We start from the raw sequence: 57,671 nt of genomic DNA on the forward strand, positions 1-57,671 counted from the left end.
TTCGATAAAAAAGGAAACTACCTTGGATTAGTAGGAGGAACCTTGTATTTAAAGGAAAAGAATATATTAAACACTCTTTTAGGTGAACATTTTTATCAAGATGGTTCCTATGTATATGTAGTCGATGGAGATGGACGCGTAGTTTATCATCAAAATCCCCAGAGAGTTAATGATGTTGTAGTAGATAACCCTGTTGTTCAAAAGCTTATGCAAGGAAAAAGTGGAGCGGAACAGGTTATCAATACGAAAAAACAAGACATGCTAGCTGGATATTCGTATATTCCAATTGCTGACTGGGGAATCGTTTCTCAACGTCCAGTGGATAAGGCGTTGACACCTGCTACAGAAATGCTTAAAGAAATGGTACAACAATCCCTTCCTTTCTTAATTCTATCTCTACTTATTATCTGGTGGATTTCAAGGAGAATTGCACAACCCTTACATCAACTAGCGCATTATACCGAAAACAGTACTGAAAATAGTCAAGCAAAACATATAGAAAACGTGGCGGCGTGGTACTATGAAGTAATTCAACTAAAAAAGTCACTCCTTCACAGCCTGGTCTTTCTCCATAATAGGGTTAACTATTTTATGTATGAATCGACAACAGATCCGCTAACAAAACTTACGAATCGTCGGACGATGGATGAAAAAATGAAGAATTGGGTAGAAAAAGATGTCCCTTTTTCATTAATTCTATTAGATATAGATCGCTTCAAGAGGGTGAATGATACATATGGGCACTCTATTGGAGATGAAGTTTTAAAATTTTTAGCCTGTCAGATGAAGGAAGCTTCACGAGAAAGTGATATATGCTGTCGCTTTGGAGGAGAAGAGTTTGTCATTTTGCTTCCTCATACTGAGAAAATGGAGGCTTTTAAGGCAGCTGAACGATTACGGATGAACATGGAATCGAGTACTAGCCCATGTGGTGAGGTTGTGACCATTTCGGCTGGAGTTTCTTCTTACCCTGATTGTGCATCCGAAATTACGACAGTAATCGAACAGGCAGATGAATGTTTATACGAAGCTAAAAATAGCGGACGGAATCGCACGATCGTTTTTGAGTATAGCCATCAGGTTTTACAAGGTTAGTCTTATCAAGGGAGAATAGGTAATGAAGATTTTAATTGCAGTTGATGAGTCTCTATTCACAAAAAAATCATTTGAGTTTATTACTACGAATGCTTTTAAAAATGTTGAGGAACTACATCTTGTTCATGTCATTCCAAATTATAGACATGTTATTGATGTGTATCCTGAAATAAAACATAAATTAATCGATCAGGCGACCGAATTATTAGAAAAAAATTTGGGCTATGTAAATGATATGGAAGCAATAAAAATATCTGAAATTTTACAAGGAGAATCGATTGCACAGTGTCTTTGTGAGTATTGTGATACTCATGAAATAGACCTTGTTCTTATAGGGTGTCGAGGATTATCGGATTACAATTCGTTGTCATTAGGGAGTGTAAGTCATAATCTAGCTAATCAATCCAAGATACCGGTGCTTATTATTAAGTAGGGGGAGGTAGGAAATGATAAAAAAGAAAATGTGCTGTTTTTGTTTGCAGATATCGCTAGGTTTTGAAGGCGGAGAATGGATATGTCCCTCTTGTGGAAAAGATATTACACCGCTAGCATTTGTAGAAGAGAATCAAGAATTTACGAGCGAGTATATTCAGTCCATTATGGCATACAGAGAAAAAGTTTATAGTGAATGAAAAGGTGCTGCAAGCAGGAGGGAGAACTTTCTGCTTGCAGCACCTTTTTTGTTTCTTTGTCATCCAAGCCAAAATAAAAAACAAACATACAGTGATATAAGAATTTATTCAAAGGAGGAGCATGTCATGATGAAGAAAGTGTTTAAAGTAAACAGAAAATCTACAGGTAAAACCAATCAAAGGCGAGCACAGCGGCACACACACGAATTCTTAGGAAGTGTAAAGTTGGCAGAAATGGGGATTGACAGACATAATCATCGTTTTGCAGGCGTTACAGGTCAAGCCATTCCAAGAGGGCGGAGCCATGTTCACGTTATATCTACGAATACAGACTTTTTCGGCCACTTTCACCAAGTGAAAATCGTTACGGGTCCTGCTATTCCTATCGGGAATGGTAAACACATACACTTTGTTAAAGGGCAAACCACATTGGTTGATGGCCACCTTCATAGATTTGCCTTTGCTACGTTAATTCAAAATCCGCTTACTTGATTAGGTAAGATTGTATTTTTAGTGAGAAATCGGAACCGTAAACTGCGCCCCTGAAATCCAGCTTTTCTTCGTAAAACTACGACCTTTAATCTCCACTTTGTCTGGATATACATTCACGACAAGTCCCTCACTAGCTTCTCCTTTTACCGGAGTCCCACCACCGGGTTGTCCATTGTCAGTCCACGGTTGTACCACTGAGCTTGTATTCACCATCGTAAAATTATCCTGTACAAACGTTTTCGGCAGCTTTAACTCCCAGTGTGTATGCCCGGTAAATAGAATGACTTCCGGGAAACGGTTCAAAATATCTTTCAGCTCTGCATGCTGTATAACAGCACGATTGTTTGTACAGCACGTATATGTCCCTGATACGGTACGCGGAAGCGGCTGATGCAGGAAGACGAAAATCGGTTTTCCTGTTTGAGAGGCTTTGGTAAGCGTTTGTTCCAGCCAGTTCAGTTGTTTTTTTGATAAATATGCGTCTTCTAAGTTGTTAGGGTTGGATTGGCGATATTGCTCGGAGCCGAGGAAAACAAACGTATAGCCTTTTATCACTTTGGCATGGTATACGCTTTTTTCTCCTGTTAGAGATAAGAAACGTGCGATGGAAGCATGGTCGGTTTCTCCATTTGGGAACGTAGCAGCAGACCGTACCCGGTTTTTGTTATGCCAGGCTTTAAAAAATTCATGATTGCCGATTGTATAGTAGACGCGCGGTGGATGTGGATTGTGCTGGAGTGTTTCTTTGAGCTTCTGGTAATCCGCTGGTTCCCCGTCTGTTAAGTCACCATTTATAATAAGCGCATCCGCTGCCGGATTTACGTTGCGCAAATCTTGCAGGGCGGCAGCAAATTTTTGCTGGGTTTTTGGTTGAGGAGCTTGAATATGGATATCGCTAATGACCGGAAAGCTGAGAACAGGTTTTCCGGTATTTTGCGCATGGCTTGAGATCGTTGGAACGGCAAGGATGCTGGCCGTAAGCAGTGTAGTAAGCAGGGTCTTCTTCACGGTGGACTCTCCTTTTTTCTGTATAGTGTTTCGATCAGGCTGGGAATTATTTATCGTGACAAATCCGTATAAAATCACCAGGCCGGACGCATACTATGGGCTGTGCCCGGTAGCTGGATTAGGGCCAGTTTACATACGGAGGATTGATTTATGAAAAAACTTTTTTATACAACAGTTTTCGGAACGATGCTTATATGCAGCTCAGCATACGCAGCCAATCCAAACGAACAGGCAGCTGCTCCGACAGGGGAAATGAGTAGGGTGCAGATGGTACCGATTGGCGAGCATAAACTTCCACCACTGCCATATGCCTATAACGCACTGGAACCATATATTGATGAGCAAACAATGCACCTGCATCATGACATTCACCACAAGGCGTATGTGGATGGCCTCAATAAGGCGGAAAAAGAAATGCAGAAGGCGCGTGAGACCGGCGACTACGCTCTTATTAAGCATTGGGAGCGCGAGGCAGCTTTTAACGGGTCCGGGCACTACTTACATACAATCTTCTGGCAGAATATGAAGCCTGCGGGAGGCGGAGAAGCATCCGGTCCGATCGCCAGTGAAATTAAAAAATCATTTGGCAGTTTCGATAAGTTCAAGGCGCAGTTTTCCGCGGCAGCCGAAAAAGTAGAAGGGTCAGGCTGGGCGATGCTTGTTTGGAGTCCGCAGGCGGGACGTCTGGAAATTTTGCAGGCCGAGAAACACCAAAACTTAACTCAGCAAGGTGTCATTCCTTTGCTTGTCCTTGATGTATGGGAACATGCTTACTACTTGAAATATCAAAGCAAGCGTGCTGATTATATAAAAGCGTGGTGGAATGTCGTAAACTGGGACGATGTAAATATGCGCTATGCACAGGCTAAAAGGGTTAAAGAATAAAAAAAGCCGCACCGTATGAGTTTTATACACGATTTATCGACAGATTACGCGTGTATAAACACATATGGAGTGCGGCTTTTTATTTTTAGAGATGAGAAGAGCGTATTTCTGGAACAGCCATTGCTTTTTGCAGCCCGCAGTGTGGACAGCTTGAGATGTGCATACATTCATGATGCAGTTGATCAAGATATCCGTTCGTCATAGACACATCTCCCCATTCATTATACGGACTGTACGGGCCATACAATGCCTCGAGTTTTCCGGCGTCTTCCATTCGATGTCCACAGGAAGGGCAGTGTGCATCAAGATGCGAAAAACCATTGCAAATGGGACACATGGACAACTCTATTCCTCCTTTCAAGATCAAGCAGCTAACCGCGTCGGTTGAGCAGGTCAGCATACAGGGCATAGCTAGCTAGAACGCCAAACGAAAGCACGGCTGCAAGTAAGCCGGCTGTACTGCCACTTCCAAAGTATAGCAGGAGGGGAATTCCGACTGTTACAGCAATGATGAGTAATTTGTAGACCGCAGAAATTGCAGTGCGTGTCATGTAATCACATCCTTTTTTCTTAAGGTCCCTCCAGGCTATCCTTTTATACGAAACAAAAAATCCCGCCTGAAAAAAGGGCGGGATAGAGGATGCTACAGCTTCATGCTGGAGCTGTGAGCCGGCTGCACACGTGCTTCCGGATCCATATATGATTTCGCGTTGTTCACGGCAGTCGGAGCTTCCCCGAAGCCAACTGCGATCAGTTTGATTTTGCCTGGATATGTAGCAATATCACCGGCAGCATAGATGCCTGGGATGTTTGTTTCCATGCGGGAGTTAGCGCTGATCGCTCCCTTATCGAATTCGAGACCCCAGCTCTTAATTGGACCAAGAGAGGAAATAAATCCAAAATTTACAATGACAGCGTCTACATTTTCAGTCACAAGTTCTTCTGTTTGGCTGTTGCGCAGGATAACTTTTTCAATTTTATTTGTGCCTTCAAGTGCATGAGGTTCGTACGGAGTGAGCACGTTAACTTTTGAGTTCATTAAATTTTCGACACTGTGCTCATGGGCACGGAACTTGTCGCGACGGTGGACAATGGTTACTTTTTCTGCGATTGGCTCAAGCATAAGGGCCCAGTCTACAGCAGAATCGCCGCCGCCGAATACAACTACTTTTTGTCCAGCAAATTTATTCAAATCGTCTACAAAGTAATGCAGGTTTGCTTTTTCAAACTGCTGTGCGCCTTCTACTTCCAGTCTACGTGGTTCAAATGCGCCAACACCAGCTGTAATGATGATGGTACGGGAGAGGTGCACGCCTTTGTCAGTTGTAATCTCAAACAGGTCGTCTGTTTTCTTCTCAACATTCATGACTTTTTCTTCAAGGCAGGCTGTTGTTTCGAATTGGCCCATTTGTTCTTTTAGACGGTCGATCAATTCCTGTGCCCGGATTTTAGGAAAGCCAGCTACGTCATAAATGTACTTTTCCGGATATAGTGCAGATAGTTGCCCGCCGAGCTGTGGCATACTTTCAATGATCTTGCAACTTGATTGGCGCATACCAGCGTAAAATGCAGTGAATAGTCCTGCCGGGCCACCGCCTACGATGGTAATGTCATACACTTTTTCATCTCTTGTAAGACCCATACTTGGCACCTCCAGATTATAGAACTTTTAGTAGTTCTTTTCTTATTATATCTGGGAGATAGTGGGCTGAAAAGAGTGTGTATAAAAAATACGAATAATTTGTAGTTGACTAATAATTATCATTCGTCTTACAATCGATTCATAAATAGGTTCCTATTGTGCATATTTTCACTTGCAAAAACGTAGAAACCGAATTATGATAAAAATGTGAACATTTATCGACGATTTACCACTTTAATTCACGTATGCTGCTGCTCATACGGGGCAGTATAGTGAAAAAAAGTACAATGCGCACTCTTTTGTGTATGCAGATAAATTTAAAGGAAAGCGGAAGTGAAAACATGAGTACACCTAAAATTCTCATCCTCGGTGGAGGATACGGCGGCTTAATGACAGCAGTTCGCCTTCAGAAGCAATTAAACCACAATGAAGCGGAAGTTACGCTTGTAAACAAGCATGATTACCACTACTTCACAACGTGGTTACATGAACCGGCAGCGGGTACGAAAGATCCGGACAAATGCCGTGTGGATATCGCATCCATCCTTGATACGAACAAAATCAAATTCGTTAAAGGTACTGTATCTGAAATCAAGCGTGAAGCGAAGCAAGTCGTTCTTGATTCTGGCGAGCAGTTAACATACGACTACCTCGTAATTGGTCTTGGAAGCGAGCCGGAAACATTCGGTATTCAAGGACTTAAAGAACATGCATACAGCATTCGCAGCATTAACAGCGTGCGCGAAATTCGTGAGCATATCGAATATTGTTTCGCAAAATTCAAAAACGAACACCGTCCAGAATTGCTGACATTCATCGTCGGCGGTGCAGGTTTCACAGGCATCGAGTTCGTAGGCGAATTATCTGACCGTGTACCAGAACTGTGTGCCGAGTTCGATATTGATCCGTCTAACGTAAAAATCTACAACATTGAAGCAGCTCCGACTGTATTGCCAGGCTTCGATCCAGACCTCGTGAACTACGCGATGGACGTTCTTGGACGCAAAGGGGTTACATTCAAAATCAGCACACCAATCAAAGAGTGCACACCAGAAGGTGTTGTGCTTGCTGATGGTGAAGAAATTAAATCCAGCACAGTTGTATGGACTGGTGGTGTTCGTGGGAATTCCATCATCGAAAACGCAGGTTTCGAAACAATGCGTGGCCGTGTAAAAGTTGACCCATATCTCCATGCTCCAGGTCATGACGATGTATTCATCGTCGGTGATGGTGCACTGATCATTAATGAAGAAATCAATCGTCCATATCCGCCAACTGCACAGATCGCAATCCAGCAAGGTGAGAACCTTGGGGATAATCTGGTAGCGCTCGTTCGTGGCGGCAGCGAATTGAAACCATTCGTTCCATCTTTGAAGGGTACTGTAGCATCCCTTGGTAAAAATGAAGCGATCGGTCTCGTAGGCGATAAAAAGATCTATGGCAGCACAGCGGCACTGATGAAAAAAGTCATCGATAACCGTTCCCTGTTCCTGCTTGGTGGTCTTCCGCTCGTCATGAAAAAAGTTAAACTGTAGGGGGAACCTATTGTGAGACATGCGAGTGTACAGGTGCGTGCGTTGCTGACGGAAGACGAGCGTGGGCGTTATGAGAAGCTGTTCGAAGTCGGCAAGTTCCTGGAATCGCAAAATCGTCATGACTTAGCGTATACGATTCAGCGGGAGCTTGAGGTCGTAATCGAGCCAGCTATTGAGCGCCTGCAGGAAAAAGGCAAACAGCGTGGCAATCGCGACTATCTTGATCCGATTGTTTCCCGTGCCAACAACAATGAAGAGCAACTATAAGAAAAAAGAGCTTCGTCACATGGACGAGGCTCTTTTTATTTTCTCGTATAACGAGAGCCTCCTCTGGACATGATGAGTAGCAGAGGAGGCTTATAGCTGAATGAACATGTTGCTAAAGAATGTGAAGGCGTCGCTCTCATACTTACTCATTGCCCTTGCCTGTACGCTGCTTGGTACGTATATGTTACTGAATCAGCCGGAGAACGTGAAGACACAATCGATGCAGGAAATTCCAGCAAAACCAGTCGTACAGCACCCAAAACAGGCACAGGTAAAAACGGATAAGCCAATCGTTCGGGAACGTTTCCCGCTTGCGACGAAAGGTGAAACCGTGGAGACGCTTTCGCTGTTGCGTCATTATCCAAAACGGAATGTACTAGCCACCGGCTATTCACCTGGTCCGGAATCAACCGGCAAAACAGTCGGGCATCCGGCATATGGGATTACGTATTCTGGAGTTAAAGCAAGGCGGGACCGAGCGTCTATTTCGACGATTGCAGCGGATTTGTCCGTTTTTCCACTTGGAACGATCTTGTACGTTCCAGGCTACGGGTATGGCATTGTAGCGGATAAAGGCTCCGCGATTAAAGGGCATAAGATTGATCTGTATTTTGACAGCAAGGAACAGGTCTATAAGGAATGGGGCAAGAAGCGGACCGATGTGTATGTAATCGAAAAAGGGAAAGGCAAAGTGACCGAAGAAGTCATGTCGGAGCTTAATCGCAGTGCTGCTCCTGTATCATCTGAGAAAAAGTAAGCAAAATCGAGGCTGTCTCAAAAGCTAGAACATGGCGGATGGGATAGCCTTTTTTGTGATATCGACAACGTTTGGTGGGGAGGGAGTGGAAGAAGGGAGGAGCCGTTCGCTTGGTTACGCTTGCAGGGAAGTGTCGACTGTCCGCTCCGGAAGAACGACGAACGTGCCCGCAAAGAAAAGCCCGTGATGTTGATTCAGCGAAGGATTGCGGACAAAGGCTCGTTCGCCGTTCTCCCTTCGCTGTGCAATCGCGTAAAAATGCTCTCTTGCTCCTCCCTTCTCCCACTCCCCGCACAACGTTTCGATCTACAAAAAAACTCTCAGCGCCAGAATGGACTTGTTCGGTAGCCGCTGGCTTTTCACAAGACTACTTCCTTATTTTTTACCTGCATAGCAAGGCTTGAGCTCTTGATCTTGCTTGATGATTTTTATCCAAAGTATGCTAGGAGCGGGATCGGGCGGGGCAGCGGAACGCCTGTACGCGCCTGCTTAGCGGAAGGGGGCAGGCGAACGATTTTTGTCCACAACGCTTCGGTGTATATACATCGTAGGCTTTTTTTGTGGGCAAGTTCGTCTGGCACCTGGAGCGGACAGTTATAACCTCTCCGTAAGCGTACCGAAGTGACGAGGCCCCGCCCGATCCCGGCTCCTCCACCGTACTTTGGAGAAAACCGCCCCCCAAGAAAAGAAAGAGGCTGCCTCAGTCGCTGTGTTAGAGCTTTTGAGACAACCTCATCTTGAGTGGAGCTATACAGTCCATAACGGATACAGTACATACGATTGAATAATCCCAAGACCTGCTCCTATAATGACTTCACCAGGCTGATGTCCAAGAAGTTCCTTTAGCTTGCGAGCCCGTTCTGCTCGAGGTTTGATCCGCAAGGCTTTCACTTCTTCAAGCAGAACATTAAAGTCTTCTATTAACGTGTTAAGAACGGCTGCATGTGTGCCAGCATGTCGGCGCACGCCTGCGGCATCAAACATAATAATGATGGCAAAAACCGTAGAGATTGCAAAATACGTAGAATTAAAGCCTTCTACAAGTCCTACCGCTGTAGTCAGGGCGGTAACAGCGGCTGAGTGGGAACTCGGCATGCCTCCGGTGCTAAATACGAGCCGCCAGTCCCACCGTTTTGTGGATAAATACGTAATCGGGACTTTCACAACTTGAGCAAGCACGATCGCTAGAAGGGCAGAGCAGAGTGGGAAATTACTAAACCATGTTGACATGCACATCTTCCTTTCTGCAAAGGACTCTCTCTATTGTATACTATATAGAGGAATAACTTCAAAATCTGCATGTATTTTTTTCGGAGGTGGCAAATGTGAAAATCGAAATTCAAACAGTTCAAGCTCATACCATCCAGGCAGATTGCCTGATTGTTGGGATTACAGAAGGAAGTAGCAAATTGCCGGACGTACTGGCAGGGGCTGATAAAGAACTTGGTGGTGCACTTACGGAATTGTTTGCGGGCGGTGAGGTGTCCGGCAAGAAGAAAAACGTGCAGATCATCCATACATTCGGCAAAATGGCTGCTCGCCGCATTATGCTAATTGGCCTTGGGAAAGAGGCGGACTATTCGTTTGAAGTTGTTCGTGAGGCTGCGGCACGCGCTGTGAAAGAAGCACTCAAAGCAAAGCTTACAACGCTAACGTTTGCGTTTGATCTGGCGATGGGTACGCATGAAACCGGACACGCAATTGTCGAAGGGGCACTGCTTGCGAACTATCGTATTACGAGTTATCAGCGCGATCATAAATCAGCTCCGCAGCTTACAGCTCTAACGATCATAAGTCCAGAAGACGCGGTAGAGCAGGTGAAGGAAGGAGCGCGCATTGGAGAGGCGTTTGCGAATGGTACGAATCTCGCACGTGATCTCACGAATCTACCGGGCAATTATTTGACGCCGACCATTCTCGCTCAGAAGGCGTGTGAGCTTGCAGAGCGTCATGGGATGGAAGTTGAAGTTCTTGATAAAGCGAACATGGAAGTAGAAGGCATGGGAGGTCTGCTTGGCGTGAGCCAGGGATCAGCAGAACCACCTAAACTGATTGTTATTAAATATAAAGGGGCAGGCAGTTGGACTGATGTGCTCGGTATCGTTGGCAAAGGGGTTACGTTTGACTCCGGCGGTATCTCCATTAAACCAGCGGCATCCATGGACGAGATGAAAGGCGACATGGGCGGAGCTGCTTCTGTTTTGGGCGTGCTCGATATTCTTGGTACGCTTAAGCCTGCGATTGATGTTGTCGCTGTGATTCCGACAACCGAGAACATGCCAAGCGGTACGGCGCTTAAACCAGGTGATGTGATTACTGCGATGAATGGCAAAACGATCGAAATTTTGAATACAGATGCGGAAGGACGTCTCATTCTTGCGGATGGATTGTCGTATGCCCGTAAAATGGGCGCATCGCGTCTTGTAGATATGGCGACTTTGACAGGGGCTGCACTTGTGGCGCTTGGCACGTGCACAACAGCCGCCATTACGAATGACGAAATGCTGATGGAAGAAGTGATGGAGGCAGCAGCTGAGGCGGGTGAGTTACTGTGGCGTTTGCCAACATTCGACCTGTATATGGAGCAGATCAAAAGCCAGATTGCTGACTTGAAAAATACCGGCGGTCGTCATGCAGGCACAATTACAGCGGGCTTATTCTTGCGTGAGTTCGCAGAAGATACACCATGGGTGCATCTTGATATTGCTGGGCCGAGCTGGGCAGCGAAGGCAGACGACTTCACCCCGGCTGGCGGCACAGGTGCAATGGTACGGACAGTAGCAACGCTTGCCCTGCAAATGTCGCAGGAAGATTCCGAAATTTAGTAAATAAAACCGAATGTTCGTCATGCTGGAATGGAATAAAGTTCGGATTTTTCGTAAATCCGGGCTTTATTTTTATGTGGAGATTCGTTATAATGACAACATCAATAAACGAAAAATAAATACGAACTCGTATAATCGCGGGGATAAGGCCCGCAAGTTTCTACCAGACTACCGTTAAATAGTCTGACTACGAGTGAGATCATCGGAATAGTTGTTCGCTTTTGGCGGCACATCTATGGAGAGCAAGTCCGTACGATGGTTTTCACTGTAGGAGTGAAAGCCATTGTGCGGGCTTTTTGTTTTTCTGACGAATAGGAGGAAGCAGCAAATATGGAGATGTTAAAAGAGAAAATTCGCCAGGAAGGACTGGTACCGAGCGACAATATTTTGAAAGTGGATTCATTTCTTAATCACCAGATTGACCCGGAGCTCATGATGGCGATTGGGGAGGAGTTTGCGCGTTTGTTTGCGGATGCAGGAATTACGAAAATCCTAACAATCGAGTCATCAGGAATTGCGGCTGCGCTGACAGCTGGACTTAAGCTGGGCGTGCCGTTCGTGTTTGCCCGTAAGAAAAAATCGGTGCTGATGAATGAAGAAGTGTATATGACGGATGTGCATTCGTTTACGAAAAATGAAACAAATCAAGTTACAGTGCTTAAGAAGTTCCTTCCTGCAGGAGAGACCATTCTAATCATTGATGATTTTCTGGCAAATGGGGAGGCAGCCCTCGGGTTGGCACATCTGGTCGAACAAGCTGGAAGTACGGTTGCTGGCATTGGTATTGTCATTGAGAAGGCGTTTCAAAATGGAGCAACTCGCTTGAAAGAAAAAGGGTTCCGTGTGGAGTCGCTGGCACGTATTGCATCGTTGACAGCGGGGAAAGTTACGTTTGTAGAAGAGAGTTTGTAAGCGTAGTAGCTGACAGCAAGTATGTAGTTTAGGAGGAGTAAGCTGTGGGGAATAAGTTAGGAGTAGCAAAAATCGGAACGTTAGGATTTCAGCATGTACTAGCTATGTATGCAGGTGCTGTTGTCGTTCCGTTAATCGTCGGACCAGCGATTGGGATGACACAGGAACAGCTCGCTTATTTGATTTCCATTGACCTGTTCACATGTGGACTGGCGTCATTGTTTCAAGTATGGGGCGGCAAATACTTTGGTGTGAAGCTTCCCATTCTCATGGGGTGTGCGTTCCAGGCAGTAGGGCCGATGATTGCGATCGGAAATGCGCCAGGTGGAGGGATTCCAGCCATATATGGAGCCATTATTGCAGCCGGCATTGTCGTGATGATTCTTGCGCAATTTATGCATAAAATTATTAAGTTCTTCCCACCTGTTGTAACAGGTTCGGTTGTTGTAATTATCGGGACTTCGTTGATTGGTGCGGCGATGGGTAATATTGTAGGGCAGCCGAATACACCAGGCTTTGCAAGTCTTACGAATTTGTTATTAGCTGGCGTTACGCTCTTATCGATTGTTCTTATGAATCGTTTCTTTAGCGGATATATGAAATCTATTTCAGTTTTGCTTTCGCTTGTAATCGGTACAGCAGTTGCATGGATGATGGGCTTGGTTGATTTTTCTGTTGTCGGTAAAGCTTCTTGGTTCCACATGGTTGAACCGTTCCGTTTTGGGATGCCGACATTCCATCTGACAGCTATTTTGAGCATGGTGCTTGTTGGGATTGTAAGTATGATCGAGTCGACAGGTGTTTTCTTCGCCTTGTCTGAAGTATGTGAGAAGAAAATTGACGGGAATGATATTAAACGCGGCCTGCGTGCAGAAGGTTTAGCCCAGGTGATAGGCGGTATTTTCCAAGCGTTCCCGTATACAACGTATTCACAAAACGTAGGTCTTGTTGCGATGACAGGTGTAAAAACACGTAAAGTGGTAGTAGCAGCGTGTCTTATCATTATGGCACTCGGCCTGCTTCCGAAAGTGGCAGCCATTACAACGATTATTCCGAATCCGGTGCTGGGTGGTGCTATGATTCCGATGTTTGGTATGGTTATGGCTTCGGGTGTACGCCAGCTGTCTCGCGTGAACTTCCAGCGTGTAGAAAACATGCTGATTATTGCAATATCTGTGGGCCTTGGTCTTGGTGTATCCATCGCTCCAAACGTGTTTGCTCACATTCCGGAAAAGTTCCGTCTGATCATGGAAAGCGGCATTGTAACCGGAAGTCTGGCAGCGATTCTCCTGAATTTGATTTTGAATGGATTCGGGGATCGTGATCAGAAAGACATGATGGATGTGATTAAAGAGGAACACGTACCGGAAACAGTTGCTTGAGTATAAATTCTGATTTCTTGCTTGACACTTTCTTTATCAGTCTCTATAATTGCATATAAATCTAAACAGCTAAAACATTTTGACTTTGTTGACAATTAAACGATTATATAGAAACGTTGACGAGGACACGTATATAGCCCCTTCTTTACAGAGAGCCTGGATTGGTGTGAACCGGGTAAGAACGCTATATATCACTCACCTCTGAGTTGCTCTTCTGAAAGAATATCGAGTAAGAAGAAGCCGCTGCGCATGCGTTATATGCGATAGGTTATCTGAGGAGATAACCTACAAAGGCTGCTTGCCGTGAGGAAGCAGTAGAATTTGGGTGGTACCGCGAAAACTCTTTCGCCCCAGGCTGACATAAAAAAAGTCGGGGGATGAAAGGGTTTTCTTTTATTTCTTTCTCTATTTTTGGAGACAGGTGTCATATGAATTTTTAGATTATTTTTAATTGGAGAGCTATTACAAAAGGAGGATGTATCATGAGCACAGATACGGCGATGGTAGAGAACAAAAAAGCTTCGATGCCAGCCATGGGGATGGGAGAAGTGGTGACGGGTTCTGAAATGCTGCTACGTTGCCTTCTGCTCGAAGGTGTGGAACATGTTTTCGGATATCCGGGAGGGGCCGTGCTACCGATTTATGACTCACTGTATTCCAGTCAGTTAAAGCATGTACTGACACGACATGAGCAGGGTGCGATTCATGCGGCAGATGGATATGCACGGGCAACAGGTAAGCCAGGTGTCGTCATCGCTACGTCAGGTCCGGGAGCTACCAATCTAGTTACAGGGATTGCCACAGCTCAAATGGATTCCGTCCCGCTTGTCTGTATTACCGGAAATGTCGCACAGAGTTTGATTGGAACAGACGCTTTTCAGGAAGCGAACATCACAGGTATTACACTTCCGATCACGAAGCATAACTACTTCGTTCGTAATATCGAGGATCTGCCGCGCATCATTAAAGAAGCGTTCCATATCGCAACAACAGGACGTCCGGGACCGGTGCTCATTGATATTCCAAAAGATGTGAACACAGCAAAAGCTCCTTTTTATTATCCGGAGAGCGTAAAGCTTCGCACATATAACCCGACAGTCAAGCCGAATTACATGCAGGTTGACAAAATGCTCAAAGCGATCGCGAAAGCGAAGAAACCGGTCATTGTGACAGGTGGTGGTACGGTAACGGCTGGTGCAGAACAGGAATTGATTGAATTTGCAGAAAAAACAAACATTCCGGTGATCACCACTCTCATGGGGCTTGCTGGATTCCCGGGTACACACGAACTTTGTATCGGAATGCCGGGCATGCATGGCTGCTATGCGGCGAATCAGGCGCTGTTAAACACAGATCTTCTGATTAACATCGGGGCACGCTTTGATGACCGTATCACGATGGGACGGACGAAAGAATTCGCACAGAACGCTAAAATTGTCCATATCGACATCGACCCAGCAGAGATTGGTAAAAATATCAATCCGTATATTCCAATTGTAGGCGATGCGAAAACGGTACTGGCGACAGCGATTCCGAAAGTACAGCGTGCGGACAGTGACGAGTGGGTAGCACAAGTTAAGGCTTGGAATCAAGAACAGCCGTACCGTTATAGCAAAAGTCCAGAAGGTCGTCTGAAGCCGCAGCGTGTGGTGGAAATGATCTATGAGACAACAGCAGGGAATGCGATTGTTACGACAGACGTTGGTCAGCATCAGATGTGGGTGGCGCAATATTATAAGTTCAGCGCAGTCCGTTCATTCCTGTCATCAGGTGGTCTTGGCACAATGGGCTTCGGCTTCCCGGCGGCTATCGGTGCACAGTTCGCTTACCCGGATCGTCTCGTTATCTCAGTTAGCGGAGACGGTGGTTTCCAGATGAACCTGCAGGAGCTTGCGATTGCAGCTGCACATAATCTACCAGTTAAAATCGTCATTTTGAATAATAACTGTCTTGGCATGGTACGCCAGTGGCAGGAGTTATTCTACGACAACCGCTACAGCCACATCGATCTTACAGAGAGCGTGGACTTTGTGAAACTCGCGGAAGCATACGGAATTAAAGGTTTGCGGGCCTCTACAGAAGAACAAGCCGAAAATGTATGGCGCGAAGCGCTTAATACAAATGGGCCGGTGCTTGTCGAATTCAAGGTTGAGCCGGGAGAAAATGTATTCCCGATGGTAGCAGCAGGCAACACACTTGACCAAATGGTTCTGGGAGATGAGGAATAATGATGGAGCAAAAGCATACAATCTCCGTGCTGGTAAATGACCAGCCAGGTGTCCTTACCCGGGTAGCTAACCTTATGGGCCAGCGCGGATTCAATATTGATAGCATTACAGTTGGTCAATCAGAGGAAAAAGGTCTATCGCGCATGATTATCGTCACAAGCGGGGATGAAGCAACTGTGGAGCAGATCGTAAAACAGTTTCACAAACTGATTGATGTGCTCAAAGTTCAGCAGTTGAGCAGCGGCCCAATGGTTGCTCGCGAACTGGCGCTTATTAAAGTAGAAGCAACAGCATCTACGCGTGCTGAACTGAACCTGATTATTGATCCGTTCCGCGCTAGCGTCGTGGACGTAGGTCCAAATTCAATTGTCGTGCAAGTAACAGGCGATACCCAAAAAATTGATGCACTTATTGAGCTCTTAACCCCTTATGGGATTAAAGAACTTTCACGTACAGGTGTAACGGCTATTAGCCGCAGCGCTTCTCTGGTGAAAGCATAAAAATCAAAAAACAACATAAATGTTCTGGGAGGAAAAATTACCATGGTAACAATGTATTATGAAAAAGACGCAAATCAAGCAGTACTTCAAGGGAAAACAATCGCAATCATTGGCTACGGTAGCCAAGGTCATGCTCAAGCGCAAAACCTGCGTGATAGCGGCATGAACGTAATCATCGGCCTTCGCCAAGGTCGTTCTTGGCAACAAGCAGAAAACGATGGCTTTGAAGTTCTGACAGTAGATCAAGCAGCAGCACGCGCTGATGTTATCATGATTCTGCTTCCAGATGAGCAGCAAGGAAAAGTATACAACGAGCAAATCGCTCCAAATCTTAAAGAGGGTGCAGCGCTGTTCTTCTCACACGGCTTCAACATCCACTTCCAGCAAATCGTTGCTCCGGAAGGCGTAGACGTAGTAATGGTAGCACCAAAAAGCCCAGGCCACATGGTTCGCCGCGTGTACACAGAAAACTTCGGTGTACCTGGACTTCTGGCAGTGTATCAAGATGGTACTGGCAAAGCGAAAGAACTCGGTCTTGCATACGCAAGCGGCATTGGCTGCACACGTGCAGGTGTAATCGAGACAACATTCCGTGAAGAAACAGAAACAGACCTGTTCGGTGAGCAAGCTGTACTGTGCGGTGGTGCATCTGAACTCGTAAAAGCGGGCTTTGAAACACTTGTAGAAGCAGGTTATGCACCAGAAATCGCATACTTCGAATGTCTGCATGAACTCAAACTGATTGTTGACCTGATGTATGAAGGTGGCCTTGCAACTATGCGTCATTCCATCAGTGATACAGCTGAATTCGGTGACTACAGTGTAGGTCAGCGCATCGTAACAGAAGAAACAAAGAAAGAAATGAAAAAAGTACTCAAAGAAATCCAGAACGGTACATTTGCGAAAAACTGGATCATCGAGAACCAATCTGGCCGTGCAGCATTCGGTGCACGCCGCCGCATCGAATCCGAGCATCAGCTTGAAGTAGTTGGTAAACAACTGCGTGAAATGATGGCTTGGATTAAGAAATAAGATTTTTATAGATAGTAAAATTTTCGGAGGTGGCCGAGATAATGCGTACAATAGAAGTGTTTGATACGACTCTGCGGGACGGTGAACAATCCCCGGGGGTGAATTTGAGTTCTCATGAAAAACTAGAAATTGCTCTACAACTAGAGCGCCTGGGGATTAACCGGATCGAAGCAGGGTTTGCTGCCGCTTCTCCGGGAGATTTGAAGTCGATTCGGGAAATTGCAGCAAAAATCAAAAATTCAACCATTGTAAGCTTATCTCGTTCCCGTACACAGGATATTGATAAGGCATGGGAAGCGTTACGTGATGCGGAGTCAGCATGTTTGCACGTGTTTCTTGCGACATCCCCGATTCACCGCAAGTATAAGCTGAACATGACAAAGGAAGAAGTTATCGAGAATGCGGTAGCTGCTGTCAAATACGGCCGCAAATATTTCGATATGGTTGAATTTTCGTGCGAGGATGGTTCTCGCACGGAAATTCCATACCTTATCGAAGTCGTGCAGGCAGTCGTGGATGCAGGTGCAACGATCGTGAATATCCCGGATACAGTCGGATATACGACTCCGGAAGAATATGGAAATATCTTCAAACAGTTGTCTACGAATATTCGGGGCATTGAAAACATCAAATTGAGTTCCCATTGCCATGATGATCTTGGGATGGCGGTAGCGAATACGATTGCTGCGATCGAAAACGGAGCTACTCAAATCGAAGGTACGATTAATGGCATCGGGGAACGTGCGGGAAATGCGGCCATTGAAGAGGTTGCATTAGCGCTTGATACACGCCGTGATTTCTACCAGGCGACAACGAATTTGAAGCTTGAAGAAATCGCTCGCACAAGTAAACTGGTCAGCCGCCTGACAGGCATGATTGTGCCAGGTAACAAAGCTGTTGTCGGCGCGAATGCATTCGCACACGAATCTGGCATTCATCAGGATGGGGTACTCAAGGAAGTTACAACATATGAGATTATCCGTCCAGAGCGTGTCGGTGTGAAATCGAATAAACTTGTTCTTGGCAAGTTGTCCGGTCGCCATGCGTTTAAAGATAAGCTATCTGAACTTGGCTATGAGCTGGAACAAGATGAGCTGAACGATGCATTTGCCCGCTTCAAAAACTTGTGTGATCGTAAAAAAGATGTCAGCGATGAAGATATTGTAGCACTCGTAGATTCCAAACTCTCGAATATTCCAGAGGCGTTTGTGCTGGAAAACTTGCAGCTCTCCTACGGCAATAATTCCGTGCCGACTGCAAGTGTACGCGTCAAGACGGCATCAGGCGAAGTATTGGAAGAAGCGGCATGCGGAAATGGTTCCGTTGACTCCATCTACAAAGCGATTGACCGCGTAACGAATGAAGAGGTAACGCTTGAAGATTATAAAATCTTGTCTGTAACACACGGCAAAGACGCGCTTGGGGAAGTATATGTGCGCTTAAGTCAGGGTGATTATGCGGTGCAAGGACGCGGTGTAAGTACAGATGTACTGGAAGCGAGTGCGCGTGCTTACTTGCGTGCTATAAATAAACTGATTGTCCGCCGCGGTGATGCGGTCGAAGTTGGAGTATAAAAAGGGGAATATACGATGAGCCAAACATTTACGATTACGGTGCTTCCGGGCGATGGAATCGGCCCGGAAGTAACAGAGCAGGCCGTACGTGTTCTGAAAGAAGTAGAAGCGCTCGAAGACGTAGCCTTCCAGTTTGAATATGCACGCCTCGGCGGATGTGCGATCGATGAAGATGGTACGCCGCTACCAGAAGATACGCTTGTAAAAGCGCGCCGTTCCAACGCGGTACTACTCGGTGCGGTTGGTGGTCCGAAGTGGGATAACAATCCTGCACACCTGCGCCCGGAAACAGGACTGCTCGGCATTCGGAAAGAGCTTGGTCTATATGCGAACTTGCGCCCAGCCTTCATGCTTGACTGTATGGTCGGCGTATCCTCACTGAAAGAAGAAGTGGTAAAAGGCGTTGATCTCATGGTAATCCGTGAGCTGACAGGCGGCCTGTACTTCGGGGAGAAAAAGCGTTACGAAGATGCACAGGGCGAAGTCGCATCGGATGAGATGATCTACCACGAATACGAAATCGAACGTATTGTGCGTCGTGCGTTTGAAGTTGCTCGCCTGCGCAGCAAGCGACTTGTATCCGTTGATAAAGCAAACGTACTCGAATCATCTCGCCTGTGGCGCAAAGTCGTAGAGCGGATTGCTCTGGAATATCCGGATGTCGAACTGCGTCATCAGCTAGTTGACTCATGTGCGATGGAATTGATTCGTTATCCGAAACAGTTTGATACACTTGTAACGGAAAACATGTTTGGTGACATCCTGAGCGATGAAGCATCCATGCTGACAGGTTCGATCGGCATGCTGCCATCTGCATCGCTTGCCGATGGCAACTTCGGTCTGTATGAGCCGGTACATGGCTCTGCACCAGACATTGCAGGCAAAGGGATTGCGAACCCGACGGCTACGATTTTATCGGCGGCGATGATGCTTCGCTATTCTTTCGGTCTTGAAAAAGCGGCTGATGCGATTGAAACGGGGGTTCATCAAGTTCTGAACTCTGGCGTTCGCACGGGCGATATTGCCGAAAACAAAGCAGAAGCAGTTGGCACAGTTGAAATGGCTGACCGTATTATTGCAGCGATGAAAGAAGAGTATGTAAAAGCATAAGTAAACGATGAAGACGGAGCGCCCTCGTGCGCCCGTCTTTTTTTCGTATGTAAAACATGATACACTCGGTTCAGTAAATGAACAGGTAAGAGGGTACTGTTCAATGGAAAATGAGGGAGTACGATAATGAAAGTACTAGTTACTACATTAAATGCAAAGTATATTCACACATCCCTGTCGATTCGTTATTTGCGGGCATTCTGCCAGGATGATTTTGATATAGATATGATCGAGTATACGATTAAAGACCCGGCGATGAATATCGTCTCCGATTTGTTTCAGCGTAAGCCGGATGTGATCGGCTTCTCTTGTTACATTTGGAATATCGAACAGACGCTTACGGTCGTCTCCATGCTTAAAAAGGTGATGCCGAATGTTACCATTATTTTGGGTGGACCGGAAGTGTCGTATGATGTGGCCGAATGGATGGAAACAAAGCGTGACATTGATTTTATTGTGTTCGGAGAAGGAGAAGAAACATTTCATCACTTGCTTACGGAGATTGACGGGGAGCAGAAGTATCATTTTGTGTATGGTGCAGCTTACCGTAAAGGGGAAGAAGTGATTGTGAATCCGCCGCGTCCGAAGCTGGATTTAAATCAGATTCCATCCCCGTTTTATTTTGCGGAAGATGAGGCGGATTTGGGCAAACGTGTGACGTATTTCGAGACGAGCCGGGGTTGTCCGTTCTCCTGTCAGTTCTGTCTCTCAAGCATCGAAGTCGGTGTGCGTTATTTTGATATTGAGCGTACGAAGCGCGATATTCTTCACCTAATTGATAAGGGAGCGAACCTCATTAAGTTTGTGGATCGGACGTTTAACATTAAACGTGATTATGCGATGGAGATGTTCCAATTTTTGATTGAGAATCATCGGGGCTGTGTGTTCCAGTTCGAGATCACGGCGGATATTATGCGCCCGGAAGTGTTGGATTACCTCGCAGAGAACGCACCGCCAGGTATTTTCCGTTTCGAGATCGGTGTGCAGTCGACGAACGATGCCACTAACAGCATCGTACAGCGCAAGCAGAACTTTGCGAAGCTGTCGCGCACCGTTACGAAAGTCAAAGAAAGCCGCAAGATTGATCAGCATCTCGACTTGATTGCCGGGCTTCCTGAGGAAGATTATGCATCGTTCCGCAGCACATTTAATGATGTATTTGCGCTTGAACCAGAAGAGTTGCAGCTTGGCTTCCTTAAAATGCTGCGCGGCACAGGCATGCGCAATATGGCGGAGCAGTACGGCTATAAATATATGGATAGCGCTCCGTATGAAATTTTAGAGAATCGTGTTCTGCCGTTTGCTGACATTGTTCGGATTAAGCGGGTAGAAGATGTGCTGGAGAAATACTGGAATGCACACCGGATGGATGCGACTCTTATGTATTTGATTACGGAAGAATTCGACTCGGCATTTGACTTCTTCCAGGAGTTCGGTGATTTCTGGGAAAGCCGGGGCTGGGAGCGAATTGGGCATCAGTTAGAAGACTTGTTCACACGCTTACAGGCGTTTTTGGACACACATGAGTTGAAGCGACCGGCTGTAGTGGAGTCGCTGATGAAATATGACTTTTTACGTAATCATAAACGGAAGCCGCGTAAAGTGTGGTGGACGTATGATGCGGTCGCCAATGATCTGGATCGTCGCATGAAAATACTGGCGCAACAGCCAGAACTTGCAGGAGAAGCATTTGCTGCTCATGGACTTGATGTGAAGCAGCTTGCGAAGCATACGATTGCGGATGTTCTGCCGATTGATGTGCTGCGTGTAGGGACGGCGGATGCTCACATAGAAAGTGGTCCAGTATTGCTTGTTGTATATTACAATCCAGAGCAGCCGGATGAGCCGCAGATGTACAGCATTCCACTTGCGGTGCTGGATAAAGCTGCAATAAATGAAGCATAAAGAAAAAGCAGGCGATCCGTCGGAATCGCCTGCTTTTTTTACATTCATCTTAATGAATCATGAACGTTCTTCTCACGTTTTTGATTGCGGCGGAGATAACCGTGCATAATAAGCTCCACGAGTCCAAGGACTGCTCCACATATGATGCTTCCAGTAAATGTGATTTGGCTTCCAGCAAAAAGAAACCCGGAGAGGTAGACGATCGCTGTTATAGCTATCGACCCCTGTATTGTGGCTAGATAAATCCCGTACATGCCAAGCATAATTTCGTCCGCAATTAGGCCGATCATCAATAATACAAGGCTTACATCGAGCAAATGATGTGCATGTGCGAATTTCACTTGCCCGGGTAGCAAGTAGGAAATGAGGTAAAGCATAGCGGGAAATAAAAGTAGTTTGTACACAAAGTTAAAAACCAGGCGGCGAACCATGGAGTGTGCTCCTTTTTTCGTTAGTATGTACAAAATAGGTAAATCAATTGGATACGTGAGATCAGAATTGATATGCTAAAGAAAGAGGAAATACATTCAAGAGGAGGGTACCTATGAGTGATCAGACACTACAAATGTATAAAGAGTTGACGGAAACACCAGGTGCACCGGGGCATGAAGGGCGTGTCCGAGAGGTAATGAAGAAGTATATCGAGCCATATGCGGATGAAATCACGTATGACAACATTGGCAGCCTCATCGCCCGCAAAGGAAGCGAAGGCCCGAAAATTATGGTAGCTGGTCATCTGGATGAAGTCGGCTTCATGGTTACAATGATTACCGAGAAAGGATTCCTTAAGTTCCAGCCGCTTGGCGGATGGTGGGAACAGGTCATGCTGGCACAGCGGGTAGCAATTCAGACGCGCAAAGGAGTCGTAGAAGGTGTGATTGGCTCGGTTCCCCCGCACATTCTGTCACCAGAAGCACGTAAAAAGCCGATTGAGATGAAAGATATGTTCATCGATATTGGTGCTTCGAGCAAGAAGGAAGCGGAAGCATTCGGCATCCGACCAGGCGATACAGTTATTCCGATCTGTCCATTTACGGTGATGAACAATCCGAAAATCATGATGGCTAAAGCATGGGATAATCGGGTCGGCATTGCAATGGCGATTCAGACGTTACAGCAACTAGAAAATGTGAAACATCCGAATACGGTGTATGGCGTCGGAACGGTGCAGGAAGAAGTCGGACTGCGCGGTGCCCAGACGGCGGCACATACGGTTAATCCAGACATTGCATTTGCGGTTGATGTCGGCATCGCAGGCGACACACCAGGCGTCAAAGAAGCTGATGCTCAATCTAAAATCGGAGAAGGTCCACAAATTTTGCTCTATGATGCGTCTATGATACCGCATGTAGGTCTTCGCAATCTCGTTATCGAGACAGCAGAGGAACAGGGAATCCCGTTCCAGTATGATACGATGGCACGCGGTGGCACAGATGCAGGGCGCATGCATTTGAATAATAGCGGTGTGCCTTCGATTGTGATCGGGATCGCAACACGCTATATTCACAGCCATGCGGCGATTTTGCATCGGGATGATATCGACAATGCGGTGAAGTTGATTACCGAAGTGATTAAGAAGCTGGATGCGGATACGGTTGAAAAATTAAAGCGTGGATAAGAAAGACGAGGCTGTTTTACAAGCTATAACATAGCGAAGGAGGCAGCCTCTTTCTTTTGGGTGCGAGTGATGTTCATCCAAAGTGTGGTGGAAGAGCGGGGGCGGGTGGGGCCTCGTCACTTCGGTACGCTTGCAGGGAAGGAATGACTGACCGCTCCAGGTGCCAGACGAACTCGCCCACAAAAGATGCCCGCGATGTATGTACATGGGAGTATTGTGGGCAAAGGCCCGTTCGTCTGGCCCCTTCCGCTGGGAAGTTGCGTAAAGGCGTTCCGTTGCCCCACCCGCCCCCGCGCCTAGTACACTTTGGTTAAACATCATCAAGCAATATCAAGAGGCTGAGCTTTGCTATGCAGGTAAAAAATACAGAAGTTGTCTCTCGATAAGTCAGTGGCGATCGAGCAAGTTCATGCCGACGGCGAGAGTTTTTTGTAAACCGAAACGTTGTGCGGGGAGTGGGAGAAGGGAGGAGCACGAGCACCTGTACGCGCCTACTCAGCGGAGGGAGAACGACGAACGGGCTTTTGCCCGCAATCCTTCAGTGAAAGAGCAGCGTAGGCTTTTCTTTGCGGGCGAGTTCGTCGGGCTCCCGAAGCGGACAGTTCTAGCTTCCCTGCAAGTGTACCGAAGTGAACGGCTCCTCCCTTCTCCCACTCCCTCCACCTACACGTTGCCGATATCACAAAAAAGCTGCCCCATTCGCCATGTTCTGGCTTTTGGAACAGCCACATTACCCGTAGAAAATAACGAAGACTACACGTTTTGCTGTACAATAGTGATGAAACGATTTTGCTCTTCGGCTGACGAGTTTTTCCAGAATACTTCAAGCAGCACCCCGAGACCCGGAAGCATTTTTTCTTCTCTACTTGTAATCGCATCTGTGATCGTGTGGCGCACATCAGATTCTGATGATCCGTGCATATTGTGCAGAACGGCCTGGCGCAAATCAAGGCTGGCGATGTTCATGGGACTCCTCCTTATGCAGTCAGTTTCCTTAGTAGTGTCACCGCAATGTTTGATTTTATCCATACTCGAAAACAATAGGAAGAGAAGGTATAATAAATACGAAACGTGAAGGAGTGGGGGAGCATGGTAGATAAGTCATATGCAGTAATTGGGCTAGGGCGCTTCGGTGCCAGTGTAGCACAGGCGTTGTATAACATGGGATATGACGTCATGGTCATTGATGAAGATGAAGAGCGTGTGCAGGATCACGTGGGAATTGCTACCCATGCTGTGCAGGCTGATACAACGGATGAGCAAGCACTGCGGGATGTGGGCATTAGGAATTTTGACGTAGTCGTTGTTGCGATTGGAGCGGATATCCAGGCGAGCATATTGACTACGCTCATCCTGAAAGAGATGGGTGTAAAAATGATTGTGGCCAAAGCACAAAATGAGCGCCACGGTCAAGTGTTATATAAAGTAGGCGCAGACCGCGTTGTCTTCCCGGAACGCGATATGGGACTGCGGGTTGCACACAATTTGATTTCACCGAACGTGCTTGATTTCGTCGAACTGGCAGCTGATTATAGCATCGCCGAAGTAGCGGTGTCTGAGAGAACAGCGGGCAAAACATTGGTTGATCTCGATGTACGTGCACGATTTGGCGTGAACGTTATGGCGATCAAAAGTGGAGATCATTTTAACATTGCACCGAGTGCTGATGATGTAATTAAAGAAGGCGACATTCTTGTAGTGATCGGTCATAACAATGATCTAAAAAGATTTGAGGAAGATTCATAGTTCAGAATAGGAGATCAGCATGGAAGTTATTACGTCCGTACAAAATCCACGCGTCAAACAGTGGGCTAAGCTGCACACACGCAAAGAACGAGAAAAAAGTGGATGGTTTCTAATTGAAGGTCCGCACCTTGTGGAGGAAGCATACAAATCGGGTGCCGTATTTGAAGCGATTTTGCTGGAAGAAGGAATAGACTGGCCGACCTGGTTGCCTGCTTCTGCACCTGTTCTGTATGTTACCCGTCCGGTACTCGAGAAGTTATCTGAAACGAAGACCCCACAAACGATGGCAGCAGTTATTCGCATGCAGGAGACGATTCCATCCGAGCTTCCACGGGACGGTTTCTGGCTTTTGCTTGATCGTGTACAGGACCCGGGTAATGTTGGGACCCTCATCCGAACGGCTGACGCGGCGGGATTGAATGGTGTAATCCTTGGAGATGGAAGTGCGGATTTATACAATGGGAAAACCGTTCGCTCCACGATGGGATCTTTGTTTCATTTGCCTGTCTGGCGGGAGAATTTACCTGACTTTGTGACACGCATCCGAGAGCAGGAAATAGCCCGGGTCATCGGGACAAGCTTACAGGAGTCAAAACGGTATACGGATGTATCCTATACGGGGGCTGTGCTTTTAGTCATCGGGAATGAGGGAAGCGGAATGTCGGAGGAAATGCTGGCACTTGCTGACCAAAATGTCATTATTCCTATGTATGGACAGGCGGAGTCTTTAAATGCGGCGGTTGCCGGATCAGTTGTGATATACGAAGCAGTAAGGCAGCGCCGTGTATAGCGCTGCCTTATGTTGTGGGATTTTCGCTCGCGTTCGCGGCTGCTTCGCGGGCTTTTTTCATATCTTCGCGCATATTTTGCCATTGCTCGCGAGCGAGGTTAACGGTCTGTGGTTCGTTGCTGCGTAATGGATGTTCCACGACACGTGAGAAATAGCGGAGCGCTTTGCCAGGGTCACCTGTACGGCGATACAGTTCGCCAATTAAATAAATAAGTTTCAACTCGGACATGCCGGCACGAGCATAGTCTCCCTGTGTATATGAGTCTTCATACTCAGCGAGGGCGAGGTTGAGAAAGCGCAGCTCTTTGCTTTCATTTTTCAAATAACGGTACAGCCATGCGAGGCGCAGACATAAGCCTGCAATAACGCAGTGTGGTTCTTTTCGCACATCTGCTGTGAAAATGGCTAGCTTGTACGCAGCGATCGCCTCTGGGATGGTACGGATGCCTGTGTAATCTTTAGCGGTCCAGTGCTTAGTAATCCGTTCTTCGATTTTCTCTTCAATTTGCGGCAGTACGCTTTTGCGGAACTGGTCATTGAACGAGTAGCCACACTGGGGACAGACGATGACATGATAAAGAATGGGATTGTGCGTCTGGTTCTCATAATGCTCACAAAAATCGCTATCACGTTGGAAAGGGTGCGACTTTCGTAGGCGTGTTTTTTTACTAGCAAAAGAATGGCCGCAGTGGGCACATTCAAATTTTTTATCATATAATATGGTATCATGATTGTCCATAACGGTCTCCTTTAGGTCTAGAATCGCAGCTTGTGAAATCATACTAGTTTAAGTATATGCCAAAAATCATGGGGAAGATAGGATAATTTAGCCTGATGTAAAATTTGCACACTTGCCTTTTTTTTTCTCTTTCTATATAATCGAGTCTCAAAAGTAACTTTTTCATACAAGTAAAGGTAAAGACGGAGACAAGTACGTGAATCATGCCCGTACAGGGAGAGAACATCTCGACTGCAAGTGTTCTTACGTGTGCATCTCACAGAAATTCCCTCCCGAACCGGCCCCTGAATGCGAGTAAGGGGACATCGGACACATCGTCCGTTATCAGGAGTTAAAGATGAGCGTGTTTTTTGCATGCGCTCAATAAGGGTGGTACCGCGACCTCACGCCCCTTTTCGGGTGTGGGGTCTTTTTTATTTACACATAAGGAGGTTGTAATTGTGCGTGAACGATTAGAAGCAGTAAAGCAAGAAGCGCTGCAGGAATTAGAACACATTACCGGTTCCACAGAAATTCAGGAACTGCGAGTCAAATATTTAGGGAAAAAGGGACGTTTGACCGAGATTCTACGTGGCATGGGTAAGCTATCAGCCGAAGAGCGTCCACTGATTGGTCAACTAGGTAATGAAGTGCGTGCCGCTATTGAGAGCAAGTTAGATGAGAAAAAGCAAGCGGCAGATGAAGCAGAGATTGCAGCAAAATTAGCTAGCCAGTCCATTGATGTTACACTGCCAGGACGCGAGGTTCGCTTTGGAAATCGTCATCCACTGACGCTTGTTACCGAGCAGATTGAAGACATTTTCCTTGGCATGGGCTTCACGGTAGCGGAAGGTCCGGAAGTTGAGGCTGATTATTATAATTTCGAAGCATTAAATCTGCCGCAAGATCATCCAGCACGTGATATGCAAGATTCTTTCTACATCACAGAAGACATTTTGCTCCGTACGCATACATCTCCGGTGCAGGTTCGGACGATGGAAAAGATGAAGTGCGATGTGCCGGTTAAAATCATCTGTCCAGGTCGCGTGTATCGTCGCGACAACGATGATGCGACACACTCGCATGTGTTTACGCAGGTTGAGGGTCTTATGGTCGGGGAGAATGTCCGTATGAGCGACCTGAAAGGCGTGCTGCTTAACTTTGCGCGTCAAATGTTTGGCGAAGAGACAAAAATCCGTCTCCGTCCGAGCTTCTTCCCATTTACCGAGCCAAGTGCGGAAGTTGACCTGTCGTGCAGCATGTGTGGCGGACATGGCTGCCGTGTATGTAAGCATACGGGCTGGATTGAGATTCTTGGTTCCGGTATGGTACATCCGCGCGTACTGGAGATGGCAGGGTATGATTCAGAGAAGTATACAGGATTTGCTTTCGGGATGGGTGTAGAACGGATTGCGATGCTGAAGTATGACATTGACGATATTCGTCACTTCTATACAAATGATATGCGCTTCCTGAAGCAATTCAACCGGGTGTAAGGAGGAGAAAGACGAATGAAAGTTTCATATAACTGGTTAGCTCAATATATCGATCTCTCCGGTATGACACCGGAGGAACTGGCAGAGAAACTGACGCGCAGCGGCGTGGAAGTCGATGCGGTGGAATCGCTGAACAAAGGTGTAAGTGGCGTTGTAGTTGGCTACGTCGTATCCAAAGAGAAGCATCCAGATGCGGATAAACTGAACGTATGTCAAGTAGACACAGGCGTAGGTGAATTGCAGCAAATCGTCTGTGGTGCAAAAAATGTCGATGCTGGACAAAAAGTACCGGTCGCTGTTCCAGGCGCAAAACTGCCAGGCGGCTTAAAAATTAAAAAAGCCAAACTGCGTGGCGTGGAATCAAACGGCATGATCTGTTCAGCCAAAGAACTTGGTATGAATGATAAGCTTCTGCCGAAAGAAATTCAGGAAGGCATCTACGTGCTTCCAGCTGATCTGGAAGTAGGCCAGCCAATTGAATCAGTACTCGGTCTGGATGACACTGTCCTTGAGCTCGGCCTGACTCCAAACCGTTCTGACTGTCTGAGCATGATCGGGGTAGCGTATGAAGTGGGTGCGATCCTTGGTCGTGAGGTGAAGCTGCCGGAAAATGCGGCACCGGAAGCTGGTGCAGCAATCGAAGGCAAGGTTAGCATTGAGATTGCAGCGAAAGATGCATGCCATCGCTACATGGCACGTCTCATCAGTGGTGTTACGCGTGGCTTATCCCCACTGTGGATGCAGCAGCGTCTAATGGCAGCAGGTGTGCGCCCGATTAATTTGATCGTTGACATTACAAACTATGTGATGCTTGAAGTCGGTCAGCCGCTGCACGCATTCGACTATACAAAAGTCGAAGGTGGACGCATTGTCGTACGCATGGCGCAGCCAGGCGAGAAAATGGTCACGCTCGATGATGCAGAGCGCACGTTGGATGAGGAGATGCTGCTTATCACAGACGGCGTGAAGCCGATTGCGATTGCCGGTGTCATGGGTGGAGCAAACTCTGAAGTAGGCGATGAAACGCAGACAATCTTGCTTGAATCGGCACATTTCGCAGGTTCATCGATCCGTAAAACATCACGCAAGCTCGGTCTTCGTTCAGAAGCAAGCCTGCGTTTTGAGAAAGAGGTTGATCCGCAAGCAGTGGAACGTGCTCTAAATCGAGCAGCGGCCCTCATGGCTGAGCTGGCGGGTGGTACGGTGGCACAGGGTGTAGCAGACTGTGCAGTTTCCGTACTGGAAGAGAAGGTAGTAACCCTTCGTCTTGCTCGCCTGAATGGCCTGCTTGGCACAGCGCTTGCGATGGATGAAGTTACGGCGATTTTTGATCGCCTTCAGTTTGCGTATGCGGTGGACGGAGAGAATCTGAATGTTACGGTTCCGACACGTCGCCAGGATATTACACGGGAAGTAGATTTGATTGAGGAAGTAGCGCGTCTGTACGGCTACGATCATATTCCGACGACACTGCCATATGGCGATAATACACAGGGATCACTTTCAGGTGAGCAGCTGCTTCGCCGTACCATTCGTCAGACGTTAAATGGTATGGGGCTTGATGAAGTAAGCACGTATTCGTTTACGAACCCGAGTGTCGTAAATGATTTCGCGACGATTTACCGCGCCACGAATCCGATTCCGCTTGCGATGCCAATGAGCGAGGAGCGGAGTGTGCTGAGAACGAATATGCTGCCGCACCTGCTGGAAACAGCGGCGTACAATCTGAATCGGAAACAGGCGGATCTGGCACTGTTCGAGACAGGTAATGTATTCCTGACAGACGAAGCGAAGTTGACTACCTTACCGGAAGAGAAGCTGACACTTGCAGGTTTGCTGACTGGCAATTGGAGCGGGGCGCATTGGTCTAATAAACCAGAACCGGTTGATTTTTATCTGGTGAAAGGGCTGCTGGATACGTTGTTTAGTCGTCTGGGGATTACAGATGTGCAGTATGAAGCGGCGGCTGATGCGACGGGCATGCATCCAGGTCGGACGGCATATGTGCGCATTAATGGGCAAAAAGCAGGCTATGTCGGACAGGTACATCCAGCTGTACAACAAAAGTACGATGTAAATGAAACGTATGTATTCCAGCTGAGTGGAGAGGTGCTCATGCAGGCGGCTACGGTTCATCCAGGAATGATTGCACTGCCGAAGTATCCGTCGACAAGCCGTGATATTGCCGTTGTGGTAGATCGTGGTGTGACAGCAGGCGAATTGCGAGATGTAATTGAACAATCTGGCGGTCAACTCCTGCAATCTGTTCGTATTTTTGATGTGTATGTAGATGATCGTCTTGGTGAAAACAAGAAAAGTGTGGCGCTCTCCTGCACGTATCTTGATCCAGAGAAGACGCTCACTGATGAAGAAGTGCAGAGCGCTCATACGAAAGTAGTCGAAGCACTTGCTGCTAAGTGTGGGGCTGAATTGCGGATGTAGGGTTCGTATTTATACAAGTTTGTGTACAGTCGCTTATGTTTTTGCCTAAGCGACTGTTTTTCTTGGCGGGAGAACTTGACTCGGCTATGTTCTTTCTTTACCTTTATAGTAAGGAAACGGCGCGAGGGGGACAAACGGTGTCTAAAGAGAAAGTGGTAGTAGAAATTTTCGGGCAGTATTACACGATGGTGGGTGATACGAGCTCTTCACATATGCGAATGGTCGCCGGGTATGTGGATGACAAGATGCGGCAAATCTCTGCTGTCAACCCCCGCCTGGATACGAACAAGCTCGCGGTGCTCGCCGCGTTGAATATGGCAGATGAATATTTCAAGTTGCGGCTGGAATATGAAGAGTTGATCAAGCTGCTGGAAAAAACAGCAGCTCCAGAGGAAACGGAAGAAGATGTAGCAGGGGAAGAACCGGAAGAGGAAGCGGTGGAAGCGGACAAGGAGTAATGTCTGTATGAGTATACTTGATGTGATTATTACCGTGATGCTCCTGCTTAGTTTTTGGCGGGGATGGCGTCAGGGGTTTGTGATGCAGCTAACTAAAATCGTGGGTCTCATTCTATCGGCTGTGGTAGCGTTCCAGTATCATCGTCCGGTAGCCGAACAATTGGAGCGGTGGATACCTTTATCCGGTATGGGGCAAAGCGCTTCCTCCTTTGCATCGTCGCCGTTCGTACAGAACGGGCTGTACAATATTGTAGCATTTTTACTGTTGTCTTTTGTAACAGGGCTTGTTGTACGTTACATCGGCAGCTTGCTGAATAGTGTGGCACAGTTACCAGTACTGTCGCTAATTAATCGACTGGCAGGAAGCGTGATTGCATTTGTAAAGACGGGGCTTGTTTTTCTGTTAGTTCTTGCTGTGGTATCGTTAATTCCAGTAGAGGGTGTACAGCATATACTTGCTGGTTCCTCCTTTGCTGCTTATGTGAAGCAGGAGATGCCAACGATACTCGATTGGGTCAAACAGCAGTTCAATCATCCAGCGCCGCATTCAACGAACTCAGTTTTATAAGTAGAAAAATAGGCTGTTCCAAAAGCCAGAACATGGCGAATGGGGCAGCCTATTTTTTATGACATAATACATTTTTTAGAGAGCAGCGTTGCGCCACCCACTCGTATGCGTATGAACAAGGTTGATAAACTCCGAAAGAGCAGGGGATAACCATTTGTTTTTGTGATAGGCCATCTGGGTAGCGACCCGGCAGGCTCGATCATCCCATGCCAGAGGGATAAGCCGACCATCCTGAATTTCCTGCTGCACTGTAATCAGGGGGAGAAAAGCCAAGCCTAGTCCAGAAAGCACGCAGTTCTTAATGGCTTCAATGCTCCAAAACTCAAGGGAGGTGTCAGGGGTGATACCACAGCTGCGCAGTTGCTGTTCAAACAATGTCCGATAGCTACATCCGGGCTCTGTATGCAGAAAAGTATGACCATGAAAGTTCTCGGTTTGAACTGAGTCACGTGCAGCAAGAATATGGTCAGGTGGAGCGACTACAGTCATTGGCTCATGTACAAGTGTTTCGATATGCAGATCCAGTTCACGTACTTCCGGCTCTAGTAGAAACACGATATCTAATTCTCCACTGCGTGCCAGATTGCGCAGCTCCCAGCAGACGCCGGGGCGAAGGGTAATTTTTACGTCCGGGTACATCTGTGTATAGGCACGGATAATAGCCGGTAGACGGAAGGCAGCAAGTGACTCCGGTGCTCCAATTGTCAGGGTGCCGGATGGAACTGTATGCGATGTAAAGGCACGCAGTGCAGTTTCATGTAGGTCTAGCATTTGGATTGCATACGGCAATAGCTGTTCACCGGCAGTGGTCAGCATAATTTTTTTGCCGAGCCGATCAAATAACTTAACACCAAGTTCATCTTCGAGTGCCTGAATTTGGGCAGTGACGCTCGATTGGGCGTACGACAATGCAGCAGCAGCGCGTGTAAATCCTTTTGTCTCCACGACAGTTTTGAACGTATGAAGTTGGCGAAGTTCCATCACACTCTCCTACCCATCTGTTTTTTCGATTCATTGCATCGAAACGATTTGTTTTACTGATGTAATCATTATCCGCTACGATAGAACAAAAGAAAAGACAAAAAAGGTGGGATGGATGTGGAGAAACAAACGAAATTACAGCAGTCGATCGGATTGCCGCAGGCAGTCGCTTTGTATATTGGAGCTGTGCTTGGATCAGGTGTACTACTCGTACCAGGGTTAGCCGCAGAAATTGCCGGCCCTGCCTCTCTACTAGCATGGGGGATGATGGCTCTGCTTGTATTACCGATGGCGCTTGTGATGGGACTATTGTCGGCTCGTTTTCCGAATGCGGGAGGAGTCTCGTATTTTGTAACGCGAGCATTTGGAGAACGGGCCGGGACACTTGTCGGCTGGTTCTTTCTAGCATCTGTACCGATCGGAGCTCCTGTTGCTTCGTTGACAGGCGCCGGCTATTTGACGACCGCGTTTGGCTGGGGAGAGGGAGCGAAGATCGGGATTGCGATAGCTATGCTGGTGGTTAGTTTACTGATTAATTATCAGGGGATGAAAGTCGCTGGTCCCGTGCAGATTGCTGTTGTCATTGCGATTGCGGTTGTGCTTGTTCTGGCCGTTATTGGAGCTGTACCGCATATCGAAGCGGTTCATTTTACCCCGTTTATGCCTCATGGCTGGATGAGCGTCGGGCAGGCCGCGGCGATTTTATTTTGGTGTTTCATTGGCTGGGAAGCAGTATCACATATGTCAGAGGAATTTGTGGACCCGCAGAGAGAAGCGATTAAAGGGGTAACGATTGCGGCACTTATTGTCGGTCTGCTTTATGTAGCGACTGCTATTGCCACAGTTGGGACGCACAGCTATGGCAAACCCGGAGCAGAGGCTTCTCTTGTGCTTGTAATTAGTGGATTGCTTGGAAGAAGCGGAGCTGCGGTTGTTGGGATAGTAGGTGTGTTTATTTGTATCGCAACTGTTATTGCTTATACAGGAGCAGCTGCCCGGCTGGCGTATGCACTGGCACGGGAAGATCAGGCCCCACGGTGGCTTGCCCGCCTGTCTCGGCATCAGACACCAGTGGGAGGACTTTTGTTTTTGGCCATTTGTTTTGTACTTGTCATGGGGCTGTATGCGAGTGGAGTTATATCGTTAACGACACTCATTCAACTGCCGAATGCCACGTTTATTTTGACGTATCTTGGTGGCTGTGCTGCAGGGATTCGGTTGCTTAAGGACAGTAAAAGCGGATTGTCAGTCAGCGTTCTTTCATTTGTGCTAACCGTGCTTGTTTTTCCTTTCGTAGGGTGGGCGGTACTTTATCCGCTAGTCGTAATGGTTGGCTGGTGGCTATGGAAACGACTGTATGCCAGGCAACAAAAAAGCTGTGAGCAAACTGCTATAGAAGAAGAGGAATTCACCCGACAGCAAATGGTATAATGAAAATGTTAGCGTAAAGCCGACATACACCTTTTGCGGAAGATGTGGAAAGGGGACTTTTCTTGGAAGCACGTACATTCACAACACTTGAATTTAATAAAGTAATGGAACAGCTTGCCCGGCATGCAGCATCATCGCTTGGTCGGGAAAAAATAGAGCAGCTTGTACCATCTTATGATCTGGCAGAAGTTCAGCGTCGCCAGCAAGCTACCCATGAAGGCAGTACGGCACTTCGCCTGCGCGGGACAGTGCCGCTTGGCGGCATTCGCGACATTCGTCCAGCGTGCAAACGGGCCGCACTCGGTGGGATGCTTAACACGGCAGAACTGCTCGATATTGCGTCGACTCTGTACGGAGGTGGACGCCTGAAAACATTCGTCGCGGGCATCGCGGAAAAGGATCCACTTCCGCTACTGGAAGAATTGCTTGATCAGGTGGAACGCTTATCGCCGGTAGAGAATGAGATTACACGAGCGATTGATGAGAACGGTGTCGTAGCTGACTCAGCCAGCCCGACACTCGGTCAGGTCCGAGCACAAATTCGCGCCTCCGAGAAGCGCATCCGTGAACGTCTGGAGCAGATGATTCGCAACAGCAACACACAGAAAATGCTGCAAGATGCGCTCATTACAATTCGTAACGACCGTTTCGTTATTCCGGTTAAGGCGGAATATCGGCATGTGTTTGGCGGTATCGTGCACGATCAATCAGCATCCGGTGCCACCCTTTTCGTTGAGCCACAGGTGATCGTGAACATGAGTAACGACTTGCGTGAGCTTAAGCTAAAAGAAGAGCGGGAAGTCGAAAAAATCTTGCTGGCACTCTCTGGTCTGGTGGCAGAGCATGCGGATGTGCTACTGCATAATGTTGCCTGTCTGGCAGAAGCTGATTTTATTTTTGCGAAAGCTTCTTACGCTCACTCATTGAAGGCGACCCAGCCAGCCATAAACGAACGCGGCTATCTTCGCATTAAGCGCGGTCGCCATCCTTTAATTGCTGGGGAATCTGTCGTGCCAATTGACGTGGAGCTTGGCGGGGAGTATACCGCCATTGTCGTGACAGGACCGAATACAGGCGGTAAGACCGTATCATTGAAAACAATTGGCTTGTTCTCGCTGATGGCGATGGCAGGGTTGCAAGTTCCAGTCGATGAAGGATCAGAGCTGTCCACATTTGAAGGCATATATGCGGATATTGGAGACGAGCAGAGCATTGAGCAGAGCTTGAGTACATTCTCCAGCCATATGACCAATATCTCGAGTATTATGCAAAAAGTAAACAATCGCAGTCTTATTCTGTTCGATGAGCTTGGAGCAGGTACGGATCCGACAGAAGGGGCCGCGCTTGCGATGGCGATTATTGATTATGTGCATCAGCGCGGTGCCCGTATTGTGGCTACTACTCACTACAGCGAACTGAAAGCATATGCCTATGATCGCCCGCATATTGTGAATGCGAGTGTTGAGTTTGATGAGAAGACATTGCGCCCAACGTATCGCTTACTTGTCGGTATTCCAGGACGCTCGAATGCATTGGCGATTGCGTCACGTCTTGGATTACCAGAGAAAATTCTCAATCAGGCCAGAGAGTTTATCAAAACAGACGAAACCGAGCTGGATACGATGGTCGCATCGCTTGAAGAGAATCAACGTCGGGCAGAAGCTGAACGTCGCGAAGTAGAACGTCTGCGGGCGGAGTTAGAACAGACACGCCGTGAGCTTGAGCAGGAAGTTGCAGAGCTAGAAGATAAGAAAGATAAGCTGTATGAGCAGGCAGAAGAACAGGCTCGTCGCGCTGTAGAGAAAGCTCGTAAGGAAGCAGAAGAAATCATTGGTGACTTACGAGAAATAGCGCGTCAGGAACAAATCGGTATTAAAGAACATAAATTGATCGAAGCACGCAAGCGATTAGAAGAAGCGACACCAAGCCTGCGCAAAAAGAAAAAGACGAAGCCAGCCAATGTACCGGTATCTGAACAGCCGCTTGAAGTAGGCGATGAGGTACGGGTGCTGTCGTTTAATCAGAAGGGCGAAATTCTTGCTAAAGTAGGCGAGAAGGAATTCCAGGTGCAGGTGGGCCTGATGAAGATGAACGTCAAAGCGGATAATTTGGAGAAGCTCAAGGCGGCCAAAATACAACAGAAGCAGATTATTAACACGTTCCGTGCTGCCCGTGAACCTGTCAAAATGGAACTTGATGTGCGCGGCAACACGGTAGAGGATGCGATTCTACTCATTGAAAAATATTTTGATGAAGCGTTGATCGGTGGCCTGAGCCAGGTATCCATCATTCATGGTAAGGGGACAGGTGCACTCGGCCTGGGCATTCAGAAATACTTGAAGAAGCATCGTCTGGTTAAGTCATTCCGTTGGGGTGGACAAGGAGAAGGTGGACTTGGAGCGACGGTCGTCGAATTGAAATAGTTGAAATAATGATGGGGTTTATGGAACCGTTTTGTTTCCGCTCCGTATATAGACGAAAGGAATAGGTTAGCTGTGTCCACGGCTAGTCGGGAACAAATGAGGAGGGAAATGGATGGTACTGTCCAATCCGTATGTGCTAACAGCGGCATACTTTGGGGCTGCACTGCTTGCCGTCATCATTTTTCTGGCCATCTTTGAGACGGTGACAAAATATAAGGACTGGGAAGAAATCAAAAAAGGCAATCTGTCTGTTGCGATGGCAACTGGTGGCAAAATCTTTGGGATTTGCAATATCATCCGGTATTCCATCGAACATAATGATGGCATCGGAAATACCTTGGTCTGGAGCGCATACGGATTTCTGCTGCTGCTCGTGGCGTATTTCACTTTTGAATTTTTGACGCCGATGTTTAAGGTAGACGATGAGATTGCCGCAGATAATCGAGCGGTCGGTCTTTTATCAATGATGATTTCGATCGGAATATCCTTCGTTATCGGAGCGAGCATCACATAAGATGGATCGCAAGGATAAGGGAGAGTCGAGATGGCGAGCGGATAACCGGTCGCTCATTTCGTTTTTTTATGCTAAAATAATTACGTTTCTAATTCATATGAACGTACCGACAAGTCGGAGGAGAATATCATGAATCAAACGTTGAACATTGCCGTGATCGGACTAGGCTTTATCGGCCTGCCGCTGTCGCTGAGCTATGCACGCAAAGGTGCGAACGTAGTCGGCATCGATGTAAGTGAACGGCTTACAGAAGAGATTAATGCAGGCCAGTCGCATCATCTAGAATATTTTGAAGGGAAGTCACTGGCGGAGATTCTGCGTGAGCAGATCGCAGCTGGGCGCTTCCGTGCTACAACAAGCTATGAAGAAGCGGCAAAAGCCGTGAATACGTATATTATTACGGTAGGCATTCCGGTTAAGAATGGTGATCCGGATATGAGCTACCTGACTAGTGCCTGTGAATCGCTGGCAGCTGTTCTGAAGAAGGGTGATACGGTTATTTTGCGCAGTACGGTCATCCCGGGCTCGACTGAAGAGATGGTAAAGCCGCTGCTTGAGAAGAGTGGGCTTGTAGCAGGGGAAGATTTCTATCTCGCGTATGCATCTGAACGTATCGCAGAGGGACGCGCGTTTGAAGAGTTCATTCATATGCCGCTTGCGATGGGCGGAATTAACGAAGTGAGTGCAAAACGTGCGCATGAAGTGCTGACATTCGTAACTGAATCTGAAGTTACGATTTCTGATATTAAAGTAGTCGAAACATCGAAAGTTATCGAAAACGTCCAGCGTGATGTAAATATTGCGATGGTGCAGCAGTTTGCCCGCTTTGCGGAAAAAGCAGGAATCGATACATTCGAGTTAATTCGGGTAGCGAACACGCATACACGTGTAAATCTGCTAACACCAGGGCCAGGCGTGGGTGGCTATTGCCTGCCGAATGCCCTGTATTATTTGCTTCCAAAAGCGAAAGAAATCGGCGTAAGCCTTGATTTGCTTGAGACCGCGCGTCAGATTAATGACAGTGTGCCACAGGTGCTTGTACAGATGCTTGATCATGAATTGAACAAGCTGGGCAAAACAGTAGCCGGAAGTAAAGTGGCAGTTCTTGGTCTGGCGATGAAAGATTTCTCGAATGATGATCGCATCAGCCCACCGCATCATCTGGTCCAGCTTCTTCAGGAAGCCGGTGCGATTGTAGCGGCTTATGATCCGGCTGTACCGTCTACGTATGACTATAAGGTCGATAGCCTTGAAGCAGCGCTCCGTGGTGCAGAAGCGGTTATCTATGTGACTGCACAGGAAGCATTCCTTGAGATTGACTGGAACGAAGCTATCGGCATGATGGCAGAGAATCCGGTATTGCTTGACGGTAAGAATCGTATTCCACGCAGCGTGGGAGAGAAGGCGACTTTGATCCGCCTGTAATGGATCGCAAAACAGGAGAAAACGAGTGCAGACAACCGCTCTAATCGGTCGTCCGCACTCGTTTTTCGCATGGAAAGGATGTTTCACTCGTATGAACGCTTCGAAAAAAATGCTGCTCGTCGCGTATTTATTTCCCCCGATCGGCGGTGGCGGCGTACCGCGTGCGCTGAAAATGGCAAAATATCTGGCAGAAGAAGGCTGGGAGGTACATGTGCTCACAGTCGATCATGTATACCATGCTACGCAGGACGACTCACTGCTGCGCCAGCTCCCGGACAATGTGATTATTCATCGTGCCAGGGAATTTAACATCGTCCAGAAAATGCGTCCGACTCAGACGGAAGCGCCGAAAAAAACAGGTGGACAAGCGGCGTCTGCTCAATCTGGCGGGCTAAAGCAGGCGTTGAAACAGCAGGTTATTCCGATGCTGAAAAAGTTGAAAAATACGCTTATGATTCCAGATGATATGATTGGCTGGCTGCCGTATGCAGCCAAGCTCGGGGAACAGGTAATTCGAGAGCACAACATCCCGATTATGTTCTCCACGTCGGGTCCGTACACGAATCATCTAGTGTCACGTAGCTTGAAGCGTAAGACGGGCATTAAATGGATTGCGGATTTTCGCGATCCGTGGACGCAGAACATGCACCGCTCTGGTGTGGCATGGCGTGAAGCGTGGGAAGAGCGAATGGAGCGTAGCGTCATGGCGGAATCAGATGCTATTACGACGGTTACATATGGATTTGCGGATAACTTCAAGCAAAAGTTTGGTCGGGAGATCTCTCGTATTGAAGTGATTCATAATGGATTTGACCCGAATGATTATGCAGACATCGAGCAGCCAGCGGAAGATGGAAAATTTACACTAGCGTATCCCGGCATTTTCTATAAGGAACGAAATCCACGCTTGCTGCTCGAAGCGGTATCCGAGTTGATTGCGGAAGGCAAGGTTGAGCGTGAGAAGCTAAGCCTGCGCTTTGCCGGAGTGTTTGATTATCCGGGTTATAGCGAAAACATCGACTGCGTACATCGCCTGCAGCTTGAAGACATTGTCGACATTATGGGCAATCTGCCGCACAAGCAGGCACTTACGATGATGAAAGGTGCAGATGTGTTGATGCTAATCGGGGACACGGCTCCGGGCTCCGGGGTGTACATTCCGGGCAAGCTGTATGAATACATGGCGATTGGTCATCCGATTCTGGCGCTCTCGGTAGAGGGAGAATCGACGAAAATCATTCGCAAATTTGAGCTGGGTGAAGTTGTAAATCCGCTTGATAAAGAAGCAATCAAACAGGCATTTTTGCGTATGTATGAAGAGTGGCATGCAGGTGAAGGTAAAGCAGGGAAAGAGAATGATGTTCTCCAGCGTGCGCATGATGGTGATTTGGCGCTTTATAATCGGCAGGTTCAGGCACATATGCTTGGTAAATTAATGGAAGAAATTATATAGTTCTGTAAAGCTTACGGACTCCTGTGATCGTCTCATATAATACGATCACAGGAGTTTTTTATGGATTAAAGATCCAAAAATTAGCGATTATGTTCAAAATTCCTTTTAACTGATAATATAGTACCATGAAAAAAGATAGAAAGGTGGAGAAGCATGTACTGCGCAAATTGCGGCGAAAAGTTGAGCTCAGGAAGCGAATTTTGTAAAAAATGTGGAACAGCTCCTCAAAAAAAAGGAGAACTCTTTTGGCTTTTTCCTCTACTATCTCTTGCCATCATTGCTTTTTTATGTGTGGGAATTTTCTTATATCAGAGTGCGATACAGAAAAAAGCCGAGAAACTTGTACATGACGGGCATGAATTTGCGCTGGAGGGGGAGATCGAATCAGCTAAAATGCGGTTTGATAGTGCACTTGCCCTGAGACCTAATTCCCCACAGCTTAAACAGGAAGTGGCCGTATTAGATAGTGTGGTGCCACTTGATAAAAAGCTAGTAGAGATTCATGACATGATCAGCCAGAAGAATTATGAAAAGGCCGGTTCTATGATTCAAAACGTTAGGGGGCAACTGGCTGGCAAGAACGGAGCAGTATATCAGGGGCTGCTTAAAAAAGTTGAGGAAGAGGAAGTAGAAATAGAAAAGCAGCAGAAAGAGGGTAGATAATATGGGTTCTTCTTTTCAGAAAGGAGTGGCAGGGGCTCTCTCTACCATGCTATTGTGTGGTGGTGCAGTAGGTGGATATGCAATTAATGAGAAAATGAAAACAATGCCCCTTACTATCGAGGAGACATTAGGTCAGCCTAAGCAGGGAGATCAAGCCAAGAAAGAAAATAAAGAGCAAGTCGTTAAGACGGCTGCCAGAATTGAACAAAATTCAAATAGTGCCAAGCAACTTATGAAAGAGAATGAAAGTAAAGTAGCCTATATTCAAGTTAGAGGCTTACACAGTGACAGAGTAGGTAGCGGCTTTCTATACAACACTAAGGGCGATATTATTACAAACGCCCATGTAGTAGATGATGCCTATGAGATCATTGTGAAAATGTGGGATGGAAAGCAGGGAAAGGGAGAAGTTATTGGTATCAATACAGATAAAGATATTGCTCTCGTTCGTGTGCCTGAATTAGTGGGGCGTACACCGATGAAAGTTGATGCAGAAACAAAGGCAGATGCAGGGGAGCAAATACTGGCCTTAGGAAATCCATATGGATATGAGAAAACGGTGACACCCGGGCTTGTGAGTGGAATACGGGAGGATAAGGGAAATAGTTCTTATCTGTATCAAATATCAGCTTCTGTCTCTCCAGGGAATAGCGGTGGTCCGCTTGTACGGCTGGATAACGGGGCAGCGATTGGCATTGTGTCCGCACAGAGAAAAGATGATAATAATGTTAGCTTTAGCATTCCGCTTACACAGGTTATGCCTATGTTTCAGCAGTGGAGTGCTCATCCACAGAAGCGGGTACAAGAGAATAGATGGGGAGAACAGCAGGCTTCGGAAAGCATTCCTTCGCTACAGGCAGTGCCGGCACAAAAAGTACTGGAAGTGGTTGTGTCGAGGGCAAATGTTCGCTCGGCCCCCTCTCTTTCTTCAAGGGTATTAACATTGATTGAAAGAGGTACGATTATAGATAGTTTTGAAGAGGCAATCGATAAAAACGGTGAAGTATGGTATCACATTCAAAGTGGTGAGCCGGGAATAGATGGTTGGGTAAACGAGCGGACGGTTAGTGAAACAGAAGGGGATGTGTAGACAAAGCTCAAGGAGGACTACCAAAGAGTAAAAAGGTTTTTTATTACTAATCGTCGAAATGATGTTATTTTAGGAAAGGAGTGTGTACGGATATTTGGATAAGCTTACTTTTTTAGACATTCCTCTTTTTCAAGATTTGGATCGAGTTCATAAGGCAACATTGCTCCCGGAATTTACGCAGCGAAGCTTTCATCGGGGAGAAATCTTATTTGAAGAAGGTGAATTCGGGGATTGTCTCTACATCATCATGCAGGGCTCTGTCCGTATTTTTTTGCAAGAGGATGGAAAAGAGCGAACACTGGCACTGCTGAAGGAAAAAGAGTACTTTGGCGAGATGGCACTGCTGACTGGAGATCCGCGGTCAGCATCTGCGAAAGCGGAAGAAGATGTAGTTGTGCTGCATCTCTCAAAGGAGCAGTTTGATCGCCTGCTCCTTACACATAATGCATTAGCTGTTCAATTTGCCGGAATTCTAGCTCGCCGCTTAGCTGCCGTAAATCGCCAGCAGGAGCAAACACCCAGTCTCCCTTCATCCCCTGCTCATCAAGAAGCGGCAGCAACACGCAAGGAATCACAGCTTCCCCGTAAGTCGACCGTCTTGCTGGAAACCCAAAAGCAAGGAACGCCCTCCGCTTTCTCTATGCTGAAACTAATGCTTTGGCTTGGTACGCTGCTTGTTGGGACAGCTTTATATGGAGGACTGTTGTATTTTCATATTCCATATCATGTGTCGGTGATCGCAACTGTTTTATGTACGGGATTTTTACTTGTAGCACTGCGGCTCACCTCCCTTATTATGATGGCTGTTACAATGTCTGTAGTAACGGTTTGCCTCGGTATAACGAGTCCGAATGAGGTGTTGTCTACTTTTTCCGAACCCCCGATTATTACGGCGCTTGCGTTAGCATTAATTGCACAAATTGTGTTTCAAACCGGAATTTTACAGCGCATAGTGCTTATACTGGCAAGCAAACTTCCTGAGCCTGCTTTTTTGTACATAGCCCTTGTGCGATTTGCAGCGGTTCTCGCTGCGCTCATCGTTCCATCTTCGCGCTTGCGTTCCGAGGCATTTGGATTACTTCTTGCTAAAGAGAGAAGTGATTCGTTGGCTGCGTCTTATACTTTCCTCTTTATGACATCATCTGCTATTTGCTTATTCACGCTCGCTCTCATTCCTGAAACCCAACAACATGACCCAAGCTTTGCTATTTGGTTACGCGCGGCTCTGCCACTTGCGCTCGCATTCGCTCTTGTGCAAGGACTTGCTTTTTTAGTACGGAAAAGAACAGTTCAAGAGCAGCCTGCTTTCAATCGGCAGCTTATACAAAATCAGCTTGATGTAATCGGACCATGGACATCTCGTGAAACGATCGCGCTCAGTCTCATGGTACTGATGACAGCCGGCTTTTTTGCTGCTCCATATTTGAATATTTCGATCTTTTGGATTGTTATGGCGGCATGTATTGCTTTATTCGCCTTGATTGGCAGTACGCCGGAAGCTGCGCGTGAATTAAGATATAGCTCGTTCATTGTCTTCGGTTTGTTTGTCAGTATGGCTGGCACGATGAGGAAGACAGGGTGGGGGGAAGCGATCATCGCCTCATTTATGTCGAATGCATCGCCGTTCTGGTATGTGATTGGTCTGTTTATAAGCATATACGTATTCCGGCAGTTCGTGCCTGCGATGCTGGCCGTCTTGCTCGGGATGGTTAGCTTCGGCTCACTGGCGCTTGCAGCAGGCGTACACCCTGTTGTTGTAGCACTTACAGCGGTCATGGCCAGCAGTCATATAAGTAGTAGCATAGCGTCTTTATGGGAACAGCGTGGACGAGACATATGGCGTAACGGGGCAATAGCATGTGTCGCACTGATTATCACGCTTCCGGTGTGGCAAATGATGCAGCTCGTTCCTCAAGAAAAGCGTGTGGCTCCTGTTCTTTCTTCTGCCTCAATCCAGCAGATACATGCGGTATTTCCCGCATATTTGCCTGCCGACAAAACAGCAGCACAGTCCTTCCAGCGTGGCATCGAGCTAGCCTTGCAAGTAACGAAACGCACGAAAGCGAATGAAACACCTTCGCTACAGCCTCTATATATCGAATCCGGGAAGCACATACCGACAAGTGAACAGCCATTTTCATTTGCGATTGCGGCATCTATGCCAGATTCTTTCCCAGGAACACTTCCGGTTGTGGCGACAGATCATCGCGTGCAATCACAGACAGAAGTCATCTCTTTGAGCATCCAACCAGAAGCATACGCCCGATCTACACTGGCATTCTTGCAGAGAAATGGGCATAAAAACATTGCGATTTATTATGAAGAAAGCGCAGCTGGTAGACAATTTGCTTCCACGCTAGAGAAGATGGCCGAACAAAATGGCATGATTGTAACGGATCGCATGGTAAGCACAGCGTCTCATTCTTTGCTAGGGCAGACGCTGCATAAATGGACGCTACTACAAACAGACATTGGTATTGTGTTCGATTCTACGGGAGAGTCGGCTGCTCGTTTTGTTTCCGAGGCACAATCTGCCCGGTCTACTTTGCCGCTCGTTGTTGCATCTGATTCATTTCCGAATAGAGGGGCTACCCTTCCACATTCTGCTGCCACGGTATATGTTATGCCCGACTATGATCCATTTGCACAGCGCACGCCGACCAGGGCGTTTGTGGAGCAGTATCAAAAAGCATACGGCGTGCTGCCGGATCGCTTTGCTGCAATCGGCTATGATGCGTGTATGTTAATGGCACATGCTGTTTCCGAGGCGAAGTCCTCTGACCCAACACGCATTCGCAACGTGCTGCGGCAGATCGAACGTTGGGAGGGAGCGGTGCGAACGTACTCGTTTGCTACTACGTCGGATGCGGACTCTCTTACGGTGAAGGCGTGGCTGCAACCAGATGGGGGTTATCGTCACGTTCAAGAGAGGGGGAATGAGTGATGAATCATAATTTATATCGCAAAGCAGCGTTAGAGCGCATGGCGTCACCGGAAAAGCTGGATATTTTACTGACTATCACACGCCCTCGCCACTGGCTTGCACTTATTGCAATCGTTATGCTGATTGTCGCCTTTTTTATATGGGCTGTATGCAGTACCATTCCTGTTCAAACAAAAGGCAGTGGTGTATTTGTATTACAGGGAGGAATGACGCGCATCGTTTCCACGGTCGAAGGGCAGCTGACCGATAGCAGTGTGCAGGTGGGCGATCATATATCACGCGGTGATGTTGTGGCCCGTTTATTTAATCCGGCGTGGGTGGCACCGGCTTCCGGTACCGCTCCGAATGTTTCACAGCAATTGCTGCTTAAATCACGCATTGTGAGTCTGGAAAGTGGAACGGTAACCGAGCTGCATGCTAGGCCAGGACAATGGCTCAAAGCAGGTGAGCCGCTGTTTACGCTTGATCTGGCGAGTGAAGATAAGAAAGCGGAAACCGTTGTATATGTATCGCCAGAAGTCAGCAAGCAGATTCAACCAGGCATGCAAGCAAGAATTTGGCCGAATCAAGACCGAAATAGCGAAAATGGCGCCATCATTGGACATGTCTCGTCCGTTTCAGGTGTCCCGGCTTCTTTATCCAGCATCGAGCGCGCAGTTGGAAATAGAGAAGTCGCGCAGCAATTTTTGCAGACGGGTTCTGTTATGGAAATCCGGGTCGCATTAGAGACAGATGCCCGGCATTCAACCGGATTTCACTGGACGGCCCCGCGTGCTCATTCTAACTTCCGGGCACAAACGGGCATGCTCTGTTCCGTCGATTTTATCGTCGGGAGCGTCCGTCCGATCAACTGGATTTTTTGAGAGGGCGAGGTGAGATAGAATCATGTTCTGGTTATCGAGGTTACCTAAAAAACAGGAAACCCCGACCATCTTGCAAATGGAAGCGGTAGAATGTGGTGCGGTTTCACTTGCGATCATTTTGGCTCATTATGGCTGCTACATTCCAATCGAAACATTGCGGGATGATTGCGGGGTATCTCGGGACGGGAGTAAAGCACTTAATATTTTGAAAGCTGCCCGCAAATACGGGTTAACGGCTAAAGGATATAAGAAAGAGACGAACAGTCTGCGCCAAATAAAACCGCCGTTCATCGTGCATTGGAATTTTAATCATTTTCTTGTCATTGAAGGCTTTGTAGGCGACAACGTGTATGTGAATGATCCGGCACATGGACGCAGCATGGTTCCAATTGAAGAGTTTGATCAATCGTTTACCGGTGTTGTGCTTACGATGGAGCCTGGCGAAGAGTTCGTAGCACGTGGGCATGCATTCGCGGTGTTTCCTTCTTTGTTAAATCGACTGAAAGGATACGGGACTGAATGGAGCTACCTGCTTCTATCCGGGTTGGCGCTAGTTGCTACGGGAATTCTTGTGCCGATCTTTTTAAAAGTTTTTGTTGATCGTATGCTGCTGGCAGGACAGATGCAATGGGTGTCTGCTTTGCTGCTTGGCATGGTTGTTACCTTGCTTTTGCGTATGCTGCTTACAAGTATGCGTCAATATGCGTTGTTGCGGCTAGAAACGAAGCTTTCTTTAAGTATGTCAAGTACATTTATCTGGCATATCTTTCGCTTACCCGTTCATTTTTTTACACATCGGTCTGTTGGGGAAGTGACTGGGCGCATACAAGCAAACGATTGGATTGCCAAATTCGTAACTGAGCAGTTGGCAAGCACGGTAATCGATATACTGGTAATCGGATTATATCTTGGATTTATGCTGCTGTATGACGTGCGGCTGGCACTTGTTGCTGTTGTTGTCGCGAGCATGAATGTGGTGTACTTGCTCGTCGTCTCCAAAAAACAGGCCAGTCACAATCAGAAGCTTCAGCTTGATCAAGGAAAGCTCTGGGGAGCTTCCATTGCGGGCTTGATGAATATGGAATCCTTGAAAGCGAACGGGCGAGAAACCGACTTTTTTGCTCGCTGGGCGGGCTATCAGGCAAATAAAATTCAGGCGGAACAGCGCTTGGGGGTATCTAATCAATACTTGGTGGCGATCCCTCCATTTCTCGCGTATTTGAATCAAACACTTATTTTAACGATTGGTGGCGTACTGATCCTGAATGGGTCGTTTACAGTTGGCATGCTGCTCGCGTTTCAAGGATTTACGGCTGGTTTTTTAGCGCCGATCAATAATTTGGTTGCGATGGGAGGCATGCTCCAGACGATGAAAGGGCACTTGACCAGGCTCGATGATGTGCTCGGCTATCCGGCTGATGACACATATGCCCGTCAGCCGGATGTGGAGCACATGGCAGAAAAACATGCGGCTACCAAATTGTCCGGGGCATTATCGCTGCGTGATGTGACGTTCGGGTATAGCCCACTCGAAGCACCGCTTATTGAAAATATTTCGCTGCATGTCGCACCAGGCTCATTCGTGGCGATCGTTGGCGGGTCAGGAAGTGGAAAATCAACGATTGCCAAGCTGCTCTCTGGTTTGTATCATCCGTGGTCCGGAAGTATTACATTCGATGGGATAGAGAGATCAGTCTTGCCGAGGACACTACTTGTCAATTCGGTGGCGCTCGTTGATCAGGACATTCATTTATTTTCCGGTACGGTGCATGACAATATTACGCTGTGGGATCAAACCATTCCGAAGTCTGTCGTCGTACAAGCGGCAAAAGACAGTGGAATTCACGACGACATTAACGCACGGACAGACGGATATGAGCATCTTGTGGAAGAAGGCGGTCGGAATTTTAGTGGGGGGCAAGCACAGCGAATCGAGATTGCCCGGGCACTGGCCCAGCAGCCGTCGATTCTTATTCTGGATGAGGCGACAAGCGCACTTGATCCGGCGGTGGAAGCGTACATTTATGCCCAGCTGCGCCGCCGGGGATGCACATGCATCATTATTGCGCATCGGCTTAGTGCCATTCGGGATTGTGATCATATTGTGGTGGTAGATAAGGGAAGAATTGTGCAGCAAGGCACACACGATGAGTTAATTCAGGCAGACGGTTCGTACGCTACGCTATATAACGCCGCTGGTAAACAAGAGGAGGAGGCTTCATGATACCGGACAGTCTGTTTTCTATCGCACAGGATTCATCATATGTTACGAAACGAACGTCTGTACCGTTACATGATCCTTCTATCGTATATGTCGTCGTAGAAGGAAGCGTTGATTTGTATGCGGTCGAGTGGCAAGACGGGCGTGCGGTAAGCACAAAACAGTTTTTGTTTTCCATCGAAGCGGGTCAGATCATGCTGGCGCTTCCGCAAACCGTGCGCAATCAAACAGGGCTTGTGGCAGATGTGCTGCCGGGAACGAAATGGCTGTCCATTGATTTTACGGCGTTACAGGCGCTTCTACGAACAGAGGCTGCGCTAGGTACATACTGTTCCCGCTTATTGAATGTGTGGATTCAAAACATAACCGCAGCGGTTGTGACAGAAATCGCGCCCCGTCAGGCACAGCTGGTTGACATGGGTCAAGAGACGGTTGTCTGGAAAGAAGGGACGTTTTTATCGGAATCCATCGTCTGGGCGCGTCCGATTACGCATCCGGTTCGCTGCTGGGGACGAGATGATATTCCGCTTGTGCCCGCTATGCAGGCGGTCCCGTTGCTGCGCACAACATGGGTCGCCTCGGTACAAGGGAATCGCCTGCACACCGTTCCGATGCAGGAATTTATCACAGACGATGAATGTGCGCCGAGTTTGCTCTTTTATCATGAGCTGATCGGGATCGTCATAAAGAGAAACAAACAGAGTCGGGAAGTGGATGAGCAAGTGCGGATTGCTTTGCGGGCCGAGCAGGATCAGGCGATGATCAAGCAATCACTTGCCCGCTTCGCAGCTGTCGCGGATAAGGAAAAACAGCAGCGGCTGATGGAAGATGCTGTCGATCATGACCCGTTGCTTATGTGCTGTCGGTGGGTTGGAGAGGTGTTGGGCATTACAATTTCGCCACCGAAACGCTTGAATTCTAACAGGCCGGAAGCGATTTTTGAAGTGTTGGGCATTCGGTATCGGAAGGTAGCGCTGCGCGGACGCTGGTGGTGTGAAGATAACGGTCCTCTGCTTGCTTTTTGGGACGATGGGAATCCGGTAGCCCTTCTGCCTGACAAGGGTGCTGCCTATATACTGCGTGATCCAGCGCATGATGACAGTAGCAACGTAACACCCGCAATCGCAGCCCATCTAAAACCGTTTGCTTACGAAATGTATCGTTCTTTGCCTCATCGAGCAGTGGATTGGAAGGATATTATCCGGTTTATGTTTACACCGCGTGCCAGACAGGATGTATCCCGTGCACTTTTCATCGGGCTTGTGATCGGCTTGCTCGGTATGGTGTTTCCCATTGCAACCGGGGTGCTGGTGGACAAAATTATTCCAGCGGCTGAGCCAAGTCAGTTGTTTTATATGATGATACTGCTGCTTGCCATTGCATTCACTGTATTTGGATGTACGGTCTCGCAAGCTGTTACATGGTTGCGCCTGTCTGGCACGTCTGATTGTGCCCTGCATAGCGCGGCGTGGGATCGGCTTTTGCACATGCCCATATCGTTTTTTCGCCAGTATACCGCTGGCGATCTGGCCATTCGGATGGGAGGGGTGACCACAAGTTTCCACATTATCTCCAACTGGCTTACTGGCGGTATGGTCAGCGCTCTGTTCTCTCTGTTGCAGATTGGGCTTTTATTTTCGTATCAGCCTACACTTGCATGGCTTGCCGTCATTCTAGTCGTTGTGTATATGATTTTGTTCGCGCTGATTAGCGTTCGCTTGCGGCGGTATACGAATCAGGAAACAACACAACAAGGTATCGTAAGCGGCTTGCTTGTCCAGCTTGTCGCAAGCATCCCGAAGCTGCGTGTGGCTGCGGCAGAGAACCGCGCCTTCCATCGCTGGAGTCACGCGTTTAGCATGCAGCGAGCGTTCGCATACAAGCTGCGGGAATCAGGAAATACCTTACTTATCATTAACACGGGCTATCCGCTTGCGGCGAGCCTAGCGTTATTCTGGATGGTTTCTGCTTCTGGCATTCAGATGAATCCCGGTGCATTCGTTGCATTTCATGCCGCATTTGCGATTCTGATTGGCTCTGTCATTGGTTTTTGTACATCTTCTATACCGCTGTTTGAATTAATCCCGACATACAAACGACTGACTCCTTTGCTAGAGGAGCAACCGGAAATAGATGATGCACAATCTGATCCGGGGGAGCTGTCCGGTGAAATAGAAGTCAGCCACGTTTCATTTGCCTACGATACTTCTGGACGGCTAGCGCTCGATGATGTATCGCTCCATATAAAAGCAGGGGAATATGTGGCCATTGTTGGCGCTTCGGGAAGTGGGAAGTCGACCTTGCTGCGCTTGCTGATTGGCTTTGAAAAATCGACAAACGGTGCGATTTATTACGATGGAAAAGACATAAGCGGGCTCGACCTACGGGCAGTGCGCCGCCAATGCGGTGTCGTGCTGCAAAACGGTCGGGTATGGGCGGGTGACATTGCAGAGAACATTATCGGGCAAAGTACAGACTTATCTGTTGAAGATGCGTGGACGGCGGCACATGCCGTTGGATTAGATGCGGATATTAGCAACTTGCCGATGGGAATGCATACGGTATTGTCCGAAGCGGGGAGCACGTTTTCTGGCGGTCAAAGACAGAGAATTTTATTGGCGCGTGCGATTGTTCATAAACCGACCGTTTTATTTCTGGACGAAGCTACGAGTGCCCTCGACCAGATTTCCCAAGAAAAAATTACAACCATGCTTCAAGCGATGAATAGTACCCGGATCGTCATTGCGCACCGTCTAAGTACTATCGTACACGCTGATCGTATCATCGTCATGGAAAAAGGAAAGATCGTGGAACAAGGAACGTATGAAGAGTTACTAGAGCGCGGCGGCGTATTTGCCGTGATGGCACAACGGCAAGTTATTTAATCCAAATGAGGTGAACCAATCATGTTTGAACTGGAGCTACTACGACCTGAAAGTGCAAAACCGTATCAAAAATTTACGTATCAAAGCTACCGAAATGTCATTGTGGATGGAACGATCCCAACAGAGAAGCGTCCACTACTCATTGGGGCTCATGTGAATCAGCAGCCGATCGGGCTTATCGTAGTGGCGCGGGAGGCAGATCAGACAGAGGCAAAACTTACGTCCCTGTTTGTTCAGGAAAGCTTTCGCAAGCAAGGGGTTGGGACTGGGTTGATGAAGTATGCGTTAGAGGTAGTACGAGCGGGGGGAATGACGAATGTTAAGGTAGAGTATTATGCTTTGCCGCACATTCAGGAGTTTGAGAGAGTATTAGAGAAATCAGGGTGGAATCGTCCTGCTGTATATAGCCACTATTACCGATTTGAATTGAAAAATCTGGAATCAGCACGTTGGATGCGCCGTATTCGTGTTCCTGTCGGTTATCGTGCCATTGTATGGAACGATATGCCAAAAGAACAATTGGGCGAAATGGCAGGGTTACAGGAGGAAGGGTATTTGTCATATTATGACCCATTATGGAATGAGGATAAAATCGCGGGTACGTGCAGTTGTGTCCTGCTAGAGGGGGATACGATTGTCGGCTGGTCCATTATTGAACAACACATGCCCGATACGCTGCTATATCGCACGCTGTACATTCGGGAAGCGTATCGCAATCTCGGTCTTGGTCTTGTACTGGCAGCCCAAACATCTAAAATTGGCTTTGAGTCAACTGTTCCGTATTGTGTCATTCAAATCGTGCTAAAAAATGAACAGATGCAGAAAGTTGCTAGGAGTTTCATCGATCCTCTGTGCCCAGTTGTTACGGAATATCGGAGGTGTGAGTGGGAAGAGGGAAGAGAAAGGTGAGAAAAGACACAAGGACGATTGCAATGTAGGAAAAGGCGACCGCCTTTTCCTGTCCTTAAGTCGCTCTTATGTGTTCGTCCTTTCTTATCTTTCCTCATCCTTCATCTTATTTTCACAAAAAAAGAGCCGAATGCTTTCTTCGGCTCCATAACGTATACATATTCTTATTTACTTCTGTCGTTGTATGGGGGGCCATATCGAATAAAAGAGGAGAAGGTAACTCCACCCGAAACACTCAACAATTCTTCTTCGCTGAGCTCTTTCTCCTCTGCGGGTGTAGAGACGAGAGTTGTAACCTGTAATTGACCTTGTGAATCTTCTGTGATGGACAACTGAATCCCTTCTGGGAGATCCATACCTGATAATTCTTTGACGGCTTGCGCCGGATTTTCCAAAGCTAACAATCGGAACGCTTCATCCTCTGCCGCTCGTTGCTTGAACACCTCAAATGTTTCATTCGCTTTCTCAATTGACCAATTCATACAGATTCCTCCTTGAATACATAATTTAAATAAAAATCGATAAAGATAGGTATTCTTATTTCTTTCTAGAGTCATACGGAGGACCATACAGGATAAACGCAGAGAATGAAGTTCCACCCGAAACACTCAACAATTCTTCTTCGCTGAGTTCTTTTTCCTCTGTAGGTGTAGAGGAAAGTGTTGTAACCTGTAATTGACCTTGTGAATCTTCTGTGATGGACAACTGAATCCCTTCTGGGAGATCCATACCTGATAATTCTTTGACGGCTTGTGCCGGATTTTCCAAAGCTAACAATCGGAACGCTTCATCCTCTGCCGCCCGCTGCTTGAACAGTTCAAAAATTTCATTTGCTTTCTCAACAGACCAACTCATCCTGATTCCTCCCTGAATACGTAATTTTAGTAGAGATCAATTTTGTTTTTATTATATTTCTGAATAAAGTTGCCGTCTGTAATTTGAATTACATTTTTTAGAATTAAAAAAGATAAATGCTTGGAAGAACCCCACTATGACAGTAGAAGACTTATAAATAAGCGGGAATAAGGCAGCTTGTATGTCTATAAAGTCTGATTTGAGGATTTTGATATCCACTACACGTTGGATATAACTAATCCATCAAGTACAAGATTGCCATGAAACAAGAAAAAGCCTACAGGCCACCAACTTGGCACCTGTAGGCTTTTGTAGTTATCGGTTTAGCAACACATCAAGCGTCTGCTGCACATATTGCTCCTGTTCAAGACGATACTGCTCCGGATCCGGTATTGGATGGTGCAGCACTTCCCGGCAGGTCAGAATCAAGTCCTGCGAATCACGATTTGCAAACGTTATGACGCCATTTGGACGTTTCACCACATCGCTTGCTACAGCAGGAGTCCCAAAATATAAGGCTTCCCGTAGTGAAATCGCATCTCCATCGCTTGCAGTCGGCCTGACGAATAAAGCAGAGCGTTGCAATAGCGGATAGAAAGGTACTTTTTCTTGTACAAGCAAACAGCGACTTTCCAGACCGTGAGCGATAATGCGTTCTTTGTATCGTTCCAGAATATCTTCATCGACCACATGAGTAATGCAGTACACGAACCCGAGCTCCTGATCTTCCCGGGCTAGCTGAATGAACATATCCAGACACAGATCAAGTCCGTACAGTTCGTGTCCATTGTGCAGATTGCCGACACCGCCGTTTGCCGTAATGACACGCGGATACCGATCAAAAAACGCGGTAATATAATCAGGAATCTGCACAGCCGCCTCTTTCTCACCCGGTGGAATAAAGGCAGGAATGACCGAAATTTTACGTTCCGGGATATGCAGTTCGACCAGCTTGTCCTTAATTTCTTCACTCACAGCAATGAAGTGGTCAGAGAGAAGCCCCGTGAGACGCACCATCATTTTTTGAGCAAACCCGAGATGTTCCCCATCATTGCGCAGGCTATGAATCGTATGAATGATTCGTTTGCCTTTTAGCTTTAAAAGAGAGAGGGCAAACCGCATCTGCCAGCGCAGGAAGTGATTATGAATAATATCTTCATTGCGCTGCCGCAAATAACGCCACGACCATTGCTCTACTTCCGGAATCGGAAGCACGGCTCGGTCTTTTACCCCCTTATCTCCATTACCGTCATAAATAATGAACGGAACATCCTGTTGCTCGAGATGGTCACACAGCCGTGCGACATGAATAGAGATGCCGCCAACGGGAGGAGGATACACCCCGATCTCGGCAACGGTTTTCGTGCGAGCCATTACACATTCTCCTTTTCTTGGCGCGATAAATTGAACGCGACTGAAATAAGGGCGAGTGTGATCCAGAACATAAAGTCAACCCGATACTGGTGCCATACGTCTTCGGTAAGTCCGGCAATCCCAATAGCCATAACCGCACCGATGCCTCCTTTGGCGACAAGGGAGACAAGACGATTTTTGCCGTTGTTGACGAATAGGCTAACAACCGCTGTTCGGAAGCTCTGGTAGAACATATAGAGCAGCAACAGAATGGTCATAATACCACCGGTGACAAAGTTCATGATGTAGATGTTGTGGAAGTGATTTGCTTTTACACCTGGCATCATATAATCACTGTATACTTTTTTAAATGTCGTAAGATCAGAACCAATGCCGGTTACCCAAAATTCGCGAATCATCGGCGGTGCCGCCTTCCAAATTTGGAAGCGGAACGCACTTGAGGAATCTGTTTTCGGTTCAAAAATAGTCAAAATCCGGTGCGTGATCACATCTGGAGCGAAGTTGAGACCGATTACGGCCGCGATGAGACCGACTACGAGCAAGCGGCGGCTAATCATCGTGGCCAAAACTCCTACTCCGACAAACAACGCCAGCCAGCCGCCGCGTGAGAATGTCAGAATAACAGCTACACCGATAATAGCAGCGAGAATCGTCAGTAGAATTCGATTCGTCCACGAGCGTGTATAGAAAATAAGCGCAAAGTTGAATGGCAGTACCATAATCAAATACTGTACAAACAAATTCGGGTTCTCAAATGTCGCAAACACACGCGTTTTTACATCTGGGTTCTGGCTTACGTCTACCCAAGCTGCCGTTGTAAAGTCGAGTGTGAAATACTGGTACACACCGTAAATCGAAACAAGCGCTGCTGAGATAAACAACGAAATGAGAAACTTGTATAATACATCCCGGCTGTTGATTTTGGCGACGAGAAGTAAATATAGCAAGAAGCTCACAAAAAAGTACAACAGGAATTGCTGCATACTTTCGACAACATGGACGGAAGTAAGTGCAGTTACGAGCAGAGCAGCCCAGAATAGAAAAACAGCTAGATTCAGATGGTTTTTCAGATTGGACTTCATCCGCTCGTAATCTTGCGGTGTTACAAACATAACAAGAATAAACAACAGAATCAAAGCGAGCAGCGGGCGGTACGTCAGGATAGGCAGCGCCATGGCCAACAAGTACAGGCCGTATTCCGACCGATACATCGTAATGCCAAGAAACGCACCCATCAAAACGAATTCGCCGATCAGCCCGACTTTATACTGCGCGACGCCTATCACAATAAGGGCGATAGCGGTCAGCAGTGCCATAAGGCGAGTTTTCGTCATAACTATCGTACTCCCGATCGTTACTTATTTGGGTCAAACAGATGGGCCGCAAGACGTCCTGGAATGCTTGTACGAAGCATCGTCCAGATTCGTTCGGGTCCGAATGCAATCAGAAGGATGGCCACAGCCACATCAAGGGCTACAATGAGCACCAGCTTCTGAATAAATAGCAGTATATACACATGCAGAAAAACCATGATAAACAGTGTCCATAAGGCGTATTGCCATGTTCGGGCATCCCATCTTGCTTTAAGACGGGAGAGAAGCGAGCGTTGTCCAACTCGCTCTGCCACCACCCGGAGCAAGTCAACCATTCCATCTACTGCTCGCGTCGTCATCCAGGTATAAAAAGATGGCTTTCTCATTGAGATCCCCCCTGTTTTTCTACGTCAAGAATACGAGAGGCGAATGTGGCACGTTCCGTATGAGCAGGCATGTACTGATTGGAATAGAAGAACGTATCATCAATAATCGGTGCCCCCTTAAGCGAAAGGAAGCCCGACGAACGGACAGTCACATACACATCTTCTTGCTCGGGAAATTCGCGTAGATAGTAGTGGCCTTTCGCATCAGCCGTATAGATTTTGGCCGGTTTTGCTTCTACGGAGACGACAGTACCAAATGGATCGAGTGCACCTTTTTGATAGATTTTATCCCCGACCCGAATCGACTTGTGGAAATTCGGCAGTTGTGCCTCGATAACCATTTTGACCGTCAGATTTTCAGGCGGCATAACAAGCTTGCCTGCCATTCCCGCTTTCAGAATGATAATGATACCTGCAAGCACGAGAAGCACGGTAATGAACGCGTCTTTCGCCGTGAAGGAGAAAGCGCGGCCACTCATTTTGTATCACCCAGATTCACGTCAGAAATGAGCGTTTCAATCATATATTTTGGGCCTTTGACGGATACTTTATTGCCAGCAAGCAGTGGAGTTTGTCCTTCGCCTTGTGCTTGTCCACCTTGAACAACGGCGTTTGTCTGGACAGTGATGTAGACGGATAACTTCTCAGGTACGTCACTCATGACCATACGACCGTCTGCTGTTGGCACAGCAGTTTTGCCAGGCGCTACTTTGACAGCGACAACTTTACCGATCGGCACATTTTTATCCTTGTCACGGATAATGTCTCCGACCTTAATCTGATTCACAACAAATGGATGCTCTGCACTATTGTACAGCGTATACGTTACTTGCTTTTTAGTTACCGGACCGACTGCAATCTCATCACCGTGCGTAAATTTAACAGCTGCAAACGCGGCCGCGCCAAGCAGCAGGATAATGAGAAACAGGTCAAGAATGTTAATCCAGCCGAAAAACTTTCCTTTTTCATCAATGACTTTCATGGAATATCCTCCTATTTTTGTTCCGAAAAATCATCCGGCGTTAGCCTTCACTAGAATAGCATACCGGAAAGATACGTACAACGAAGAAAACCCGCCATGCATAAGCGGGTTTTACTTGCTGCGTACAAGTTTATAATACAGTTCTTTTGTGCGAAGCGCCATATGAGTAAGGGTATATTCTTTCTTCACCGTCTCATACCCGGCTTCCGCAATTTTTTGGCGTAGTCCATCATCTTCTTTTAGAATCAGGATGTTTTGCCGAATCTCGTCTGGATTGTGTGGCGAGATGACCAACCCGTTGTGATAATCAACAAGGAAGTCGGCGATTCCTCCGACCATCGTAGCTACAACCGGACGTTTGGCTGCCATCGCTTCTAGCAATGACAGGCCGAGGCCTTCCGAATACGAAGGGCTGACAAATACATCAATCGCATGCAAGCAACGCGCAACGTCTTTGCGGAAACCGACAAAATGAACGCGATCACTTACCCCGGCTTCTCGTGCGGCGTAGGCAAGGGCTTCTTTCTCTGGACCGTCTCCAATGATGAGCCAGTGAATATCCGCTTGTTCATCTGCGAGTGGAATGAATGCTTGCATAAGGTCGTTCAAACCTTTGACTGGTACAAGCCGGGATACGGTGCCGATCACAAATGCGCCCGCTGGGATGCCAAGTTCAGCTTGAATGCTTCGAACATCCTGGTCAGCAGCGAACGATTCAATCGGAATCCCATGATGAATGAGGGTAATATCACAAGGCTTCACCCCATCTGCTTCCAGAGACTGGCGAATAGAATTCGAAATTGCGATATAATGATTGTTCCATTTACGAGTCCATAGTTCCATGCGTGACGCAAGGAAATAGGCCAGCGGATTCGGATAATCATAGCGCAATACGCTGTGAATGGTTGTGATAATTGGAGTATTCGGAACGTGACGTATCGCCAGTCGGCAGAAGAAGTTCGCTTTTACACCGTGTGAATGAACAAGATCTGGCTTCTCTGTTTCCAGGACATGAGCCAGCCCTTTTATCAGCCGGAAATCAAATCGGCCGTACGTATCGAGTACAATTACACGGATATTACGCTTACGCAGCTCGTCCGCAAACGTAGAATTATAGAAGCAGACAACGACAGGCTCGACAGCATGGCGAGATAAAATCTCCAGCAGTTCAAGAATGTGCTGCTCTGCGCCTCCGAATTCTCCGCCGCCAATCGCGTGCAGTATTTTCATTTTGGACATCCTTTGTTCACTTCCTGACCCTAGGGCAACTAAATCGTAACAATTATATCGCAATACGGGCCACATGTTCAACGTTGGTTATTCCGTTACAAGCAGAAATACG

Annotated in this window: 52 protein-coding genes, 1 pseudogene, 1 riboswitch and 1 other annotated feature (1 of these 55 cut by a window edge); of the genes and pseudogenes, 36 read left to right on the forward strand and 17 right to left on the reverse strand. The window is 47.3% G+C overall.

Translation table 11 applies throughout. From position 1 onward, the window contains the following. The 4 genes from PO771_RS03320 to PO771_RS03335 form a co-directional block, all read left to right on the forward strand. Positions 1-1,095: the 3' portion of a sensor domain-containing diguanylate cyclase gene (locus tag PO771_RS03320; protein ID WP_272561863.1), read on the forward strand. It extends 489 nt beyond the left edge of the window; 1,095 of the gene's 1,584 nt are visible here — the last part of the coding sequence; the start codon falls outside the window, past its left edge; the stop codon is at positions 1,093-1,095. A 22-nt stretch (positions 1,096-1,117) separates the two neighbouring features. Continuing rightward, positions 1,118-1,528: a universal stress protein gene (locus PO771_RS03325; protein WP_272561864.1), complete on the forward strand. Its 411-nt coding sequence runs from the start codon at positions 1,118-1,120 to the stop codon at positions 1,526-1,528. A gap of 13 nt (positions 1,529-1,541) precedes the next feature. Next, positions 1,542-1,727, forward strand: coding sequence for a hypothetical protein (locus tag PO771_RS03330; RefSeq protein ID WP_272561865.1), 186 nt, complete (start codon positions 1,542-1,544; stop codon positions 1,725-1,727). A gap of 129 nt (positions 1,728-1,856) precedes the next feature. Next, positions 1,857-2,219: a YmaF family protein gene (locus PO771_RS03335; protein ID WP_272563091.1), complete on the forward strand. Its 363-nt coding sequence runs from the start codon at positions 1,857-1,859 to the stop codon at positions 2,217-2,219. 18 nt (positions 2,220-2,237) lie between these two features. On the opposite strand, the gene PO771_RS03340 is transcribed toward PO771_RS03335, so the two are convergent. Beyond that, entirely contained in the window at positions 2,238-3,227 is a 990-nt protein-coding gene (locus PO771_RS03340) for a metallophosphoesterase family protein (protein ID WP_272561866.1), read from the reverse strand. 264 nt (positions 3,228-3,491) lie between these two features. On the opposite strand from PO771_RS03340, the pseudogene PO771_RS03345 reads away from it, so the two are divergent. Continuing rightward, positions 3,492-4,112 (forward strand): annotated as a pseudogene (locus PO771_RS03345) (superoxide dismutase); the annotation flags it as partial. Between the two features lie 85 nt (positions 4,113-4,197). Here PO771_RS03345 and PO771_RS03350 read toward each other — a convergent pair. The 3 genes from PO771_RS03350 to PO771_RS03360 all read right to left on the reverse strand — a co-directional run bounded on the left by PO771_RS03350 (position 4,198) and on the right by PO771_RS03360 (position 5,754). Then, positions 4,198-4,455: a hypothetical protein gene (locus PO771_RS03350; RefSeq protein WP_422664977.1), complete on the reverse strand. Its 258-nt coding sequence runs from the start codon at positions 4,453-4,455 to the stop codon at positions 4,198-4,200. Between the two features lie 28 nt (positions 4,456-4,483). Then, complete coding sequence (locus tag PO771_RS03355; protein WP_272561867.1) at positions 4,484-4,663, reverse strand: hypothetical protein; 180 nt, start codon at positions 4,661-4,663, stop codon at positions 4,484-4,486. Positions 4,664-4,755: 92 nt separating this feature from the next. Continuing rightward, the gene (locus tag PO771_RS03360) at positions 4,756-5,754 is read right to left on the reverse strand and encodes an NAD(P)/FAD-dependent oxidoreductase (RefSeq protein ID WP_272561868.1); all 999 of its coding nucleotides are present in this window, start codon (positions 5,752-5,754) and stop codon (positions 4,756-4,758) included. 341 nt (positions 5,755-6,095) lie between these two features. Between PO771_RS03360 and PO771_RS03365 the strand changes: the two genes are divergently transcribed. From PO771_RS03365 to PO771_RS03375, 3 genes are all read left to right on the forward strand, one after another. Next, positions 6,096-7,289, forward strand: a complete 1,194-nt coding sequence (locus PO771_RS03365; RefSeq protein ID WP_272561869.1) for an NAD(P)/FAD-dependent oxidoreductase — start codon at positions 6,096-6,098, stop codon at positions 7,287-7,289. Positions 7,290-7,301: 12 nt separating this feature from the next. Then, a complete protein-coding gene (locus PO771_RS03370) occupies positions 7,302-7,556 on the forward strand; it encodes a hypothetical protein (protein ID WP_272561870.1) in 255 nt (84 codons plus the stop codon). Between the two features lie 100 nt (positions 7,557-7,656). After that, positions 7,657-8,313 (forward strand): 3D domain-containing protein, encoded by a 657-nt coding sequence (locus PO771_RS03375; RefSeq protein WP_272561871.1) that lies wholly within the window; start codon positions 7,657-7,659, stop codon positions 8,311-8,313. A gap of 747 nt (positions 8,314-9,060) precedes the next feature. Here the strand turns inward: PO771_RS03375 and PO771_RS03380 are convergent. Continuing rightward, on the reverse strand, positions 9,061-9,543 hold the full coding sequence (locus PO771_RS03380; protein ID WP_272561872.1) for a divergent PAP2 family protein: 483 nt from the start codon (positions 9,541-9,543) through the stop codon (positions 9,061-9,063). 95 nt (positions 9,544-9,638) lie between these two features. Between PO771_RS03380 and PO771_RS03385 the strand changes: the two genes are divergently transcribed. The 9 genes from PO771_RS03385 to PO771_RS03425 all read left to right on the forward strand — a co-directional run bounded on the left by PO771_RS03385 (position 9,639) and on the right by PO771_RS03425 (position 21,781). Then, positions 9,639-11,138 carry a leucyl aminopeptidase gene (locus tag PO771_RS03385; RefSeq protein ID WP_272561873.1) on the forward strand — a complete coding sequence of 500 codons (1,500 nt, stop codon included), beginning with the start codon at positions 9,639-9,641 and terminating at the stop codon, positions 11,136-11,138. Positions 11,139-11,245: 107 nt separating this feature from the next. Then, a riboswitch (purine riboswitch) is annotated at positions 11,246-11,348 on the forward strand. A gap of 120 nt (positions 11,349-11,468) precedes the next feature. Further along, positions 11,469-12,050, forward strand: a complete 582-nt coding sequence (locus tag PO771_RS03390; RefSeq protein ID WP_272561874.1) for a xanthine phosphoribosyltransferase — start codon at positions 11,469-11,471, stop codon at positions 12,048-12,050. A 44-nt stretch (positions 12,051-12,094) separates the two neighbouring features. Then, positions 12,095-13,432 (forward strand): nucleobase:cation symporter-2 family protein, encoded by a 1,338-nt coding sequence (locus PO771_RS03395; protein WP_272561875.1) that lies wholly within the window; start codon positions 12,095-12,097, stop codon positions 13,430-13,432. 107 nt (positions 13,433-13,539) lie between these two features. Next, positions 13,540-13,788, forward strand: a binding site (T-box leader). Positions 13,789-13,914: 126 nt separating this feature from the next. Continuing rightward, a complete protein-coding gene (gene ilvB / locus PO771_RS03400) occupies positions 13,915-15,660 on the forward strand; it encodes a biosynthetic-type acetolactate synthase large subunit (protein WP_422664978.1) in 1,746 nt (581 codons plus the stop codon). A gap of 2 nt (positions 15,661-15,662) precedes the next feature. Beyond that, a complete protein-coding gene (ilvN, locus tag PO771_RS03405; protein WP_272563094.1) occupies positions 15,663-16,160 on the forward strand; it encodes an acetolactate synthase small subunit in 498 nt (165 codons plus the stop codon). Positions 16,161-16,202: 42 nt separating this feature from the next. Continuing rightward, a complete protein-coding gene (gene ilvC / locus PO771_RS03410; RefSeq protein WP_272561876.1) occupies positions 16,203-17,192 on the forward strand; it encodes a ketol-acid reductoisomerase in 990 nt (329 codons plus the stop codon). 41 nt (positions 17,193-17,233) lie between these two features. Next, positions 17,234-18,766, forward strand: a complete 1,533-nt coding sequence (locus tag PO771_RS03415) for a 2-isopropylmalate synthase (RefSeq protein ID WP_272561877.1) — start codon at positions 17,234-17,236, stop codon at positions 18,764-18,766. 15 nt (positions 18,767-18,781) lie between these two features. Further along, entirely contained in the window at positions 18,782-19,876 is a 1,095-nt protein-coding gene (gene leuB, locus PO771_RS03420) for a 3-isopropylmalate dehydrogenase (RefSeq protein WP_272561878.1), read from the forward strand. A gap of 126 nt (positions 19,877-20,002) precedes the next feature. After that, positions 20,003-21,781, forward strand: coding sequence for a B12-binding domain-containing radical SAM protein (locus PO771_RS03425; protein ID WP_272561879.1), 1,779 nt, complete (start codon positions 20,003-20,005; stop codon positions 21,779-21,781). Positions 21,782-21,825: 44 nt separating this feature from the next. Here PO771_RS03425 and PO771_RS03430 read toward each other — a convergent pair whose 3' ends face one another. Continuing rightward, complete coding sequence (locus PO771_RS03430; RefSeq protein WP_272561880.1) at positions 21,826-22,212, reverse strand: DUF2512 family protein; 387 nt, start codon at positions 22,210-22,212, stop codon at positions 21,826-21,828. Between the two features lie 113 nt (positions 22,213-22,325). Between PO771_RS03430 and PO771_RS03435 the strand changes: the two genes are divergently transcribed. After that, the gene (locus PO771_RS03435; RefSeq protein ID WP_272561881.1) at positions 22,326-23,399 is read left to right on the forward strand and encodes a M42 family metallopeptidase; all 1,074 of its coding nucleotides are present in this window, start codon (positions 22,326-22,328) and stop codon (positions 23,397-23,399) included. 753 nt (positions 23,400-24,152) lie between these two features. On the opposite strand, the gene sspI is transcribed toward PO771_RS03435, so the two are convergent. After that, positions 24,153-24,365, reverse strand: a complete 213-nt coding sequence (gene sspI / locus PO771_RS03440) for a small acid-soluble spore protein SspI (protein WP_272561882.1) — start codon at positions 24,363-24,365, stop codon at positions 24,153-24,155. A gap of 123 nt (positions 24,366-24,488) precedes the next feature. Here sspI and PO771_RS03445 point away from each other — a divergent pair, with 123 nt between their 5' ends. After that, positions 24,489-25,145, forward strand: coding sequence for a potassium channel family protein (locus PO771_RS03445; protein WP_272561883.1), 657 nt, complete (start codon positions 24,489-24,491; stop codon positions 25,143-25,145). Positions 25,146-25,164: 19 nt separating this feature from the next. Beyond that, on the forward strand, positions 25,165-25,935 hold the full coding sequence (locus PO771_RS03450) for a TrmH family RNA methyltransferase (protein ID WP_272561884.1): 771 nt from the start codon (positions 25,165-25,167) through the stop codon (positions 25,933-25,935). A 7-nt stretch (positions 25,936-25,942) separates the two neighbouring features. Here the strand turns inward: PO771_RS03450 and PO771_RS03455 are convergent, their stop codons facing one another. Continuing rightward, positions 25,943-26,674 (reverse strand): DUF2225 domain-containing protein, encoded by a 732-nt coding sequence (locus PO771_RS03455; protein WP_272561885.1) that lies wholly within the window; start codon positions 26,672-26,674, stop codon positions 25,943-25,945. A 440-nt stretch (positions 26,675-27,114) separates the two neighbouring features. On the opposite strand from PO771_RS03455, the gene pheS reads away from it, so the two are divergent. From pheS to PO771_RS03475, 4 genes are all read left to right on the forward strand, one after another. Beyond that, positions 27,115-28,149: a phenylalanine--tRNA ligase subunit alpha gene (gene pheS / locus PO771_RS03460; protein ID WP_272561886.1), complete on the forward strand. Its 1,035-nt coding sequence runs from the start codon at positions 27,115-27,117 to the stop codon at positions 28,147-28,149. Between the two features lie 15 nt (positions 28,150-28,164). Continuing rightward, on the forward strand, positions 28,165-30,591 hold the full coding sequence (pheT, locus tag PO771_RS03465; RefSeq protein ID WP_272561887.1) for a phenylalanine--tRNA ligase subunit beta: 2,427 nt from the start codon (positions 28,165-28,167) through the stop codon (positions 30,589-30,591). Between the two features lie 86 nt (positions 30,592-30,677). Next, a complete protein-coding gene (zapA, locus tag PO771_RS03470) occupies positions 30,678-31,049 on the forward strand; it encodes a cell division protein ZapA (protein ID WP_272561888.1) in 372 nt (123 codons plus the stop codon). A gap of 7 nt (positions 31,050-31,056) precedes the next feature. Beyond that, on the forward strand, positions 31,057-31,617 hold the full coding sequence (locus PO771_RS03475) for a CvpA family protein (RefSeq protein WP_272561889.1): 561 nt from the start codon (positions 31,057-31,059) through the stop codon (positions 31,615-31,617). A 75-nt stretch (positions 31,618-31,692) separates the two neighbouring features. On the opposite strand, the gene PO771_RS03480 is transcribed toward PO771_RS03475, so the two are convergent. Beyond that, a complete protein-coding gene (locus PO771_RS03480; protein WP_272561890.1) occupies positions 31,693-32,598 on the reverse strand; it encodes a LysR family transcriptional regulator in 906 nt (301 codons plus the stop codon). A 117-nt stretch (positions 32,599-32,715) separates the two neighbouring features. Here PO771_RS03480 and yjeH point away from each other — a divergent pair, with 117 nt between their 5' ends. The 12 genes from yjeH (at position 32,716) to PO771_RS03540 (ending at position 51,419) form a co-directional block, all read left to right on the forward strand. Continuing rightward, on the forward strand, positions 32,716-34,029 hold the full coding sequence (yjeH, locus tag PO771_RS03485; protein ID WP_272561891.1) for an L-methionine/branched-chain amino acid transporter: 1,314 nt from the start codon (positions 32,716-32,718) through the stop codon (positions 34,027-34,029). A 62-nt stretch (positions 34,030-34,091) separates the two neighbouring features. After that, entirely contained in the window at positions 34,092-36,452 is a 2,361-nt protein-coding gene (locus tag PO771_RS03490; RefSeq protein ID WP_272561892.1) for an endonuclease MutS2, read from the forward strand. 112 nt (positions 36,453-36,564) lie between these two features. Then, the gene (locus PO771_RS03495) at positions 36,565-36,966 is read left to right on the forward strand and encodes a DUF350 domain-containing protein (protein WP_272561893.1); all 402 of its coding nucleotides are present in this window, start codon (positions 36,565-36,567) and stop codon (positions 36,964-36,966) included. A gap of 129 nt (positions 36,967-37,095) precedes the next feature. Continuing rightward, positions 37,096-38,391: a nucleotide sugar dehydrogenase gene (locus PO771_RS03500; protein WP_272561894.1), complete on the forward strand. Its 1,296-nt coding sequence runs from the start codon at positions 37,096-37,098 to the stop codon at positions 38,389-38,391. 91 nt (positions 38,392-38,482) lie between these two features. Continuing rightward, on the forward strand, positions 38,483-39,844 hold the full coding sequence (locus PO771_RS03505) for a glycosyltransferase family 4 protein (protein ID WP_272561895.1): 1,362 nt from the start codon (positions 38,483-38,485) through the stop codon (positions 39,842-39,844). Positions 39,845-39,997: 153 nt separating this feature from the next. Continuing rightward, entirely contained in the window at positions 39,998-40,507 is a 510-nt protein-coding gene (locus PO771_RS03510; protein ID WP_272561896.1) for a zinc-ribbon domain-containing protein, read from the forward strand. Between the two features lies 1 nt (position 40,508). Then, the gene (locus PO771_RS03515; protein WP_272561897.1) at positions 40,509-41,597 is read left to right on the forward strand and encodes a trypsin-like peptidase domain-containing protein; all 1,089 of its coding nucleotides are present in this window, start codon (positions 40,509-40,511) and stop codon (positions 41,595-41,597) included. 94 nt (positions 41,598-41,691) lie between these two features. Further along, the gene (locus PO771_RS03520) at positions 41,692-44,541 is read left to right on the forward strand and encodes a cyclic nucleotide-binding domain-containing protein (protein ID WP_272561898.1); all 2,850 of its coding nucleotides are present in this window, start codon (positions 41,692-41,694) and stop codon (positions 44,539-44,541) included. Further along, positions 44,541-45,404: an HlyD family efflux transporter periplasmic adaptor subunit gene (locus tag PO771_RS03525; protein ID WP_272561899.1), complete on the forward strand. Its 864-nt coding sequence runs from the start codon at positions 44,541-44,543 to the stop codon at positions 45,402-45,404. Before PO771_RS03520 ends, PO771_RS03525 begins: the two co-directional genes overlap by 1 nt. Before the next feature lie 22 nt (positions 45,405-45,426). Then, positions 45,427-47,628 (forward strand): NHLP family bacteriocin export ABC transporter peptidase/permease/ATPase subunit, encoded by a 2,202-nt coding sequence (locus PO771_RS03530; protein ID WP_272561900.1) that lies wholly within the window; start codon positions 45,427-45,429, stop codon positions 47,626-47,628. Further along, a complete protein-coding gene (locus PO771_RS03535; protein ID WP_272561901.1) occupies positions 47,625-50,510 on the forward strand; it encodes an NHLP bacteriocin export ABC transporter permease/ATPase subunit in 2,886 nt (961 codons plus the stop codon). Before PO771_RS03530 ends, PO771_RS03535 begins: the two co-directional genes overlap by 4 nt. Before the next feature lie 21 nt (positions 50,511-50,531). Beyond that, positions 50,532-51,419 (forward strand): GNAT family N-acetyltransferase, encoded by an 888-nt coding sequence (locus PO771_RS03540; RefSeq protein WP_272561902.1) that lies wholly within the window; start codon positions 50,532-50,534, stop codon positions 51,417-51,419. Between the two features lie 164 nt (positions 51,420-51,583). Here PO771_RS03540 and PO771_RS03545 read toward each other — a convergent pair whose 3' ends face one another. From PO771_RS03545 to PO771_RS03580, 8 genes are all read right to left on the reverse strand, one after another. Next, positions 51,584-51,901 carry a hypothetical protein gene (locus PO771_RS03545; RefSeq protein ID WP_272561903.1) on the reverse strand — a complete coding sequence of 106 codons (318 nt, stop codon included), beginning with the start codon at positions 51,899-51,901 and terminating at the stop codon, positions 51,584-51,586. A 55-nt stretch (positions 51,902-51,956) separates the two neighbouring features. Next, a complete protein-coding gene (locus PO771_RS03550; protein WP_272561904.1) occupies positions 51,957-52,274 on the reverse strand; it encodes a hypothetical protein in 318 nt (105 codons plus the stop codon). Between the two features lie 315 nt (positions 52,275-52,589). After that, on the reverse strand, positions 52,590-53,648 hold the full coding sequence (locus PO771_RS03555) for a glycosyltransferase family 4 protein (RefSeq protein ID WP_272561905.1): 1,059 nt from the start codon (positions 53,646-53,648) through the stop codon (positions 52,590-52,592). After that, positions 53,648-54,982: an O-antigen ligase family protein gene (locus PO771_RS03560; RefSeq protein ID WP_272561906.1), complete on the reverse strand. Its 1,335-nt coding sequence runs from the start codon at positions 54,980-54,982 to the stop codon at positions 53,648-53,650. The genes PO771_RS03555 and PO771_RS03560 overlap by 1 nt, the downstream gene beginning before the upstream one ends. A gap of 20 nt (positions 54,983-55,002) precedes the next feature. Further along, on the reverse strand, positions 55,003-55,347 hold the full coding sequence (locus PO771_RS03565; protein ID WP_272561907.1) for a hypothetical protein: 345 nt from the start codon (positions 55,345-55,347) through the stop codon (positions 55,003-55,005). Beyond that, on the reverse strand, positions 55,344-55,826 hold the full coding sequence (locus PO771_RS03570) for a DUF4330 family protein (protein WP_272561908.1): 483 nt from the start codon (positions 55,824-55,826) through the stop codon (positions 55,344-55,346). Before PO771_RS03570 ends, PO771_RS03565 begins: the two co-directional genes overlap by 4 nt. Next, the gene (locus PO771_RS03575; RefSeq protein ID WP_272561909.1) at positions 55,823-56,329 is read right to left on the reverse strand and encodes a DUF4330 domain-containing protein; all 507 of its coding nucleotides are present in this window, start codon (positions 56,327-56,329) and stop codon (positions 55,823-55,825) included. Before PO771_RS03575 ends, PO771_RS03570 begins: the two co-directional genes overlap by 4 nt. Positions 56,330-56,440: 111 nt before the next feature. Beyond that, entirely contained in the window at positions 56,441-57,559 is a 1,119-nt protein-coding gene (locus PO771_RS03580) for a glycosyltransferase (protein ID WP_272561910.1), read from the reverse strand. Between the last annotated feature and the right edge of the window lie 112 nt (positions 57,560-57,671).

Source organism: Aneurinibacillus uraniidurans, from assembly GCF_028471905.1.
Lineage (GTDB): Bacteria > Bacillota > Bacilli > Aneurinibacillales > Aneurinibacillaceae > Aneurinibacillus > Aneurinibacillus uraniidurans.

Coding starts and splice junctions, on each gene's coding strand:
- PO771_RS03575 (WP_272561909.1), bottom strand. CDS start 56,329: ATGAAAGTCATTGATGAAAAAGGAAAGTTTTTCGGCTGGATTAACATT.
- PO771_RS03565 (WP_272561907.1), bottom strand. CDS start 55,347: ATGAGAAAGCCATCTTTTTATACCTGGATGACGACGCGAGCAGTAGAT.
- zapA (WP_272561888.1), top strand. CDS start 30,678: ATGTTCTTTCTTTACCTTTATAGTAAGGAAACGGCGCGAGGGGGACAA.
- PO771_RS03425 (WP_272561879.1), top strand. CDS start 20,003: ATGAAAGTACTAGTTACTACATTAAATGCAAAGTATATTCACACATCC.
- ilvC (WP_272561876.1), top strand. CDS start 16,203: ATGGTAACAATGTATTATGAAAAAGACGCAAATCAAGCAGTACTTCAA.
- PO771_RS03550 (WP_272561904.1), bottom strand. CDS start 52,274: ATGAGTTGGTCTGTTGAGAAAGCAAATGAAATTTTTGAACTGTTCAAG.
- ilvB (WP_422664978.1), top strand. CDS start 13,915: ATGAGCACAGATACGGCGATGGTAGAGAACAAAAAAGCTTCGATGCCA.
- PO771_RS03515 (WP_272561897.1), top strand. CDS start 40,509: ATGGGTTCTTCTTTTCAGAAAGGAGTGGCAGGGGCTCTCTCTACCATG.
- PO771_RS03525 (WP_272561899.1), top strand. CDS start 44,541: ATGAATCATAATTTATATCGCAAAGCAGCGTTAGAGCGCATGGCGTCA.
- PO771_RS03450 (WP_272561884.1), top strand. CDS start 25,165: ATGGAAGTTATTACGTCCGTACAAAATCCACGCGTCAAACAGTGGGCT.
- PO771_RS03390 (WP_272561874.1), top strand. CDS start 11,469: ATGGAGATGTTAAAAGAGAAAATTCGCCAGGAAGGACTGGTACCGAGC.
- PO771_RS03495 (WP_272561893.1), top strand. CDS start 36,565: ATGGTACTGTCCAATCCGTATGTGCTAACAGCGGCATACTTTGGGGCT.
- PO771_RS03430 (WP_272561880.1), bottom strand. CDS start 22,212: ATGGTTCGCCGCCTGGTTTTTAACTTTGTGTACAAACTACTTTTATTT.
- PO771_RS03580 (WP_272561910.1), bottom strand. CDS start 57,559: ATGAAAATACTGCACGCGATTGGCGGCGGAGAATTCGGAGGCGCAGAG.
- PO771_RS03505 (WP_272561895.1), top strand. CDS start 38,483: ATGAACGCTTCGAAAAAAATGCTGCTCGTCGCGTATTTATTTCCCCCG.
- PO771_RS03365 (WP_272561869.1), top strand. CDS start 6,096: ATGAGTACACCTAAAATTCTCATCCTCGGTGGAGGATACGGCGGCTTA.
- PO771_RS03475 (WP_272561889.1), top strand. CDS start 31,057: ATGAGTATACTTGATGTGATTATTACCGTGATGCTCCTGCTTAGTTTT.
- PO771_RS03480 (WP_272561890.1), bottom strand. CDS start 32,598: ATGGAACTTCGCCAACTTCATACGTTCAAAACTGTCGTGGAGACAAAA.
- PO771_RS03415 (WP_272561877.1), top strand. CDS start 17,234: ATGCGTACAATAGAAGTGTTTGATACGACTCTGCGGGACGGTGAACAA.
- PO771_RS03455 (WP_272561885.1), bottom strand. CDS start 26,674: ATGGACAATCATGATACCATATTATATGATAAAAAATTTGAATGTGCC.
- PO771_RS03560 (WP_272561906.1), bottom strand. CDS start 54,982: ATGACGAAAACTCGCCTTATGGCACTGCTGACCGCTATCGCCCTTATT.
- PO771_RS03335 (WP_272563091.1), top strand. CDS start 1,857: ATGAAGAAAGTGTTTAAAGTAAACAGAAAATCTACAGGTAAAACCAAT.
- PO771_RS03540 (WP_272561902.1), top strand. CDS start 50,532: ATGTTTGAACTGGAGCTACTACGACCTGAAAGTGCAAAACCGTATCAA.
- pheT (WP_272561887.1), top strand. CDS start 28,165: ATGAAAGTTTCATATAACTGGTTAGCTCAATATATCGATCTCTCCGGT.
- PO771_RS03545 (WP_272561903.1), bottom strand. CDS start 51,901: ATGAATTGGTCAATTGAGAAAGCGAATGAAACATTTGAGGTGTTCAAG.
- PO771_RS03530 (WP_272561900.1), top strand. CDS start 45,427: ATGTTCTGGTTATCGAGGTTACCTAAAAAACAGGAAACCCCGACCATC.
- PO771_RS03360 (WP_272561868.1), bottom strand. CDS start 5,754: ATGGGTCTTACAAGAGATGAAAAAGTGTATGACATTACCATCGTAGGC.
- PO771_RS03330 (WP_272561865.1), top strand. CDS start 1,542: ATGATAAAAAAGAAAATGTGCTGTTTTTGTTTGCAGATATCGCTAGGT.
- PO771_RS03435 (WP_272561881.1), top strand. CDS start 22,326: ATGAGTGATCAGACACTACAAATGTATAAAGAGTTGACGGAAACACCA.
- PO771_RS03380 (WP_272561872.1), bottom strand. CDS start 9,543: ATGTCAACATGGTTTAGTAATTTCCCACTCTGCTCTGCCCTTCTAGCG.
- PO771_RS03375 (WP_272561871.1), top strand. CDS start 7,657: ATGAACATGTTGCTAAAGAATGTGAAGGCGTCGCTCTCATACTTACTC.
- ilvN (WP_272563094.1), top strand. CDS start 15,663: ATGGAGCAAAAGCATACAATCTCCGTGCTGGTAAATGACCAGCCAGGT.
- PO771_RS03325 (WP_272561864.1), top strand. CDS start 1,118: ATGAAGATTTTAATTGCAGTTGATGAGTCTCTATTCACAAAAAAATCA.
- leuB (WP_272561878.1), top strand. CDS start 18,782: ATGAGCCAAACATTTACGATTACGGTGCTTCCGGGCGATGGAATCGGC.
- PO771_RS03500 (WP_272561894.1), top strand. CDS start 37,096: ATGAATCAAACGTTGAACATTGCCGTGATCGGACTAGGCTTTATCGGC.
- sspI (WP_272561882.1), bottom strand. CDS start 24,365: ATGAACATCGCCAGCCTTGATTTGCGCCAGGCCGTTCTGCACAATATG.
- PO771_RS03570 (WP_272561908.1), bottom strand. CDS start 55,826: ATGAGTGGCCGCGCTTTCTCCTTCACGGCGAAAGACGCGTTCATTACC.
- PO771_RS03445 (WP_272561883.1), top strand. CDS start 24,489: ATGGTAGATAAGTCATATGCAGTAATTGGGCTAGGGCGCTTCGGTGCC.
- PO771_RS03355 (WP_272561867.1), bottom strand. CDS start 4,663: ATGACACGCACTGCAATTTCTGCGGTCTACAAATTACTCATCATTGCT.
- PO771_RS03535 (WP_272561901.1), top strand. CDS start 47,625: ATGATACCGGACAGTCTGTTTTCTATCGCACAGGATTCATCATATGTT.
- PO771_RS03555 (WP_272561905.1), bottom strand. CDS start 53,648: ATGGCTCGCACGAAAACCGTTGCCGAGATCGGGGTGTATCCTCCTCCC.
- PO771_RS03510 (WP_272561896.1), top strand. CDS start 39,998: ATGTACTGCGCAAATTGCGGCGAAAAGTTGAGCTCAGGAAGCGAATTT.